General features: G+C 41.3%; 54 protein-coding genes (1 of these 54 only partly in view). 22 read left to right on the top strand and 32 right to left on the bottom strand.

What is annotated here, in order from left to right; translation table 11 throughout:
• The 13 genes from sucD to BDD43_RS29025 all read right to left on the bottom strand — a co-directional run.
• Positions 1-19, bottom strand: the 5' end (the start) of a protein-coding gene (gene sucD, locus BDD43_RS29080; RefSeq protein WP_121201725.1) for a succinate--CoA ligase subunit alpha. 863 nt of this gene lie to the left of the window's left edge; only the first 19 of its 882 coding nucleotides appear in the window; the start codon lies at positions 17-19; its stop codon lies beyond the left edge, outside the window.
• Positions 20-284: 265 nt separating this feature from the next.
• Positions 285-1535: a dicarboxylate/amino acid:cation symporter gene (locus tag BDD43_RS29075; protein ID WP_121201724.1), complete on the bottom strand. Its 1251-nt coding sequence runs from the start codon at positions 1533-1535 to the stop codon at positions 285-287.
• Positions 1536-1619: 84 nt separating this feature from the next.
• Positions 1620-2216 (bottom strand): hypothetical protein, encoded by a 597-nt coding sequence (locus tag BDD43_RS29070; protein WP_121201723.1) that lies wholly within the window; start codon positions 2214-2216, stop codon positions 1620-1622.
• Positions 2217-2287: 71 nt separating this feature from the next.
• A complete protein-coding gene (locus tag BDD43_RS29065) occupies positions 2288-3625 on the bottom strand; it encodes an amino acid permease (protein WP_121201722.1) in 1338 nt (445 codons plus the stop codon).
• Between the two features lie 189 nt (positions 3626-3814).
• Positions 3815-4960: an aldose epimerase family protein gene (locus BDD43_RS29060; RefSeq protein ID WP_121201721.1), complete on the bottom strand. Its 1146-nt coding sequence runs from the start codon at positions 4958-4960 to the stop codon at positions 3815-3817.
• 42 nt (positions 4961-5002) lie between these two features.
• Positions 5003-6547 (bottom strand): alpha-N-arabinofuranosidase, encoded by a 1545-nt coding sequence (locus BDD43_RS29055; protein ID WP_121201720.1) that lies wholly within the window; start codon positions 6545-6547, stop codon positions 5003-5005.
• 131 nt (positions 6548-6678) lie between these two features.
• Positions 6679-7923: a beta-ketoacyl-ACP synthase II gene (gene fabF / locus BDD43_RS29050; RefSeq protein ID WP_121201719.1), complete on the bottom strand. Its 1245-nt coding sequence runs from the start codon at positions 7921-7923 to the stop codon at positions 6679-6681.
• A gap of 207 nt (positions 7924-8130) precedes the next feature.
• A complete protein-coding gene (locus BDD43_RS29045; RefSeq protein WP_121201718.1) occupies positions 8131-8532 on the bottom strand; it encodes an HIT family protein in 402 nt (133 codons plus the stop codon).
• Positions 8533-8694: 162 nt separating this feature from the next.
• Positions 8695-9168 carry a transcription elongation factor GreA gene (gene greA, locus BDD43_RS29040; protein WP_121201717.1) on the bottom strand — a complete coding sequence of 158 codons (474 nt, stop codon included), beginning with the start codon at positions 9166-9168 and terminating at the stop codon, positions 8695-8697.
• A gap of 235 nt (positions 9169-9403) precedes the next feature.
• On the bottom strand, positions 9404-10336 hold the full coding sequence (locus BDD43_RS29035) for a 2-hydroxyacid dehydrogenase (protein WP_121201716.1): 933 nt from the start codon (positions 10334-10336) through the stop codon (positions 9404-9406).
• A gap of 15 nt (positions 10337-10351) precedes the next feature.
• Entirely contained in the window at positions 10352-10831 is a 480-nt protein-coding gene (locus BDD43_RS29030; RefSeq protein WP_121201715.1) for a DUF6169 family protein, read from the bottom strand.
• Positions 10815-10976 (bottom strand): hypothetical protein, encoded by a 162-nt coding sequence (locus BDD43_RS30320; protein WP_162847194.1) that lies wholly within the window; start codon positions 10974-10976, stop codon positions 10815-10817. The genes BDD43_RS29030 and BDD43_RS30320 overlap by 17 nt, the downstream gene beginning before the upstream one ends.
• 123 nt (positions 10977-11099) lie before the next feature.
• A complete protein-coding gene (locus BDD43_RS29025; protein WP_121202158.1) occupies positions 11100-11291 on the bottom strand; it encodes a UPF0175 family protein in 192 nt (63 codons plus the stop codon).
• Between the two features lie 95 nt (positions 11292-11386).
• Here BDD43_RS29025 and BDD43_RS29020 point away from each other — a divergent pair, with 95 nt between their 5' ends.
• The gene (locus BDD43_RS29020) at positions 11387-12268 is read left to right on the top strand and encodes an IS982 family transposase (protein WP_121196630.1); all 882 of its coding nucleotides are present in this window, start codon (positions 11387-11389) and stop codon (positions 12266-12268) included.
• Between the two features lie 137 nt (positions 12269-12405).
• Here the strand turns inward: BDD43_RS29020 and BDD43_RS29015 are convergent, their stop codons facing one another.
• Complete coding sequence (locus BDD43_RS29015; protein ID WP_121201714.1) at positions 12406-13680, bottom strand: ArnT family glycosyltransferase; 1275 nt, start codon at positions 13678-13680, stop codon at positions 12406-12408.
• A gap of 371 nt (positions 13681-14051) precedes the next feature.
• On the opposite strand from BDD43_RS29015, the gene rimP reads away from it, so the two are divergent.
• The 3 genes from rimP to infB all read left to right on the top strand — a co-directional run bounded on the left by rimP (position 14052) and on the right by infB (position 19036).
• Complete coding sequence (rimP, locus tag BDD43_RS29010) at positions 14052-14522, top strand: ribosome assembly cofactor RimP (RefSeq protein WP_121202157.1); 471 nt, start codon at positions 14052-14054, stop codon at positions 14520-14522.
• Positions 14523-14526: 4 nt separating this feature from the next.
• Positions 14527-15762 carry a transcription termination factor NusA gene (nusA, locus tag BDD43_RS29005; protein ID WP_121201713.1) on the top strand — a complete coding sequence of 412 codons (1236 nt, stop codon included), beginning with the start codon at positions 14527-14529 and terminating at the stop codon, positions 15760-15762.
• 196 nt (positions 15763-15958) lie between these two features.
• The gene (gene infB / locus BDD43_RS29000) at positions 15959-19036 is read left to right on the top strand and encodes a translation initiation factor IF-2 (RefSeq protein WP_121201712.1); all 3078 of its coding nucleotides are present in this window, start codon (positions 15959-15961) and stop codon (positions 19034-19036) included.
• Between the two features lie 93 nt (positions 19037-19129).
• On the opposite strand, the gene BDD43_RS30315 is transcribed toward infB, so the two are convergent.
• On the bottom strand, positions 19130-19282 hold the full coding sequence (locus BDD43_RS30315; protein WP_162847193.1) for a hypothetical protein: 153 nt from the start codon (positions 19280-19282) through the stop codon (positions 19130-19132).
• A gap of 154 nt (positions 19283-19436) precedes the next feature.
• Between BDD43_RS30315 and BDD43_RS28995 the strand changes: the two genes are divergently transcribed.
• Complete coding sequence (locus tag BDD43_RS28995) at positions 19437-21110, top strand: ArnT family glycosyltransferase (RefSeq protein WP_162847192.1); 1674 nt, start codon at positions 19437-19439, stop codon at positions 21108-21110.
• A 135-nt stretch (positions 21111-21245) separates the two neighbouring features.
• Here BDD43_RS28995 and BDD43_RS28990 read toward each other — a convergent pair whose 3' ends face one another.
• Entirely contained in the window at positions 21246-22172 is a 927-nt protein-coding gene (locus BDD43_RS28990; RefSeq protein ID WP_121201710.1) for a hypothetical protein, read from the bottom strand.
• A 164-nt stretch (positions 22173-22336) separates the two neighbouring features.
• Here BDD43_RS28990 and BDD43_RS28985 point away from each other — a divergent pair, with 164 nt between their 5' ends.
• Positions 22337-23422, top strand: coding sequence for an acyltransferase family protein (locus BDD43_RS28985; RefSeq protein ID WP_121201709.1), 1086 nt, complete (start codon positions 22337-22339; stop codon positions 23420-23422).
• A 46-nt stretch (positions 23423-23468) separates the two neighbouring features.
• Positions 23469-24434, top strand: a complete 966-nt coding sequence (locus BDD43_RS28980) for a nucleotide-diphospho-sugar transferase (RefSeq protein ID WP_121201708.1) — start codon at positions 23469-23471, stop codon at positions 24432-24434.
• A 2-nt stretch (positions 24435-24436) separates the two neighbouring features.
• Here the strand turns inward: BDD43_RS28980 and BDD43_RS28975 are convergent, their stop codons facing one another.
• The gene (locus BDD43_RS28975; protein ID WP_121201707.1) at positions 24437-26254 is read right to left on the bottom strand and encodes an ABC transporter ATP-binding protein; all 1818 of its coding nucleotides are present in this window, start codon (positions 26252-26254) and stop codon (positions 24437-24439) included.
• Positions 26255-26375: 121 nt separating this feature from the next.
• Complete coding sequence (locus BDD43_RS28970) at positions 26376-27476, bottom strand: glycosyltransferase family 4 protein (protein ID WP_121201706.1); 1101 nt, start codon at positions 27474-27476, stop codon at positions 26376-26378.
• Between the two features lie 142 nt (positions 27477-27618).
• On the opposite strand from BDD43_RS28970, the gene BDD43_RS28965 reads away from it, so the two are divergent.
• Positions 27619-28377: a glycosyltransferase family 2 protein gene (locus BDD43_RS28965; protein WP_121201705.1), complete on the top strand. Its 759-nt coding sequence runs from the start codon at positions 27619-27621 to the stop codon at positions 28375-28377.
• Positions 28378-28398: 21 nt separating this feature from the next.
• Complete coding sequence (locus BDD43_RS28960) at positions 28399-29400, top strand: glycosyltransferase family 9 protein (RefSeq protein WP_121201704.1); 1002 nt, start codon at positions 28399-28401, stop codon at positions 29398-29400.
• A gap of 1 nt (position 29401) precedes the next feature.
• Here the strand turns inward: BDD43_RS28960 and BDD43_RS28955 are convergent, their stop codons facing one another.
• Together BDD43_RS28955 and BDD43_RS28950 are read right to left on the bottom strand one after the other, a co-directional pair.
• The gene (locus BDD43_RS28955) at positions 29402-30385 is read right to left on the bottom strand and encodes a glycosyltransferase family 9 protein (RefSeq protein ID WP_121201703.1); all 984 of its coding nucleotides are present in this window, start codon (positions 30383-30385) and stop codon (positions 29402-29404) included.
• Positions 30382-31263: a glycosyltransferase family protein gene (locus BDD43_RS28950; RefSeq protein WP_121201702.1), complete on the bottom strand. Its 882-nt coding sequence runs from the start codon at positions 31261-31263 to the stop codon at positions 30382-30384. The genes BDD43_RS28955 and BDD43_RS28950 overlap by 4 nt, the downstream gene beginning before the upstream one ends.
• Before the next feature lie 149 nt (positions 31264-31412).
• Here BDD43_RS28950 and meaB point away from each other — a divergent pair, with 149 nt between their 5' ends.
• Complete coding sequence (meaB, locus tag BDD43_RS28945) at positions 31413-32297, top strand: methylmalonyl Co-A mutase-associated GTPase MeaB (protein WP_121201701.1); 885 nt, start codon at positions 31413-31415, stop codon at positions 32295-32297.
• Here meaB and BDD43_RS28940 read toward each other — a convergent pair.
• The gene (locus BDD43_RS28940; RefSeq protein ID WP_121201700.1) at positions 32287-33573 is read right to left on the bottom strand and encodes an aminopeptidase P family protein; all 1287 of its coding nucleotides are present in this window, start codon (positions 33571-33573) and stop codon (positions 32287-32289) included. The two genes, meaB and BDD43_RS28940, sit on opposite strands and share 11 nt — an antisense overlap.
• Positions 33574-33721: 148 nt before the next feature.
• Here BDD43_RS28940 and BDD43_RS28935 point away from each other — a divergent pair, with 148 nt between their 5' ends.
• The 6 genes from BDD43_RS28935 to BDD43_RS28915 all read left to right on the top strand — a co-directional run bounded on the left by BDD43_RS28935 (position 33722) and on the right by BDD43_RS28915 (position 40721).
• Complete coding sequence (locus BDD43_RS28935) at positions 33722-35077, top strand: OmpA family protein (RefSeq protein WP_121201699.1); 1356 nt, start codon at positions 33722-33724, stop codon at positions 35075-35077.
• An 80-nt stretch (positions 35078-35157) separates the two neighbouring features.
• Positions 35158-35301, top strand: a complete 144-nt coding sequence (locus tag BDD43_RS31000; protein WP_317128820.1) for a DUF6728 family protein — start codon at positions 35158-35160, stop codon at positions 35299-35301.
• Positions 35298-35678 carry a RidA family protein gene (locus tag BDD43_RS28930; protein ID WP_121201698.1) on the top strand — a complete coding sequence of 127 codons (381 nt, stop codon included), beginning with the start codon at positions 35298-35300 and terminating at the stop codon, positions 35676-35678. The genes BDD43_RS31000 and BDD43_RS28930 overlap by 4 nt, the downstream gene beginning before the upstream one ends.
• A 75-nt stretch (positions 35679-35753) precedes the next feature.
• Positions 35754-37862: an ATP-dependent DNA helicase RecG gene (gene recG / locus BDD43_RS28925; protein ID WP_121201697.1), complete on the top strand. Its 2109-nt coding sequence runs from the start codon at positions 35754-35756 to the stop codon at positions 37860-37862.
• 73 nt (positions 37863-37935) lie between these two features.
• Complete coding sequence (locus tag BDD43_RS28920) at positions 37936-39330, top strand: M20/M25/M40 family metallo-hydrolase (RefSeq protein ID WP_121201696.1); 1395 nt, start codon at positions 37936-37938, stop codon at positions 39328-39330.
• Between the two features lie 56 nt (positions 39331-39386).
• Positions 39387-40721 carry an MFS transporter gene (locus tag BDD43_RS28915; RefSeq protein ID WP_121201695.1) on the top strand — a complete coding sequence of 445 codons (1335 nt, stop codon included), beginning with the start codon at positions 39387-39389 and terminating at the stop codon, positions 40719-40721.
• Here the strand turns inward: BDD43_RS28915 and BDD43_RS28910 are convergent.
• The 9 genes from BDD43_RS28910 to rplM form a co-directional block, all read right to left on the bottom strand.
• The gene (locus tag BDD43_RS28910) at positions 40680-40889 is read right to left on the bottom strand and encodes a PLDc N-terminal domain-containing protein (protein ID WP_121201694.1); all 210 of its coding nucleotides are present in this window, start codon (positions 40887-40889) and stop codon (positions 40680-40682) included. The two genes, BDD43_RS28915 and BDD43_RS28910, sit on opposite strands and share 42 nt — an antisense overlap.
• Positions 40890-40964: 75 nt before the next feature.
• Entirely contained in the window at positions 40965-42719 is a 1755-nt protein-coding gene (locus BDD43_RS28905; protein ID WP_121201693.1) for an ABC transporter ATP-binding protein, read from the bottom strand.
• 72 nt (positions 42720-42791) lie between these two features.
• Positions 42792-43355, bottom strand: a complete 564-nt coding sequence (gene frr / locus BDD43_RS28900; RefSeq protein WP_121201692.1) for a ribosome recycling factor — start codon at positions 43353-43355, stop codon at positions 42792-42794.
• A gap of 127 nt (positions 43356-43482) precedes the next feature.
• Positions 43483-44187, bottom strand: a complete 705-nt coding sequence (gene pyrH / locus BDD43_RS28895; RefSeq protein ID WP_121201691.1) for a UMP kinase — start codon at positions 44185-44187, stop codon at positions 43483-43485.
• A 42-nt stretch (positions 44188-44229) separates the two neighbouring features.
• On the bottom strand, positions 44230-45363 hold the full coding sequence (gene nagA, locus BDD43_RS28890; protein ID WP_121201690.1) for an N-acetylglucosamine-6-phosphate deacetylase: 1134 nt from the start codon (positions 45361-45363) through the stop codon (positions 44230-44232).
• A 66-nt stretch (positions 45364-45429) separates the two neighbouring features.
• Entirely contained in the window at positions 45430-46281 is an 852-nt protein-coding gene (gene tsf, locus BDD43_RS28885; protein ID WP_121201689.1) for a translation elongation factor Ts, read from the bottom strand.
• A gap of 108 nt (positions 46282-46389) precedes the next feature.
• On the bottom strand, positions 46390-47220 hold the full coding sequence (gene rpsB / locus BDD43_RS28880; RefSeq protein ID WP_121201688.1) for a 30S ribosomal protein S2: 831 nt from the start codon (positions 47218-47220) through the stop codon (positions 46390-46392).
• Between the two features lie 21 nt (positions 47221-47241).
• Positions 47242-47628: a 30S ribosomal protein S9 gene (gene rpsI, locus BDD43_RS28875; protein ID WP_121201687.1), complete on the bottom strand. Its 387-nt coding sequence runs from the start codon at positions 47626-47628 to the stop codon at positions 47242-47244.
• 12 nt (positions 47629-47640) lie between these two features.
• On the bottom strand, positions 47641-48084 hold the full coding sequence (rplM, locus tag BDD43_RS28870; protein WP_121202156.1) for a 50S ribosomal protein L13: 444 nt from the start codon (positions 48082-48084) through the stop codon (positions 47641-47643).
• A 303-nt stretch (positions 48085-48387) separates the two neighbouring features.
• On the opposite strand from rplM, the gene BDD43_RS28865 reads away from it, so the two are divergent.
• From BDD43_RS28865 to BDD43_RS28855, 3 genes are all read left to right on the top strand, one after another.
• On the top strand, positions 48388-49404 hold the full coding sequence (locus BDD43_RS28865; RefSeq protein WP_121201686.1) for a Gfo/Idh/MocA family oxidoreductase: 1017 nt from the start codon (positions 48388-48390) through the stop codon (positions 49402-49404).
• Between the two features lie 31 nt (positions 49405-49435).
• The gene (locus tag BDD43_RS28860; protein WP_121201685.1) at positions 49436-49945 is read left to right on the top strand and encodes a TlpA family protein disulfide reductase; all 510 of its coding nucleotides are present in this window, start codon (positions 49436-49438) and stop codon (positions 49943-49945) included.
• Positions 49946-50157: 212 nt separating this feature from the next.
• On the top strand, positions 50158-52662 hold the full coding sequence (locus BDD43_RS28855; protein ID WP_121201684.1) for a TonB-dependent receptor domain-containing protein: 2505 nt from the start codon (positions 50158-50160) through the stop codon (positions 52660-52662).
• Positions 52663-52694: 32 nt separating this feature from the next.
• Here the strand turns inward: BDD43_RS28855 and BDD43_RS28850 are convergent, their stop codons facing one another.
• Positions 52695-53285: a DUF4142 domain-containing protein gene (locus tag BDD43_RS28850; protein ID WP_121201683.1), complete on the bottom strand. Its 591-nt coding sequence runs from the start codon at positions 53283-53285 to the stop codon at positions 52695-52697.
• A gap of 150 nt (positions 53286-53435) precedes the next feature.
• Here BDD43_RS28850 and gcvH point away from each other — a divergent pair, with 150 nt between their 5' ends.
• The 3 genes from gcvH to feoB all read left to right on the top strand — a co-directional run bounded on the left by gcvH (position 53436) and on the right by feoB (position 56468).
• Positions 53436-53816 carry a glycine cleavage system protein GcvH gene (gcvH, locus tag BDD43_RS28845; RefSeq protein WP_121201682.1) on the top strand — a complete coding sequence of 127 codons (381 nt, stop codon included), beginning with the start codon at positions 53436-53438 and terminating at the stop codon, positions 53814-53816.
• A gap of 309 nt (positions 53817-54125) precedes the next feature.
• Positions 54126-54347, top strand: a complete 222-nt coding sequence (locus BDD43_RS28840; RefSeq protein WP_121201681.1) for a FeoA family protein — start codon at positions 54126-54128, stop codon at positions 54345-54347.
• Positions 54348-54353: 6 nt separating this feature from the next.
• Entirely contained in the window at positions 54354-56468 is a 2115-nt protein-coding gene (gene feoB / locus BDD43_RS28835) for a ferrous iron transport protein B (RefSeq protein ID WP_121201680.1), read from the top strand.
• 7 nt (positions 56469-56475) lie between these two features.
• Here the strand turns inward: feoB and BDD43_RS28830 are convergent, their stop codons facing one another.
• Positions 56476-57498 carry a tetratricopeptide repeat protein gene (locus BDD43_RS28830; protein ID WP_121201679.1) on the bottom strand — a complete coding sequence of 341 codons (1023 nt, stop codon included), beginning with the start codon at positions 57496-57498 and terminating at the stop codon, positions 56476-56478.
• Between the last annotated feature and the right edge of the window lie 173 nt (positions 57499-57671).

The following is a 57671-nucleotide window of genomic DNA, read 5'->3' as shown; positions in this document are numbered from 1 at the left end:
TATTTACGAGAACACTCATGGTTTTTGTTTTAGTATCGCAAAGCTAAACTTATTGCCTATAAAGTCAAAAGATAATTGCATCAAAATGGATACAAAAGGGCCATTTGGTTAGGGCAATTAATGTTGTTAGTATAAAAAGGCGTCGGCTTGGTTGTTTCTGAGCAACGGCATTAGTTCAATGAGTAGCAACATCTTTAGATTGGCCTAATTTTGCGCCGCTGTAAACGTGTTGCAATGCAAAGAAATCTTGGTCGTGCCTTTCTTAGAAATGACATTTTGTAAGTTCATTGTGAATTGGTTGTTGCTTCCTGATACTTGCCCTCATCAAATTCCTTCTCGCTTTTGGCTATTACTATAGTTGCTATACCGTTGCCTATCACATTGGTAATCGCCCGCGCTTCGGACATAAACCTATCTACACCCAGCAGTATGGCAACGCCTTCTACGGGTATCATTTTTGTAGCAGCCAGTGTTGAGGCCAGTACAATAAAACCGCCGCCCGTTACAGCCGCTGCGCCTTTTGATGTTACCATGAGTATCCCCATGAGTGTTAATTGCTGCGTTAACGTTAAGGGTACCTGGAAAGCCTGCGCCAAAAATATAACAGCCATAGACAGGTAAATGGTTGTGCCATCCAAATTAAAAGAATATCCGGTGGGGATAACTAAACCCACTACCGATTTTGAACAGCCTATCCGCTCCATTTTTTGCATCATGCCGGGCAGGGCCGATTCGGACGAGGAGGTGCCCAGTACCACTAGTATTTCTTCTTTAATAAATACAAGGTATCGCCAAAGGCTAAACTTGTACAGGCGGCAAATAACATTGAGCACCACAAAAATAAACAGAAACATAGTTAGGTAAACCGAACCCATGAGCCGTGCCATTGGTGCCAGCGTTTTTATGCCAAAGGTGCCTATGGTAAATGCCATACCGCCAAATGCACCAATGGGGGCAAGCTTCATCACCACCTTCATGATGTTGAAAAATACTTTGGATAGCTTATCGAATACGTTGATGAGCGATTGGCCGGCCTCGCCCATGTGGCTTATACCATAGCCAAACAAAATGGCGAAAAAAAGGATCTGCAAAATATCGCCGCGACTAAAGGCATCAAAAATATTGTGAGGCACAATGTGCGTTAAAAAATCGGACGCATCCATTTGGGCGGCTTCTTTTTGATAGCCTGCAATTTTTGAGGCATCGGTAATAGCCTTGTGTACAAAGCCTTCGCCGGGAGTTGTAATATTTGCTACCGCCAAACCAATAAACAGGGCAAAAGTGGTTACAATTTCAAAATACAGCAGGGCCTTGCCGCCAACTTTGCCAACCTTTTTCATATCGCCCATGCTGGCAATACCCAACACTATAGTTAAAAATATAATGGGTGCAATAAGCATTTGTATTAAACTAATAAAAGTTTGGCTTATAGTTTTTGCCGTTGGAGCAAAGGCCGGGAAAAATGCACCCACTAATACACCCAATAATATGGCAATAAGTACCTGTATGGTTAGGTTTGATAAAATGCGTTTCATGCTAAAGGCTTAACTGGTTTAAACCGAAAAGATATGAATTTTACCGCGAATTAAAAAAGGCCTGGCTTGGGCCAAAAAATTGTATTAGTCGTTAAACCTGAAACTGTCTTTAAGTTTGTTGATGTTACGGAAAAAAGATGGCCCTTTCTCGTTGGTTAAGCAGGCTATTAAAATATTGCCATAATGGTTTTTGTGCAATACTATTAACAGTGCGTACTGATAGTTTTTTGTTGCAGGTAAGGCAACTAAATTTAAAAGGTATGAGCGCCCGGCATCGGCGTTATACCGATCTAAAATATAGGGTGGCATCGTCCTCGTAATGTAATCGTTAGAGCCCGACATGAGCAGGGCTTCGTCGTTAGCTGTTTTTGTGTATAACGAATCAGGATTTGGTAATTGTTTATTTGCATCGTACCGCTGCCAATCCGCGCGGCTGTAGTTTACCTGGAACCATATTTCGCAATCATCATCCTGGAGTTTTAAACCGTATTGAAACGGGAGGCGTTCGTTTGCGGGAGGCTTAATTTCGCTAAATTTATCGGGTATTGTAAAGGTTGCGTTAATAGTAGCTAACAGATCTCTAAAGGCAGCTAACTGCCCGCTAACAGCCGGTTTGGGTTGCCCCGCAACACGAAGTACAAACCCCAATAAGCACAAAAAAATAACTAAACCCTTTTTCAATTTTTATAAACCAATATTAACGGCTGGCAACTAAATTTAAATATAATTTGTATAAATCAAATTTTTAATATTCAACCATTGTTTAAATCATTGCTGTTGCCTTCCTTATCACCTTTGCGGCTGTTAACTATCCAAACGTATAACGGTATGCCTGCCATTAAAAGTATAAATCCCCAGTAAACTGCGCTTTGGCCAGCGCCTGCAATAGCCCATAACGAATACGTAAATGCACCCGCACCCAGCGCTATGGCCGATACCAGGCTACCTTGATGCAACTGCTTTTGCCGGCACCGGATAATAACATACGCCGCCGCCGAGAAAAGATAAGGTATTAAAACACTTAAAGTGGATAACAGCAATAAAAATTTAAACTGCTCAACCAGGCCCCTCGAGTAATTCATAGTCATGAAGAGGGATACCATGCTGCTGCTGATGAGCATCCCCGCGTAGGGCACTCCTTTTTTGTTGAGCTTACCAAATATGGGCGGGAACAGTTTATCTTTCGCGATAGCAAACGGCACCTGCCCCTGTATCAGTGTCCATCCGTTTAGTGCGCCAAAGGCTGCTATGGCTACACCCGCGCTGGTATAGTAACGTGCGTTGCTGCCAAACATAATAACCGCCGCATCGGCATAGGGCGTTACCGAGTGTTGCAGTACCGTTGCCGGGATGATACCCATAATACTTACGCTGCCTAATATATAAACCAAAGTTGCAATGAGTAAACCAAGCATAGTGGCACGGCCTATAGTTTTGCCCGGGTTGTTAACGCTGGCGGCGGGAATAGTAGCACACTCTATACCTACAAACGAAAACATAGTAATGCTGGCCGTGGCCGTAATTGCGCCGAAAACACTGCCGCCCGAAGTATTAAAGGGATGAAAATTTTGTATCCTGATAAAAAATAAACCACCTATGGCTATAACAAATAAGGGTAGCAGCTTTAAAACTGTGGTGATAACCTGCATATTGCCCGATGCCGTGATGCCGCGGGTGTTGAGCCAGGTTAAAAACCAAATGGAGCATAAACCGGTAATAACTGCAGCCAACGCGCTTGATGCCAACACCGGGAAGAAAGTGCTTAAAGCACCCACAAACGATATGGTGATGGCCGCATTGGCACATGCAACGGCTATCCAATAACCCCAGGCCACTAAAAAGCCTGCAAAATTACCCAGGCCGTGGCGTGTATAGGCATAGGGGCCGCCTGTGCTTTGGGGTAATAGCGCGCTTAAATTGCCAAATACTTTTGCCAAAAAAAACGAGCCTATTGCCGAAAATACCCAACCTAATAAACTTACACTGCCAAATGAAGCCAAAGCCGCCGGCATTAAAAATACTCCGGCCCCTATCATGTTGCCAACTACCAGCGATGTGCTGCTCCAAATACCTAATTTTTTTGCCGACATTTTAATTGATTAAATTCTGCTTTAGCGATATAAGATTAAAGCATTTTATTAACAAAGTAAAGCATTGAATACCATTAACAGGGTATTTGTAGGGGTATAAGCCATTACAATTAAGCAATCAGTTTTTTTAAACTAAAAAGGTGCATCCCCGGTTAAGAGATACACCTTTTTGTAAATGTTATGAGGGTATTATTTTACTGATACCTTGTATATTGTTGTGCTATGAAAAGTTTCGCCCGGTTTAAGTACCGTGTTAGGGAACGCCGGTTGGTTAGGCGAATCGGGGTAATGTTGGGTTTCTAAACACAGGGCAGTGTGTTGGTTAATGGGTTTACCGTCATCGGCAATTAGTTTGCCATCTAAAAAGTTACCTGTGTAAAATTGGATAGCAGGTTGCGTGGTTAAAACCTCTAACTGGCGGCCACTGGCAGCATCGTATAAAATGGCCGCCTGGTGCAATGTGGTATCGCTGTTGTTTAAAACAAAGTTATGGTCGTAACCAACCGGTGTACCGGGTACCTGGTTAATGCGCGAGCCAATTTTTTCGGGCTTGGTAAAATCAAACGGAGTGCCTTTAACGGGCTCTAACTTACCGGTTGGGATAAGCTCCGAGTTAACAGGCGTATAACGATCGGCATTGATCTGGATGGTTTCGTCTAAAATGGTATTGGTGTGGTCGCCACTAAGGTTAAAGTAAGTGTGGTTAGTAAGGTTAATAGGAGTTGCCTTATCTGTAGTAGCGGTATAATCTATCTTCAATTCGCCGGCATCGGTTAAGGTGTATTTTACAGTTACCTTAAGGTTGCCTGGGTAACCTTCTTCGCCATCTTTACTTAGATAGGTTAGGGTTAGTGCCGGTACGGTATCGCTAATCGGTTCGGCTGTCCAAATTACTTTATCAAAACCTTTGTTGCCGCCGTGCAATGCGTTTTTACCGTTGTTGGTAGCCAAAGTATATTCTTTACCATCAATAGTAAATTTACCTAAGGCAATACGGTTGCCGTAACGGCCAATTAAGGCACCAAAATAAGGTACATCTTTAGTATAGCTGTTGGCATGGTTAAAACCTAAAACTATGTTGCCCATTTTACCGCTTTTATCGGGTGTTACCCACGATGTTACTTTGCCACCGTAGTTGGATATTTTTACCTCAACTCCGTTTTTGTTGGTAAGCGTGTACAGATCAACAGCTTGGCTATCAACCTTGTCCCATGCTTCTTTAGTGATACCCGCCTTTGGGGCATCTTTAGTTTTGTTTTGCATACACGATGTTAAAATTGTGCCTATTACGAGCGAACCCAATAATAAGCGACTCAAAATTATTCTTTTTTTCATTCTGTTATAGGTTTTAATTTATGTTTGGATGCTTTTATACGTTTATTTTAAGGTTAGTACCACAACCGAATGCGCGGGCAAATCGGCCACTAACTGGTCGCCTTGTTTTGATGCGCCTGTAAAGGTTTCAATTTTAAGTTTGTTGGGTTTTTGAAAAGTATTTACATCGGTTAATTTTTCCGAAGTTAATATTTGCCCCGTAACGCCACTCCAGTTAAGCCCCTTTAAACCAGTGCGGATGCTGATCTTTTTTTCGGGATCGAGGTTAACGAGAGAAATATGGATAACCTTGTTTGAATCGATTGACGCTGATACGTTAATGGCCGGTATTTTATCGCTGCCATTCTCCAAATCGGGAGATTTGAGCTCGATGGGCAAATAGGTAGCATCCTGATGAACCTTGTACAAATCAAACACATGGTAGGTTGGCGTAAGCAGCATTTTTTCGTTGTCGGTTAATATTAACGCCTGCAAAACATTAACAGTTTGCGCAAGGTTAGCCATTTTTACCCGATCGCAGTGGTTGTTGAAAATATTGAGCGTTGTTGCCGCCACTAAAGCATCGCGCAAGCTGTTTTGCTGATATAAAAAGCCAGGGTTTGTGCCGGGTTCAACATCCGTCCATATACCCCATTCGTCAACAACGAGGGCTACCTTTTTTTCAGGATCATACTTGTCCATAATGGCCGAGTGCTTGGTTACATACTCATCCATACGCAAGCAGTTTTTCATGGTGTTGAAATACTCCGCATTAGTAAAACTGGTTGCCGAACCTTTTTTAGACCAACTACCCGTTGGAATGGTGTAATTATGCAACGATATGCCCCACATGCGTGTACCTATGTTTTTCATGCAGGTTTCCATCCAATGGTAATCGCCATCGCTTGGGCCGGTGGCAATTTTTTTAAGCGGCGTACCAGGATAATTTTTAGCGAAGGATGCATAGCGCTTAAATTGGTCGCTGTAATATTCGGCAGTCATGTTACCGCCGCAGCCCCAGCTTTCGTTGCCAACGCCCCAAAAGCTAACTTTAAATGGCGCAGGGTGTCCGTTTTGTTTACGTAGGGCAGTAGTTGGGCTTTCACCGTCAAAATTAAGGTATTCCACCCATTTAGACATTTCATCCACCGTGCCCGAGCCAACATTACCCGTTATATAAGGCTCGCATTTAAGCAAACTGCAAAGCTCTAAAAATTCGTGCGTGCCAAAGCTGTTATCTTCGGTTACGCCGCCCCAGTTGGTGTTAACCATTTTAGGCCTTTGTGCAGATGGGCCAATACCATCTCGCCAATGGTACTCGTCGGCAAAGCAACCGCCTGGCCAGCGCAGGTTTGGGATATGTATTTTTTTAAGTGCCTCAACAATATCAAGCCGTATGCGGTTTTGTTTGGCAACCGGCAATTTGGGGTCAACCCAAAAGCCGCCGTAAATACAACGGCCCAAATGTTCCGAAAATTGGCCGTAAATATTGCGGCTAATGGTTAATTTAGAATCGCCTCCGGTAACGGTAAGGTCGGCTTTGGCCTGCCCGTAGCTGTTACTTACAAGCAAAGTACCTAAAACAATGAGTGAAAAAGTTCTTTTCATAGATTAATGATAATTGGTTTATAATTGAAGTACTGGTGGCCTTCAATAATCTAAAGGTATAAAGATTTTAAATAAACGTCGATTTTACAATTAATTATTTTCAATAAAAAAACCAATTACATTATAAACACTTAAATTGCTTTAAAAACCACAATGCCGTTGTGCCCGCCAAAACCAAAAGTATTGCTCAATGCTGCCTTAACCGGGTGTTGAATGGCCTCGCCCAACACAATATTCATATTATCGGGTATGGCGGCATCCAGTTCGGTAGTGTTAATGGTTGCAGGTATCACACTATCGCGCATACTTAACAAACAAATTACAGCCTCAATTGCTCCGGCTGCACCCAGCAGATGCCCCGTCATAGATTTGGTTGCGCTGATGAATAAATCGTTTTTGCCCGTTCCTGTTAATGCAGTAATCGCTTTTATTTCAGATGGGTCGCCAACAGATGTTGATGTGGCGTGAGCATTTAAATAGTCAACATCGTTAATAGTTAAACCAGCTTCTTCCAGGGCAAACTTCATGGCTTGTAATGCGCCAAGGCCTTCGGGGTGGGTTGATGTCATGTGGTAGGCATCGGCCGTCATGGCGGCACCGCCAATTTCGCCATAAATTTTGGCACCGCGTTTTACGGCATGTTCATATTCTTCAAGTACCAAAGCCGCCGCGCCTTCGCCCATTACAAAACCATCGCGATGCACATCAAACGGGCGCGACGCTGTTTGCGGGTCGTTATTACGCCCCGTCATGGCTTTCATGGCCGAAAAGCCACCTACCGAAGCAGGTGTTACCGGTGCCTCGGAACCGCCACTTACTATTATTTTGGCCTTGCCTAAACGGATGTAGTTAAAGGCATCCATAATAGCCGTGTTGGATGTGGCGCAGGCCGATATAGCTGTGTAATTGATACCCATATAGCCATGACGAATAGAAATCATCCCCGAAGCCATGTTAGGTAACAGTTTCGGTATAAAAAACGGACTAAACCTTGGGCTACCGTTACCTTGTGCATATTCGGTAACCTGTTCTTCAAAAGTTTCCATGCCGCCCTGCCCGGTTCCCCATATTACACCCACATCAAAGGGGCTCATTTTATCAAATTCAAAGCCCGAATCTTTAATAGCCTCGTCGGATGCTACCAGGGCATATTGTGTAAAAAGGTCGATACGTTTAATATCCGCCCTGTCTAAATGGTTTGCCGAACTGTAATTTTTAAGCTCGCAGGCTACCTGTGTACGAAATAAGGAAGCATCAAACCGCGTAATTGTACCTGCGCCGCTTTTGCCTGCCAGTATACCGTCCCAAAAATCGGCAACGTTGTTGCCCAGCGGGGTTAACGCGCCAATACCTGTAATAACTACTCTTTTTAACATTATGGTGTATTTTGATAATGCAAATGTATTAATCTATACAGATTGCAATATTTTGATTTTATTTTTGTGATGAAATGTGCCGCAAATGAGTTTTGTAGAGCGCAGGGGATTACACTGGGCTCACCCACTATAGCAAAAGCAATAAAAAGGCGGGCTTATTAAAACCATATTGCTGACAGATACAATGCGCCACAGCGCGAATTAGCCTTAAACGGTACGCAGGGCTGCTTTTATATTAGCAGCAATATCGGCCAGTTCTTCGCTGCTAAGTTTTAGTTTTGGTTTCGAAAAATTCATATCATCAACATGGTTAATGGGTATGAGGTGTATGTGGGCATGTGGTACTTCCAGGCCAATAACGGTAACACCAATGCGCTGGCAGGGGATAGCTTTTCTAATTCCGGCGGCAACTATTTTGGCAAAAATGTGCAAGCCGGTATAAGTTTCGTCGTCAAGATCAAAAATATAATCAACCTCTTTTTTAGGTATTACCAGTACGTGGCCAACAGCCAAAGGGGCAATATCTAAAAAAGCTAAAAACTCAACGGTTTCGGCAACAACGTGGGCGGGTATCTCGCCGGCTACTATTCTGGAGAAAATGCTTGGCATGGGAGTTTATAATGATTGAAGGATTGAATGACTGAGTGATTGAATAAGGTGAGTGAATAAATGGTTCAAAATAACAGTGATTGAATAAATTAAAATAACTTGTAATAACCGCAATTAAAACACTCAATCATTCAGTCATTCAATCATTCAATCATTGTAATACTACCTGCTAATTTCAAGTATTTCAAATTCTATTTTACCGGCAGGTACGGTTATCTCAATGGTTTGGCCAACCTTTTTGCCCAATAAACCTTTGGCAATAGGCGACGCGGTAGATATTTTACCCGATTTGAGGTCGGCCTCACTTTCCGATACCAATTGGTAGGTCATGGTAGCACCGTTTTTAAGGTTCTTGATCTTTACCTTAGAAAGTGCTAATACTTTTGTGAGGTCTAATTTAGAGTCGTCCAAAAGGCGTGCGTTGCTCATCGCCTCTTCCAGTTTCGAAATTTTAGCTTCGTGGTGCCCTTGTGCATCCTTAGCCGCATCGTACTCGGCGTTTTCACTCAAGTCGCCCTTATCGCGGGCTTCGGCTATCGCGTTTGATATGATTTGCCTGCCTGTTGTTTTTAAATACTGTAATTCTTCTTTTAATTTTTCTAAACCTTCTTTGGTGTAGTATGCTACATCTGCCATAACTCACGTATTAAATTATAATTTTATTACTGAACGATACCTAAAAAAAATAGCCCTCCCTAATAATCAGAAGGACATCCCAAGGTTATTAAAAACAAACAAGACTATATGGGCGCGGCCTACATAGTCTTGTTTAAGTATAAAACGAAGATAATGGAATTAAGTTTACAATTCCAAATCTTTTAATTTGGATAGCTATTTTTTAAGATTTTTTAACAAGTACATAACCTACCAGTTACTGATTGGTTAATTCTTTTAACTTATCAGCCATCACCTCGCTTATCTTTCGGTACGATTCAAAGGTCCAGCCCGCAACATGCGGCGTTAAAATCACTTTCTCGTTTTGTTTCAATTCGGCATACCAGTCCTGCTCACCCAGCGCCGGAAATTTTTCGACTTCCAATACGTCCAAGCAAGCGCCTAAAATTTTTCCGCTCTGCAGGCCGTTTAAAACCGCTTTAGTTTGCACCACCTTGCCACGCGAGGTATTGATGAGATAAATAGGCTTGCGGAAGTGGAACAGAAATTCGTCATTAAACATATACTGCGTTTCCCTGGTCAGCGGTACATGGAAGCTTAGTACATCGCTTTGGCGCACAATTTCTTCCATGCTTACCTCGCGGGCGTACCTATCGCTAAAGCCAGTTTTGTATTTATCGTAAGCTATAACCTCAACACCAAAACCCTGTAGCCTTTTGGCGAAGCTTTGCCCCATAAAGCCATAGCCAATAATACCAACAATGCGGCCCTTTAACTCGTGGCCGCGGTTAGCTTCCCGTTTCCATAAACCATTGCGCACTTCGGCATCGGCGTGGTTAAGGTTATTCATCAATGCCAAAAGCATCCCAATAGCATGTTCGCCCACGGCATCCATATTGCCTTCGGGCGCGTTTATTAAGTGGATGCCTTTTTGTTTGGCGTAATCCTCATCAATATTATCCATCCCGGCGCCGGCCCTGCAAATGAATTTGAGCTTGGCGGCTGCATCAAACACCGCCTTATTCACCTGGAATTTGGAGCGAACCATCAAACCTTCGTACTCGGGCAGTACCTTTAAAGTATCTTCTAAAGTATATTGAGGCTGGTAATTACATTCGTAGCCCAAAGCCTCGGCACGCTCAATAAAAACAACGTGCAAGTCGTCAACAATTAGTATTTTTTGTTTCACAGATTTGTATATTATTTATTCATTGGGAAACCAGTAATTAATAGTAAAATAAAAAGCCTCTATTAATTTGATTTTTTCCGGATTATCTTCTTTTATGAGAATGGAACTATAAAAATTCATTTCACCGGTTATCGCGTCAGATTTGTGACGTTCGTATCCACGTCCAAATTCGTTAAACCATTTGCCAAAAATTAAGTTTCGGTGCCGGGCAAAATCATCGTTATTTAAACATATATAAAGTAAAGCATTGTCACCATTAAGTTTAAAGTAATTATTTATGATGTGAACGATGGTTCTTGCCGTGCATTCATCATATAATGGTTTAGTTTGAGCATTACGTCGTTTGCATTCAAAACCGAAACTTACGATGTCTGTAGTTGTGTGATATGGCGTTTGAAGGGTGAACGGTGTGAAATATGCATAATATTCATCACCATTTGTGGTTGTAAACCTATAACCTTCTTTCTCTGGGTATATTTTATATAGGCTTAACAAAGCGAATCCCTTTAAGGGTACTTAGCGGTTTACCCTCTTGAATAGCTTTCGAAATCTCCTCCTTATCAGTAATCAGCTTGATGAAAGGATTTTCAGCAACTTCAATCTGCTTGTTCTTGGTTTTATGTGATTTTGTAGTAGCCACATTCAAAAATACATAAAATTCAAAAAAGCAGCAATGATTTTTTTAGAATTGATAGTTATGTGGCAATTGCGAACTGAACGCTACCTGCCGATTCTTACAACATCAGCCATCACATCGTCATAACTATACTGAAATATAGTTCACATCAAATTGAGCCGGTACAGCGGGAAAGTCCCATTTACTCATGTCACACATTTCGGCAGCTTGCCCAAAAGACAGTTTGCCCGCCTCGTATAATTTGGCGGCAATAAAACGCACGGTTTCCTGATGCTCTTTTTCAAGGGAATCGGGAACCTGTAGTGTCATTGTAGTCATGATATAAATATAATTAACCCGTAGTGCATTATAAAGAAAGTTGTTCATTTCGCCAATAAATGGTATATTGTATTGACTGACAATCAATTACAAACATGAACAACTTGATTCAAAATTACACTTTTATTTTAGAAGAGTTTAGGAAACTGTCAATAAAAGAGGACTTTTATTACAAACCAGTAAGGCCAAGACTGTCTGATTTAGAGTTAATTACGTTAAATTTGACCGCTGAATATTGTGGAATAGATTCTGAATATCAGTTATTTAGAAACCTGAAAGGTACCCCGCTTGATATCTTGATCGAACGAAGTGTTTACAATAAGAGAAAAAGAAAATTGTTCCCGCACATAAATGAGGTGAGAAAAAAGCTTGTTCAGAAACTGAACGCTGTCCAGGACTGTTTCATTGTCGATTCAATGCCTTTAGAGGTATGTAAAAATGCCCGTGCAGCAAGAAGTAAAATCTGCAAAGAACAGGAATACGCTTTTCCAAACCATGGTTTTTGTGCTGCGCAAAGTTCGAGGTATTATGGATACAAACTGCATGCAGTTTGTTCAGTAGATGGTGTTTTTGAGAACTTTGACCTAAGCCCTGCTTCCGTACATGACATACATTACCTGAAAGATATACAACAACAAATGACTGATTGCGTGCTACTTGGAGACAAAGGCTATTTGTCCGCAGAGGTACAGGTCAATCTTTTTGAATCTGTAAACATTAGATTGGAAACCCCGATGAGAAACAATCAAAAGAAATTCAAACCGTATCCATACCTATTCAAAAAATCAAGGAAAAGGATTGAAACGCTATTTTCGCAACTGTGCGATCAGTTTATGATCAGAAGAAATTATGCCAAAACTTTTGAGGGGTTTAAGACAAGGACGTTAAGTAAAATAACTGCCCTGACCACCATTCAATACCTCAACAAATTTATCTTTAAAAGGAACATGAATCACATTAAAATAAATTTAGTCTGATAATGCACTACGGGTTAATTAACATTTTTAAATCTATAACAAGTAAACCCAACAAATTCCTTCACCTCGCCGTATGCACCCCCAAATCTTCTAAATCAGTTAAAGTAATATCATCCAAGCCTTCATCATCATTAAATTTAAAGCTTGGCTTTTTGGTATTTGCAATTAAAAAGCCGAACCAGAAAAGTAACACGGGCACTATAATGTCCAATTGCCGCGGGTAGGCACTTAATACATCGCTCAATAAAAGATAAACCCCTGTAAGTAATAATAAAAACTTTACAGCAAAGGTTATTTTGCGCCAATTGAGCCAGGTTAACCCAATGCCCAATACCGACGCCCATAGTATAGCCAATTATAATACCGCGCAAAATGCTATCATCCTGAAAGGAATAGGAGTAAGGGAAGTTAAACAGCATCCGCGAAAAATTATCAATACAGTTGCCCATAAATTTAAGAGGGTGATTTTTGATGTTCTGTATGGCAAGCTGTTTGTAAGCTTCGTCTTGCTCAATATTGTCTTTGTGTTTTAAAACATCGGCAATATCTTTTTGGTGGTTCTTCTTTAAAATAGTTACCACCTCGGCCGATTTAAATAGCGTGGGGTATTGTTTGTTGGTTAAATAAGGTACTTTCCAATCGCCGTATTCGTGGGGATAAGGTGTGCTCATCCAATACAAACTCATCCCGCCCGAATTTCCCCAATAGAAAAGCTTGCCCGTTAATTGCCAGGTGTAAGCCAAATAAGGCACAGTAACGGCAAAGGCTATCAGCAATATCCTGATTGGTTTAAAGTAATACGCTTTGTTTTTTTTAAACAGTAGGTTAATAAAAAATATACCCAGGCAAATAACTACTACATAGCCAAAAATAATTTTGGTAAGCACCAGGTAGCCCAAAATTAACCCCGCTATAATGCCATACTTTTTATTGCCTTTATTGTAATAAAGCGCAACGGTATAAACCAGGGCCGATACCAGCAAATTTGTAAAAGCCTCGGTATATAAAATTGGCAGCATTGATAAGGCATTGGGATAAACAGCCAGCAGCAAACTCAATATAAGGGCGGTTTTATAATCGGCAATAAGCCTCAACGCTTTAAATAAAAACACAACGGCTAAATAAAAGTATAGCGCGTTCATTAAGGTGATATACAACGGGTAAATGGTTAACGCTACAAAGGGCATTAGTATAATGGGGAAGCCGGGGCCGTTCCATAAACTTATATGGGGAGCGGGCGGCGAGTAGAAACCGTGTATCAGGTTTATTGCAAAATTATAATAACGCACCTCGTCGCCGTATAAGCTGGGCCATTTGCTTTTAACAATTAGATAACTGTAGTAAAAAAGAAATGGTAAGAATATAAAGAAAGGATTACGAATGAGCTTTTTTAAAATAAGGGGATTTTTCAACTTCTGCCGTATATTAAAAGTAATCTACGGCAGAAGTGGGCCAATACGGCTGGGTAAAATAATAATTTACCCGTTGTGTAAACGGTTTCGTTATGTTTTTGCCCAGGTGCATCTGCAACCTGTAGTGCTATTGTAGTCATGCTAATAAAGATAAGTATAAACATTTTAAATATGCAAAAGAGATCAGAGCATTTAAATTCGAAATCAAAATCTGCCATCCGTTCTCAAATCCTAAATCGAACATCCGAAATTCCAAATCACCTCACCTCTTGACATTCAAATAAAAAACACTATATTTGCATTATTAATAATGAATACAGGAGAGGGGACAATAGTCCCCTCTTTTATTTTTTGTCGATCAAATGGCTGATATGAATATTGAAAAGCGGGTTGCCCAACTGGTTGAAGAAAAACTAACCGAATTACCAGGTGTTTTTGTGGTAGATATTAAAATGCTGCCCAACCATAAGCTGATAATTTTGATAGATGGCGACGAGGGTTTGGGGGTTGGCGATTGCGCTAAAGTAAGCCGCTATGTTGGCTTTAAACTTGAAGAGGAGAACGTGATAGAAGAGGCTTATAACCTCGAAGTATCTTCGCCTGGTATTGATACACCGCTTACGCTGGTAAGGCAGTACGCAAAAAATATTGGCCGCGACTTATCGGTTAAAACAACCGAAGGTGCTCAAAAAGAAGGCAAATTGTTAAGTGTTACCGAAGATAGTATAGTAATTGACGAAATAATAAAAGCAGGGGTAAAAGGAAGAAAAGCAGAGGTAGCCGAAGCAACCATTCCCTTGAGCCAGATTGCAGAAGCAAAAGTTTTAATATCATTCAAATAGTACAATGAGCAATATTAATTTAATTGATTCCTTTCAGGAATTTAAGGATTTTAAAAACATCGATCGTCCAACGATGATGAGTGTGCTGGAAGACGTTTTCAGGAGCATGATCCGTAAAAAATACGGTAACGACGAAAATTGCGACGTTATTGTGAATACAGATAATGGTGACTTGGAAATTTGGCGCACACGCGTTGTTATGGAAGATGGCTTTAGTGAAGACGACGACCTTGAAATTGAACTGGCCGAGGCTAAAACCCTTGACCCTGATTTGGAAGTTGGCGACGAATACATTGAGCAGATTACGTTAGAGAGTTTTGGCCGCCGCGCTATTTTAGCTGCCCGCCAAACACTGGTATCGAAAATTTTAGAACTGGAGAAAGACGAGATCTACAAAAAATATAAAGACAGGGTTGGCGAAATTATAACGGGCGAAGTTTACCAGGTTTGGAAAAAAGAAACTTTGGTATTGGATGATGAAGGTAACGAATTGTTATTACCAAAATCTGAACAGATACCTGCCGATTACTTTAAAAAAGGTGATAGCGTGCGTGCCGTGGTAAATAAAGTTGATATGATGAATAGCAACCCTAAAATTATCATCTCGCGTACAGCACCCGAATTTTTACAGCGTTTGTTTGAATTAGAAGTTCCCGAAATTTTTGATGGCTTAATTACCATTAAAAAAATTGTTCGCGAGCCCGGCGAACGTGCTAAGGTAGCAGTGGAATCATACGACGATCGTATCGACCCGGTTGGTGCCTGCGTAGGTATGAAGGGATCACGTATACACGGTATCGTTCGCGAATTGAAGAACGAAAATATCGATGTAATTAATTTTACAAATAATATCCAGTTATATATACAACGTGCATTATCGCCTGCAAAAATTACATCTATTAAGTTGGATGATGATAAAAAAACAGCCGCAGTGTACTTAAAACCCGACCAGGTATCGTTAGCTATCGGTCGTGGAGGCCATAATATTAAATTGGCAGGTAAATTGACAGGGTATGAAATAGATGTTTACCGTGAAGCCGACGAGCATGAAGAGGATGTGGACATTGAAGAATTTAGCGACGAAATTGAGGGCTGGATATTAGACGAGTTTAAACGTATTGGTTTAGACACTGCAAAATCTATACTGGCCTTAAGCGTTGGCGAATTGGTTAAACGTACTGACCTTGAAGAAGAAACCGTGAAAGATGTACTTTCTATTCTTCAGGCAGAATTTGAATAAGCAGAAATAACGAAACTATCACGAGCTAAGGTTCACAACGAAGATTAGTGAACGGCTCACGATAGCTTTATTACCATTGTAAATGACGTAGCCTTATGGAGTGCCTTAAAAACACAAAAGGTTACGAAAAAAACAAATTAGACCAATGGAAATAAAAACGTATTTTTGCAAAATAAAGCGGAGAAATAAATATTAAATGTCAGACGACAAATCCATAAAGTTATTTAAAGCAGCAAAAGAGCTGAACATTGGTACTGGTACTATAGTCGACTTTTTAGCGTCAAAGGGTTACAAAATTGAAAAGCAACCTAACGCCAAAATCGAAGGCGATATGTATGATGCCCTGTTAAAGGAATTTCAATTTGATAAAAACATCAAAGAGGAAGCAAAACAGATCAGTATTGGTAAGATCAGACGCGAAGAGCAGGGAGCTGCGCCCGAAAAGCATGATCACCCTGCACGTTCAAAAGATTTTGAGCATGAGGAAATTTTAGTTAAAAATTTACACTCATACAATGCGCCTGCCCCTGCACCCGCACCTGTTGTACCAACACCGCCCCCTGTGGTTGAAAAACCTAAGCCGGTAGTTGAAGAACGCGACGAGAGCATACTGCAAGGTGTTAAAATTGTTGGGAAAATAAATTTGGACGAGTTAAACTCAAAAACCCGTCCCGAAAAGAAAGCTGAAGAGCCTGTTGTAGCCAAAGAGCAACCTAAACCGGTTGAAGTTAAGGCACCAGAGCCAGTTGCCGTGCAATTTGTAAAAGAGCCCGAAGTTAAACCAGAGCCTGTTGCCGAAAAACCAGTGGTTACCCTTCCGCCGGTACAGGCACCTGTTGTGCAAGTGCCACCCGTGGTAGTAACCCCTCCGGTAGTAACAACACCTCCGGTACAGGCACCCGTTGTGCAAGCACCCCCGGTAGTAGTGGTACCGCCGGTAGCACCACAGCCACAGCCAGCCGCACCTGTAGAACCCGAAGACGATGTTATACGTGCCAAAGCCGAGCGTTTAACCGGCCCCAATGTTATTGGTAAAATAGTTTTGCCCGTTAGTCAGCCTAAGCGCAATAATTCGCCCATTGCCTCGTCAAACGCTAACAGTGCTGCCGAACAGCGCCGCAAACGTAAACGTAAAGAAAACGGTCCGGGTCAGCCAAATCAAAACCAAGGTCAAGGTCAGCAACGTCCGCAAGGAGGTGGTTCGCCAGGTCAGCAGTCGCCATCTCAACAAGGTGGTGGTGCCCCGCAGCAAGGTGGTAACCGTCCGGAGTTCCGTAAACCGGCAGGTCCGGGTCCTTCACGTCCCGATTTTAGAAATAAAGGTCAGCAACCAGCTTCGGCAGGAGGCAATAAAGAAGAGCCTTCAGAAAAAGAAATACAAGATCAAATCAAAGCAACTCTTGCCAGGTTAAGCGGAGCAGGTAAATCGGGTAAATTTGCCCAGCGTGCCAAGTTCCGTCGCCAAAAACGTGATGATGTTGCTGCATCTGCCGAGCAGGACGCATTAGATCAGGAAATGCAATCGAAGGTTATTAAGGTAACCGAGTTTGTAACTGCTAATGAGCTTGCATCCATGATGGATGTTGGTGTAACACAAATTATCTCAACTTGTATGAGCTTGGGTATGTTTGTGTCAATAAACCAGCGTTTGGATGCCGAAACCCTAAGCATTGTTGCCGAAGAGTTTGGCTTTGAAGTAGAATTTGTTAAACCGCAGGACGAAGAGGGTAACCTTGACGAACCGGATGATCCGGCAGATTTGATACCTCGCGCACCTATAGTAACCATTATGGGTCACGTAGATCATGGTAAAACATCCCTATTAGATTTTATACGCAAAACCAACGTTATAGGTGGCGAAGCGGGTGGTATAACCCAGCACATTGGTGCTTATGAGGTTTCGTTAAAAGATAACCAAAAAATCACTTTCCTTGATACTCCGGGTCACGAGGCGTTTACCGCTATGCGTGCACGTGGTGCCCAGGTAACAGATATTGTAATCATCGTGATAGCTGCTGATGATAGCGTGATGCCGCAAACCCGCGAGGCCATAAACCACGCACAGGCTGCAGGCGCACCAATCATTTTTGCCTTCAATAAAATTGACAGGCCGGGAGCTAACGCCGATAAAATACGCGAGCAACTATCGGCCATGAATATTTTGGTTGAAGAGTGGGGCGGTAAATATCAAACACAAGAAATATCGGCCAAAACAGGTTTAAATATTGAGTTGCTGTTAGAAAAAGTATTGCTTGAAGCCGAATTGCTCGAACTAAAAGCTAACCCTAACAAACGTGCCGTAGGTACGGTTATTGAGGCCGCTTTAGATAAGGGCCGTGGTATTGTAACCACAGTATTGGTACAGGCTGGCCGTTTAAAAGTTGGTGATGCTATATTAGCCGGTTGCTACAGCGGGCGTGTTAAGGCATTAACTAACGAACGTGGCCAGCGCGTTGAATCGGCAGGGCCATCAACACCGGTACAGGTATTGGGTATGCAGGGAGCACCTACAGCGGGTGATAAGTTTAACGCCCTTGAAAGCGAACCTGAAGCACGCGAAATTGCCAACAAGCGTTTGCAATTGCAACGTGAGCAAGGTTTACGTACTCAAAAACATATCACGCTTGATGAAATTGGTCGTCGTTTGGCTATCGGTAACTTTAAAGAACTTAACATTATTGTTAAGGGTGATGTGGATGGTTCTATCGAAGCCCTGTCGGATTCGTTACTGAAACTATCAACAGATCAGATACAGGTAAACATCATATCAAAAGCAGTAGGGCAGATTTCCGAATCGGATGTATTGCTGGCTTCTGCTTCAGATGCAATTATCATAGGCTTCCAGGTGCGCCCTTCGGGCAGTGCGCGTAAGCTTGCCGAGCAAGAGCAAATTGATATCCGTTTATATTCCATCATTTACGATGCCATTAACGAAATCAAAACCGCGATGGAAGGTATGCTTGCACCAACCTTTGAAGAGAAAATTGTTGCCAACGTTGAAATACGCGAAACCTTTAAAATTAGCAAGGTTGGTACAATTGCAGGCTGTATGGTGTTAGATGGTACCATAACCCGTAACAGTAAAATACGCATCATCCGCGAAGGCGTTGTAATTTACACCGGCGAGTTGGCTTCGTTAAAACGTTATAAAGACGATGTTAAAGAAGTTGCCCGTGGCTACGAGTGTGGTTTAAACATCCACAACTTTAACAACATTGAGGTTGGCGATATAGTTGAAGCTTACGAAAACGTTGAGGTTAAACGCAAGTTGTAATAGCTTATAAGTTAAAGAAAAGAGGCCGTTTCACACCAAAGTGAGACGGCCTCTTTTTATTAAAAATTCTTTTAAAGCAAGAATGTTGCCATCTTAGTGTGCTTGGTTATCTTTGTCAAATCTATCATGTGAACGTATGGGTATAGCTGTGCTTGTTATCTGTTTTATTTCTATATTTTTAATTATTGGTACCTTCAAAATACCGGCAACAGGTAAAAAAGAAGTTTTATTAAATAGTGTTCTCATTTTTTCATCACTTTTAGTTTTCGTTACCGAAGTAGTTAGTGCTTTTCATCAGCTAAATTTTACTGCTATATTGGCAATTTGGAGCGGCATTGCGGTTATAAATCTCACCTGCTTATATTTCGCTAAGCATAAGCTGCTTGTTTTCTGGGAAGATATGAAATGCACTATTTATAAGGTTATTAAAAACCTAAATACGGTTGATAGAATTTTATTAAGCATAGTATCCATCCTTTTACTATTAATTTTTGCCCAAGGTGTTTTGTATCCACCAAACAATTGGGACTCCATGACCTATCACATGGCACGGATAACCAGTTGGATCAGCCACGGTTCTGTCGAGCATTATCCAACTCATATTTTCCGCCAGCTTTACCAACCTCCCTTTGCCGAATATGTAATTATGCATGTTGGCATTTTAAATGGAAGTGATTTTTTTTCAAATTCCGTACAGTTTTTCTTTTTGTTGTTTTCTATCTTGAGCGTTATACTTATATTGGATAATTTTGGATTAGGCCGTCAATATAAAATTATAGCTATAGTTGCAATCGTTACAATTCCAGAGGTTATTTTGCAGGCCTCAAGTACCCAAAATGATATTGTAGTTTCCTTTTTTATTATTACAGGCTTTTATTTTAGTGTGAAGGCCCTTAAAAACGGCAACTTTGCCGATTTTGTATTTTGGGGCCTGGCACTGGGCCTTGGTACATTAACCAAAGGCACGGCTTATTTGTATTTTTTTCCTGTTATTATTTGGTTTGGAATAGCTACAGTTGTGCGTTTTTTAAAGAGCAGGAACTACCGTTACCTGGTGTATCCTTTGGTTACCGTTTTAATTTTTATTGCAATAAATGGCGGGCATTACCAGCGGAACTATAAGCTAACAGGAAACCTTTTGGGTATTGATAAAAAGGAATCAAAATCTTATTCAAATCAGAAAATGAATACGGTTTTATTTTTTTCTAACGTTATCAAAAATGCTGGTTTACACCTGGGGTTTATGTATGTTAATGATGTTGCGTTCTTCTCAAATAAGATAATTTATAAACTGCACGCAATGGCTGGTTTAAATATTAACGATCCGCTTGTTAACTATCGTAACACCACGTTTTCAACTGAAAATCCCGCCACTAATGAAGACTGTGCACCAAACATGGTTCACTTTATTTTTATATTGGTATCTTTTGGCATTTTATTAATGCAGGTAATAAAAAGGCGAAACCTGTTAAGTTTACACTTATTAATAGTGATTGTTTTGCAGGTGATGTTATTTTGCTTGTATTTGAAGTGGCAGCCCTGGCATTCCAGGTTGCATTCTTGTTTTTTTTTAATGGCGATACCCTTGCTATGCTATGCCTGTAATTTAAGCAGCCGATTTAAAAAGGCATTATATATTGTATTCCCTATCCTGATAAGTTATGCCTTTTTAGTGGTGTTACACAACAGTAACCGTCCGTACGAAAGTTCGCTTTTTGTGTGCCGATATCAAAAATATTTTATTGGCAGGCCATCGGCTTTTAAAGAATATAGCGAAATTCATCAAATAATTGAAAAAGGTAACAATACTAATATCGGCCTCATTGTAGGTGAGGACGATTGGGAGTACCCCTTGTTTAATAATTGTTTTAATAGAACGATCAATCCTATTTACATCAATGTTAACAATATGTCACGGAACCTTCCTCAATCTTCCTATTTGCTCGACTGTATTGTATCTACAGATATTAACAGCCCTTTTATTGATTTTAAAGGGAAGCGATTTTATAACCAGAGCAGCAAAAACAAGATTATTTATCTCTATACACAGTCCCCACTGCCCATTAAGATATAGGAGGAAATAAGATACACTGTAACTGATGCTACAACGGTGATTAGATGTAATTTTGAGAATTTTTTTTCTTTGTATTTTTTGCGGCCAGTGTTGCCGTTCATACCAGAATTTAATTTTGAAGTTATTTGCCTCAAATTATTTTATTTTCTCTAACTCATTAGTCCGGGTGTTATAAATGTCCATACCGCTAATAGCTTTAAGGCGGTCCGTGCCGCTAATATAGGTTAGATCGCCATTTTCGTCTCTGCTTTCACGAAATTTGGATAATACATAGCCTTCTTGTGCATTCATGGTTCTAAGGTCTTTTATTTTATCTTTCCGTACAAAATAACCGTTGTTGCCATGGCTGTTTGATCCTATAAAATGATAGCCTTTCTCTTCTGCAAGATCGCACAGTGCCGCTAACGATGCACCGAAGTACAGGTTGCTGTGGTGTGCTGCTGTACGGTAAAAGTCGGCCTGGTAAGGCGTTGTCCATGTATTGTCTGGTCCGTAAATGCTGTTGTATTCTACAATAACAATTACCGGGTTTATGGTATCTATCTCTTTCCAAACCCAGTAATCATTACCATCAATATCAATGTGTAATATTCCTACTTCGCCACTAAAGCCGTTTTGAGTTATTAGGCTATTAATGTTTTCGGTGGTGATAAAAACCGGTATAGCGGTTAGCTCAAACTGCCAGTAAATATCATCCTTTTTTACATAGTTGATATTTTCTTCCGAGCCATCCATGATTAGGCCCGTCCAGTTATTGTTGATTAATAAAAAGCGAGTATTGGCTTCGGTATAGTTTTGTACACCAAATTCGATAAAAGTTTTTTGGCTGATATCCAGGTAGTCAACCAAAAACTGTATAATGCCATCATCACCCCATTGCGAATAAACCTTAAATTCGGCAAGCTGAATGTTTTGTATAATTTGTTGCTCGTTGGCTTTGTTAAGCCGGGCTAATATATTAGCCGGTAAAATTTTATGCGAATTATTCTCGATAGCCAAAGCGTTAAGCTTTTGGTTTATTAAACTTAATTCATTTTCTATTTTCTTCCTTTTTATAAACACAGCAACTTAAATTTACGATTAAACAAACAATTATAACAATAATGGGGTATAAGGTTAACCAATGTTTTTGCAAGGATAGCAATAATATTACAGCCAAAAGTTTAATTACCCAAAAATAATCCCTCATTTAAACCCGTTCAATATTTCCGGGTCTTACTCATAATATGCAAAATTTAACATCCAGTCCGCCAGTAAAAAGAAATTACGATTTTGTTGATACCATCCGCTGCATTGCCATGATATTCATTGTAATGGAGCACTCCACTTACTTTGAGCCCGATAAATATTTACCTACACTTGGCCTACGGGCATTTTTCTTTTTTCTGTCGATTCAGTTCAGCAAATTTGGTACCGTGTGCTTTTTTTTATTGGCCGGCTTTTTAATAGGCGATAAATTTACCGATTATACCCCAGGCCAGTACTTAAAACGACGCTTGGATAGCACTATAGTTCCCTGGTTGTTTTGGTCGGTGTTTTTTATTGTGTTAATAAATTTCAATCTCATACATGCTAAAATACTTGGGCACCCCGATCCTGCCGGCGTTAATGTATATCAAACCTTAATTAATAGTGTTACCACAACGTATTTATATACCAATTACTGGTTTATACCTAACTTTTTGTTTTGTATAACCCTGTTACTAATTTTTAAACGGCATTTGTATAGCTATAAATTTGGTGCTGTTTTGTTTGCATTTACGCTTTTTTACTCCATAAATATTTACTTCTCGTGGATACGCCCTTCGCATACGGTAGCAATTTTTGGCTTCGTTTTCTTTTTATGGCTGGGCGCACAGATACACAAAAACTGGCAAAAGGTAAACGATTGGATAGATAAAACATCCCTGGCAATGTGGGTGATACTCACTGTTTTTACCTTGGGTTTATCAATGGCGGAAATGTACTTGCTACGCTCCCTTGGTGTGCACGACCCATATAATACCCTTCGTTTTAGTAATGTGCTTTATTCACTATCCTTCTTTTTTATGCTGCTCAAAATTCGCGATTTTAAATTTATACACTATTTAAAACCCCGCGAAACCACCTATGGCATTTATTTAATTCACTATGTAATGGTAAGTGTAGTGATGACCCAAATAACAGACCCTCTCAATCTTAACATTTACCAGCTATCTGTACCTGTGATATTACTTTTCCAGTTGGCTAAATTTATTATGGTTTATGGGTTAACGCTTATTACCATATGGCTTATTAACGTGTTACATTTAAAACGACTAATTGGCCGGTAGACTGTTTTTTGTGCGATAAATAATTTTATTTAAGCAACTTTGCGGCATGAGTTTACAGGCGCAGCAGGTTTATAAAACAAAATCGGCAATATTATTTATCATATTTAACCGTCACGATACGTCGTTGCAGGTGCTGCAACAAATAAAGCTGGCCCAGCCTGCACGTGTATACATAACTGCGGATGGCCCCCGCACCAACCGCAGCGGCGAAGATATTCGTTGTGCCGAAGCAAGGGAAGCCGTGCTTGCAGCAATTGATTGGGATTGCCAGGTTAAAACCCTTTTCAGGAATGAAAATATAGGCCCTAAAGAAGCCATTGCCACGGCTATAGATTGGTTTTTTGAGCACGAAGAGGAAGGGATTATACTGGAGCACGATTGCCTGCCAGCCAATAGCTTTTTTATGTTTTGCGATACCCTTTTAGAAAAATATCGTTTGGATACCCGTATCTGGCTAATTTCGGGTTGTAACCTGCAGGAAGGGAAAAAATGGGGAAATGCTAGCTATTATTTTTCAAACCTCACTAACGGCTGGGGCTGGGCCACCTGGAAACGATCGTGGAAGGATTACGATAAAAACCTTACCCGCTATAACGCCGAAGAAGTAAGGCCGCAATTAGCAAAAATTTTTGACGATGAATTGGTTATCGATACCTGGCAACAAATATTTAACGATTGCAAGGCCGGTAAAATTGATACCTGGGATTACCAGGCAACATTTACCCATTTGTTTAGCCACGCCATTAATATTATAGCCAACACAAACCTGGTAAGCAACATAGGTTTTGGCGAAGGTGCCGAAAATACAACCAATGCCAGCCATTCTTTCGCAAGTGTAACCTTAACCGAGATAACCGAAGTTACGCACCCTAAATATATCCTTCCGGAGAAGGAAGCCGATATGCATACCCTTACTATCGAATTTAATTTAGCAGGGAAGCGTAGCCAGCTTAAAAAATATAACGCTCCAAAAAGGCGCTTTAAACGCTGGGCCAGGGGCTTGTTTAAATAGCCTTAATCGTTACTGAACGATTGCATATCAATCAACCTTTTGTAAACGCCGTTATTGCCGGTTAGCTGCGCGTGGTTACCTTGTTCTACAACGCGTCCATCTTCAAGCACAATAATTATATCGGCATTTTGTATGGTGCTTAACCTGTGTGCTATAATGAGCGATGTGCGGTTTTGCATTAAATTGTTCAACGCTTCCTGCACCAATTTTTCCGATTCGGTATCCAAAGCCGATGTGGCTTCATCAAGCAGCATAATAGGTGGGTTTTTCAATACGGCGCGGGCAATACAAATGCGTTGTTTTTGTCCGCCGGATAGTTTAGAGCCTCTGTCGCCAATATTGGTTTGATAACCGTTTTCGGTGGCCAATATAAACTCGTGTGCGTTGGCTATCTTGGCGGCAGCCTCAACCTCGGCCAAAGTAGTATCGGGTTTACCAAAGGCAATGTTGTTATAAATGGTATCGTTAAACAAAATAGATTCCTGGTTAACAATACCCATCAGGTCGCGTACCGATTCGGTAGTTAAACTTTGAATATCCTTACCGTCAATTAATATACTGCCGCTCTGTGGCTCAATAAAGCGTGGTATTAAATCCATCGTGGTTGATTTACCACCGCCCGACGGGCCAACTAAAGCCACCTTTTTACCTTTCGGCACTGTGATATTGATATTATTTAAAACCAGCTTTTCGTTGTATGCAAAAGATATGTTCTCAAATTTGATCTCGTTGTTAAACTCCTTGATTGGCACAGCGTTTGGTGCATCAACTATCATTGGTTTTTCGTCTATCAGGGCTAATACACGTTCGCCTGCGGCAACGCCGGAATGGATGTTACCAAAGGAATCGGAAATTGCTTTAGCTGGTCGCATTATCTGCGAAAAGATACCTATAAAGGTAATAAACAACGCAGGGTCTAATTTATTTGAAGCAATTAGAGTACCACCATACAACATGATGACTGCTATCATAGAAACGCCTAAAAATTCGGACACTGGCGAGGCTAATTGCTGACGCTTTGCCATAGACTTTATAATCCTGGAATATCTTACATTTTCACTGTCGAATTTATTTTTAATGAAATCGACGGCGTTAAAAGCTTTAATTATTTTGATACCTGTTAATGCCTCATCAAGGTAACTAATCATGTTTCCGTACGACTTTTGAGACTCGACCGCTTGCTGTTTTAAGCGCCTCACAATTTTAGAAATGATAAACGCCGATACCGGGATAACTAAAACTGAGAATAACGTTAGCTTGTACGAAATGATAAATAGCCAAACCAGGTAACCTATTAAAGTTAAAGGCTCCTTAAATACTACCTGCAATGTGCCTGTAACCGAAAACTGGACTACTTGAACATCCGATGCCACTTTGGATATGATATCGCCTTTGCGCTCATTACTGAAGAAGCCAAGGTGTAGGTTCATTACATTGTTAAATACCGCGCGCCTTAAGTTTAACAAGGTATGTATGCGTAGGTTTTCCATAATGCGCTGCGAAACGTACCTGAAAAGATTGGAAAGCAAAACCGATATAATGATAATTGCGCACACAAATTGCAAGGTGCCTACTACACCATAATCTTGCTTAGCGATGTGTAGATAGTAGTTGTACTGATCTGAAAAATTGTACCAGTGTTTTGCCGCCAATACTATTTTTTTATCAACATCTTTACTAAATAATGTGGTTAAAAGGGGGGCAATCAGTGCGAGCGTTAGTGTATTAAAAACCACGTAAAGTATGGTAGTTAAAATGTATGGTATTGCAAATTTTTCGATAGGTTTTGCAAACGAGAGTAGCCGGAAGTATGTTTTCATTTAAAATTATAAAGCGGGCAAAATTACGGATTAGTAATTGATATTTTATCATGCAAACCCAAACCCATCGGCTTAGGTATAAGCCGCATGTAAATTTACAAACCTATTGCATAACAACGGCTCAGCCTGCTTTTGCGGCAAGCTTACGGTAAACACCTATTGTTTTTTCCATGCACAGTTTTAAGGAGAATTTTTGCAGTTGCTGCGCACCCGCCGCGCGTAATTCGTCGGCTTTGCCGGGTGTTAAAAGCACCATGTTCATGGTTTCTTTTATTGATCGTACGTCGTACGGATCAAAGTAAGCTGCGGCATTGCCGCCAACTTCTTCAAAACAACTGGTGTTGCTAATTGCAACTGGGCAAGTGTTGTTAAAGGCTTCCAGTATGGGTAAGCCAAAACCCTCGTATAACGATGGGTACACAAAAAGCTTCGCTTTGCTGTATAGCTGGTTTAGTTCGCCATCTGTAGGTGCTACATGGGTAACCAAATGTGCTATATTAAGCCTGCGCATGGTTTCTTCTTCTGCCTTGCAAAAGCTTTTACTTCCTGCGCAAACCAGGTTTAAATTATTGCTTATCAACACATCGGCAACAGCCTCTAAAAACCTATAAAAATTTTTGTACCCGCCGCGCTCGCCAACATACAATATATAATTTTGATAAGGCGGAATGTAATTACTATCCGTTTCGGCAGGAAAAAAGCCGTGGTGAATTACAGTGATCTTCTCATCGGGGATATTAAACAAACGCTGAAGATCATCAGCTGTGTTTTGAGATACAGCAATAAAATGATCCGCTTTTTCTATCAATAATCTTTTAAGATAAATGGTGTCGTCAAAATGTGGAAAGTATTCGGGAAACAGCTCATGTATCATATCATGAACCGTTAGTACAATAGGTGGCCCGTTAAGTTTCCTTAAAAAATAAGGGTTGTAATAGGTTGGGTGAAAAACGTCAAAATCGTTTTTTTTAATTTTAAGCTTAGCGTATCTTTTATTCCACTTACTGCGCCTGCGTTCCTTTTGTAAAAACAAATCGCCTATCAATTTTGGCAGTGGGAAGGATTGATCTTTTAGATAATGGTTTGTTGTATATAATATACCCCTGTCGAAAGTAAAATCGGGCTCTTTGCTGAGTGATTCTTGTATGCTTGCAAAATATCTGGATATGCCACCAAATTTATGCATCGAAAACGTTTGATGGTCAAATTGTACTTTAATCATGATTTTGATGCCCTAGAGGTGTAAATTATGGTAAAAGGCACTGCTTTGGATTTTAAAACGATACTGTAAACAGTAAATTGCAAATGTCTACTTTAATTGTGATTTTTGCAATCTCAAAATAGTGGGTAAATAACCAAAGATAATGAGTGATAAACAAAGTGCGGAAGTAAACGATAACCCAACAACTCATTTAAACCTGCCCGATAAAGTGTCGGTAGTAATTGTAACCTTTAATGCGGCAAAAACACTGCAAGCCTGTTTAAACAGTATTTACAAACAAAACTACTCCAATATTGAAATTGTTATTATTGATGGTAAAAGCACCGATGATACCGTAAAAATAATTGAAGCCAATAGCAATAAAATTGGTTTTTGGATAAGCGAACCCGATAGTGGTATTTACGATGCCATGAACAAGGCGCTTAACCACATTACGGGCAAATGGGTTTATTTTTTAGGTGCAGACGATACCCTGCTAGACGATTTTTCGGCCCTGTGCTACGAGCTGAAGGTGCCCGGTGCTTTTTATTACGGCAGCGTACTATCGCGCGGAATGAAATGCTCGGGTTTGGTGAGCGAATATTACCAGGCAAAAATTGGCATTTATCACCAGGCAATTATTTATTCGGCAGAGATTTTCAAAAAATATAAGTTTGATACCAGGTATCGCGTATCGGCAGACTATGCACTTAACATGCAATGCTGGAAAGACAAAACCATTCCCTTTGTTTTTAAAGACTACATTATTGCCGATTTTAACCATACAGGTGTTTCTTCATCAGGCCCGGACGATGTTTTTTTTGCGGACAAATCGTCGCTGATCCGCAAAAACTTTGGTAACCGCATTTGGATGCGTTACATGTTCCGCAGGATGAAAGAGAAGTTACGGGGCGAAAAATAGAAACTTATTTAAAAGAAATTAATGGCCATCATCCATAACAGAAAGATAGATCACTTTTTAATTAACCGTATTGATAACATTGGCGATGTAATACTCACCCTACCCGTTTGTATTTACCTTAAACTGCTGTACCCCGATATTAAAGTTACTATTTTAGCACGCAGTTATACCAAACCCGTTATTGATGCCTGCCCAGCCATTGATAATTTTATTGATTTTGAAGAACTGGAACGCCTACCCCAAAACGAACAGATAGCCAACATTAAAGCGCGCAATATTGATGTGATACTGCATACCTTTAATAAAACCACCATTGCCAAACTGGCCAAGCAAGCGGGCATACCCATACGCATAGGTAATACCAGTAAAAACAGCCACTTTATTTATTGCAATAAATTAATCAGGTTGAGCAGGGGCAATTCGCACCTGCACGAGGCGCAACAAATGTTTTTATTTTTGCACCCACTTGGGTTAACGCACATACCAACCATTGGCACTATAGCCAACTATTATAAAGACTGGTACAAACCCAAGGATATACTCACACCCAACCTGGCTGCTAATTTAAAACCCGGTAAATTTAACCTGATTGTACATACCATGAGCAACGGCCACGGCCGGGAATGGGAAATGGATAAATATGCCCAACTGATTAACCAGCTTCCGCTTGATAAATTTAACGTTTTGATAAGCGGCTCCGAAAAAGAAGCGGTTGCGCTTAACCAATGGGTGAAAAAACTACCACCATCGGTTATAAACCTAAGCGGTAAACTAACGCTGCCACAATTTATGAGCTTGATTTGCAATGCCGACGGCCTGCTGGCATCCGGAACGGGGCCGTTGCATATGGCGGCGGCATCGGGCATTCATACATTGGGCTTGTTCCCGGTAAGCAAATCTATCAACGCCTTGAGATGGGCTCCTCTCGGCAAAAAAGCCGAGCATATTGAGAGTGACTCGGACGATTTGTCGAGCATTTCGGTAAAAATGGTTTTTGATGTAATTACGGGTTGGTTAAAGTAATTTACAACCAGGCCTTCACCCTATCATAAACAATACCTGCGCTAATACTGTGCAATTCATCAGTACCACTATTAACAAATTCGGCTTGTTTGCCAATTGGCCCCCAGCGTCCTGCGTGCATGGGGCGTGTGGTTGGGTATAAACCCAAGGCGTGTGTGCCGCTCATGGCTGCTATGTGGAGTGGGCCGGTACTTGCGGCAATTAAACCGTCGGCTTCGGCAATAAATGCAATAAATTGGTGGAGCGTTAATTTACCTGTTATATCGTTAATGTGTGCAGGTAGGGTAGGGAGCCAATCTTTCAATAATTCTTTCTCTTTATCCGAGCCCGAAATAAAAATGTTAAATTGATCTGCTGGTAATAGTGCTATCAGTTCGGCAAAGCGGTTTAATCCCCATTCCCTGCCGCTCCCGTTTGATTTTGGATGTAGTATAATATTAAACTTATCGCTTGCCAGTAACCTTGCAAATTGCTGCGGCAATACAACTTGCTGCCTGAAATGATAAAAGCCTACCAATTGCGAAACCTGCGGAACCGATTTTATCCCCAACGGTTTCAATAACCCAATATTCAACTGAGCTTCGTGCAGATCGGAATTTTTGCGGCTCAACCTAACCAATTTATTGCACGTAAGCCAATGAAACGTGCGGTTAGTAGTACCAATCCGGTTTTTAATGCCTGCCTTTTTAGCCAATATAGCTATCTTTTTCTGCGGATAAACATGAATTATGGTATCAATGCTTTCGGCCTTCAGGGCTAATATTTGCTCTTGCTCTGGGAATGCTTTTAAATCGTCGTAATTAATAAAATGGTCAACGGCGCCGCAACATTTAATAATTGGCCCAGTGTAAGTGCGGCCAAGAAACGAAATTTTTACGTCGGGGTAAATACTTTTTAAGTAGCCGCATAAAGGCAAGGTGAGTACAACATCGCCAATAGCATCAACCCTGCTTATTAATATATGCTGGTTATTAAGGTTAGTCACTTCTTTACTATTTTATAATTGCGGTATTCGCTAACGCGCCAGCCGGTTATTTCTTCTATTTTTTGCAATAATTTGCGGCGGAAAGGCATTTTCTTTTTGATGGCTTTCCAGTCAATATTTAATTTCCAGTTGGCGGCGGCTATTCGCTTTAACATAGGTGCCGGGTGTGTGCCGCTAAACGGGATAAGCTTATCGGCGTTGCTATAGTCAAAATCGTAAGTAGGTGCTTCGGTTTGGGGTGCAGCTTGTTCGCCGTGGTAAAACTGGTTAAAGTTGTGTATTTTTTTAACAATGCCATTAGGCGGTTTTACCCAGCCATAGTGGTAAATGTAAGCATCAATGAGTTTAACCTGTATTTTACGGTTATCTAACCTAAATCCCTGAGCATCGCGGTAGGAGTGAATAGCTTTATTATTACGGATTATCCTGATCTCGCGCCTGTACCACCTGCGCGAATGGCTGTAAAAATCGTACGAACCATAAAAGTGCAGGTATTTAAAAAGCAGGCCCTCTATTTTGGTGTCATTCAGGTTATCTTCCATTTCCTTGCGGATGAGGGCATGATATTTTTCATGCACACATTCATCGCCCTGAATATAAAAGGCCCAATCCATATCCGGCGATATGGCATTAAAAGCTTTATCGGTTTCTTCGGCAAAAACGGTACCGCCGCTGCGTTTGCTTTCGTCCCAAACGGTATGCAGTATTTTTATCTTAGGCGAGTTAATGCCTTCTATCAATTGCCGTGTGCCGTCGTCGCAATTACCCAGTGCTACAATAAACTCATCGCAAACCGGTAATATTGATGTAATGGCCTCCACAACGGGATAATCATTTTTTACCGCGTTTCTGATGAACGTAAAACCTGCAACCTTCATTTACCCTTAACTTTTTGTTGATAAAACTGATACCTATATATAAGGTGTAAAGGTAAGTATAAGCCACCTATCCCCCTAAAGCCTAACAAAATGTTTTGATTAACAATAAAAGGCCTAAATTAGCTTGTTGTTATTAATTACATTGCAAAATGCCATCTGCCAACGCTGTGCCCGAAATAGATTTTAAATTACTTGCGAGGCAACTCACCATGGTAGAAAACGAATTGCCCGGTGCCAACGATTTGCTGAAAAATTTAAGCTACAATGCCAACGTTCCGGTTATTGGTTTAACCGGGCCGCCCGGTGCGGGCAAAAGCACCTTAGTAAATGCCTTGTTAAGCGAGTTGTTAAAAGAAGGGAAAAAGATAGCAGTACTGGCTGTTGACCCAACTTCGCCATTTAACATGGGCTCCTTACTTGGCGACCGCATCCGTATGACAAGCCATTTTAACCATCCCGATGTTTTTATCCGGTCGGTTGCTACGCGCGGTTGGGTTGGCGGCCTAAGTGTTAAAACTATGGAGATGACGGATGTTTTAAAAGCAGCAGGCTTTAATTACATCATCATAGAAACGGTAGGAGTCGGCCAGTCGGAAATTGATATAGCCGGTTTGGCCGATATTACCATGGTGGTACTGGTTCCGGAGTCGGGAGACGAGATACAGCACATTAAATCGGGATTGATGGAAATTGCTGATGTGTTTATTGTTAACAAAGCCGATAGAGATAACGGCGACGCATTTGCCAACAATTTACAAAAACTGATACATTATAACCAGGTACAGGTTCCGGTTTTTAAAACAACGGCTATTACAAACACCGGCATTACGGAGTTGCTTGCTCACATAAAAATACAACAAAGCGTTCAAAATTCCAGAAAACTATACCTTTTGACCGAAAAAGTATACAGATTAATCCAGTATACCAGAATGCAGGGACTGGAAAAAAATAAACTCCGGGATATTATCGCCGGAGTTTACTTAAAATCAGATTTTAATATCTATCGCTTTGCCGATAGTTTTACTAATTCATAATCTCTTCAATATGATCTGCCTCAATAGGTATAGCGGCCATCAGGTCGCGGTTGCCGTTAGGCGTAATTAAAATGTTATTCTCAAGGCGTATGCCCAATCCTTCCGCCGGGATATAAATGCCAGGCTCGCATGTTAAGATATTGCCTACGCTAAAGCGGTCGTATCTTCCGGCAAAGTCGTGAACATCCAAACCCAGGTGGTGAGATGTGCCATGCATAAAATACTTTTTATAAGCAGGCATTGCCGGGTTTTGTTTTTCAACGTCGTGTCTATCAAGCAAACCAAGTTTAAGTAGTTCGCCGGTCATTACTTTGCCCACCTCATCATGGTATTCGTTCCATACCGCTCCGGCTACTATCATTTTGGTTGCCTCCCTCATTACATGCAGCACAGCATTATAAACATCGCGCTGGCGTTTGGTAAAGCGGCCGTTAACCGGTACAGACCGGCTCATATCAGCATTGTAGTTGGCGTATTCGGCTCCAAAGTCAAATAATATCATGTCGCCGTCTTTACAAACCTGGTTGTTATCGTTGTAATGCAGCACAATGGCATTTGGCCCGGATGCTATAATAGGATTGTAAGCATGCCCGGTAGCGCGCTGCCGTATAAATTCGTGGATGATTTCGGCTTCAATTTCGTATTCGGTAACACCCGGTTTAATAAATTTTAGCACACGCACAAAGGCATCATTGGTAATATCGCAGGCCTTTTGGGTAAGCTCAACTTCGATGTCGGCCTTTACTGGTCTAAGGCTGCGTAAAATTGGTGCCGAGCGTAAGTAGTTGTGCAAGGGATACTTTGCCCGAATTTGCTCAATAAGCCTGATGTCTTTATAAGGTACTTCGTGCTGGTATCGGTCGTTCTCGTTTGTATTTAAATAAATGTTCTCGGCGTAGTTTACTATACTATGCAGTATGTTAGTAAACTCGCTTATCCAGTAAATACGGGTTATGCCCGATGCCTTTTGCGCTTCCTCTATAGTGTACTTATGTCCTTCCCAAACGGCAATTTGTTCGCTCGTCTGTCTTAAAAAAAGTACTTCTTTGTATAGCGGATTAGGACAATCAGGATACAATAAAAGCATACATTGCTCCTGATCGATGCCTGTTAAGTAGAAAAAATCGGCATTTTGCTTAAAAGTGAAGGCTTGATCGCCACTTCTCGGAAATTCGTCACTCGAACTAAAAATGGCAATAGAGTTCGTTTTTAGTCGCGAAACGAAATTTTTTCTATTATTTGTAAATAAATCAAAACAAATAGGTAAATATTTCATTATTGATAAGATAATCGATTTTGTTTTAAACTTCGTCAATATTTATTTGTCAAAAAACAAAAAAATTGGAACAGAGTTTGGTATTGGTTTCAAACATAATAACTAAATTTGAAAAAAAATCACAATTAAATTGTTTAATCTTAAAACTATGAATTATTCTACATTAAAGAAAACAGTTGCCTTGTCATTTGTCTCTTTGTTAGCTGTAGGTGCTGCAAGCGCCCAAACAACAGACAGTGCAAAGGTAGCTGGTGCTACTCCAAAGATATTTGGCGGTAGCCATCAGTACAGAACCTGGAGTGTTGGTGTTAATGCTGGTGTTACTTCGCCTTTTGTTGCTATTGGCGGAGCAAACAGTTACAAAAATTTCGACCTTGGTTTTGGCTACGGCGTTTCATTGAGAGATCAATTAGCTCACTCTTTCGGTTTACAACTGGATGTTATGGGTTACGGCTCAAACGTGAAAGGTAACACTAACGAAAACCCAACTCCTGCTACAGGCATTGGTTCGTTTTCAACAAAAATTAATTTTACTGCTACCATCAGCGGTGTAGTTAATGTTGCTACTGTTGATTATTTAGCACGTAAAAATGCTATTAACTTCTACGTATCGGCTGGTGCTGGTATGGTTAACTACACACCAAAAGTTTACACCACTAACGACCAATCTGGTACAGTAGTAGTAAACAATGGTGGTCAAAGCTACAACCAAACAATTATACCAATTGGTGTTGGCTTGAAATTTAGAATGAGCGACAGGGTTGCATTAAACTTAGGTTACACAGGTACATTTACCGACGGTGATTATTTTGATGCTACTAAAGCACCAGTTGGAACTCACAAAGACAAATATTCTTACGCATACGGTGGTCTTGAGTTCTCTTTAGGTTCAGGTTCTAAACCAAACCTTGATTGGGTTAACCCGGTTGCTATTATGTATGACGAATTGAAAGATCCAACTTTACGTCAGGAAGTTGAAGCTTTAAAAGGTCGTGTAACTAATGTTGAAAATGCAGTTAACGATTTGAAGAAAGATTCTGATGGTGACGGTGTTGCCGATCAATTTGACAAGTGCCCTAATACTCCTGCTGGTACAGTAGTTGACGGTTCTGGTTGCCCTATCAAATTCCCGGTTATCGACACTTCGAAATTTGTTATGAAATCTGATAAACCAGTTGGAACTGCTTACTCAAACATCCAATTTGAATTTGATAGCTCAGTATTAAGAACTTCATCTTACCCAATTTTAGATGCTACTTCTGCTGATCTGCGTTCATCTGGTAAAACTGTTTTGATTAACGGTTATGCTTCATCTGAAGGTACCGCTGCTCATAACATGCAATTATCTAAAGATCGTGCTAACTCAGTTAAAACTTACTTAGTTAACTCTGGTGTTGATGCAAAACACATCAAAACTAAAGGCTTAGGCGAAACTCACCCTATTGCTGATAACTCAACTGAAGACGGACGCGTATTAAACCGCCGTGTTGAATTCAAAAAATAATTGAATCTGTTGAATTAATAGAATTTTCGAAAGAGGGTTCCGGGAAACCGGAACCCTCTTTTTTTTAATATATTTGGCCAATGTATTTTTTCAGAAAAAAAGATCCTAACCGCCCGCAAAACATTAATCTGCGCATTATGCATTTTATAAATGCGTTGGCTATCATTATGTTTTTGCTGGGCATCATCTGGAAGATAATAGACTTATACTTTATAAAAAAATGAAAACGATAATCAAAACAGATAAGGCACCTGCGCCAATAGGGCCGTACAACCAGGCGATATTAGCAGGCAATACACTTTATGTTTCGGGGCAGGTAGCCATAAACCCGGTAACTAACGAGGTTGAACTTAACGGTATAGAAGCCGAAACTCACCTGGTGATGAACAACATTAAAGCTATTTTAGAAGAGGCTGCGTTTGGTTTTGAGGATGTAGTTAAAACAAGTATCTTTTTGTCGGACATGGGCACCTTTGCACAGGTTAACCAAGTTTATGGCTCTTATTTTACAGGCAATTATCCCGCGCGCGAAACTGTGCAGGTATCGGTATTACCTAAAAATGTAAATGTCGAGATTTCGGTTATTGCATACAAAGCGTAGTTAGCATTATCCAAACCTATTTTTCACGCATAAATTAAAAGCTTCCCGTACCCGGGGAGTTTTAGAGGCGGCTCTATGAATCAGCAAATATTCCAAACCCCTATAGAATATCTGCGCGGCGTGGGTGCTTCGCGTGCGGATGTTTTACGGAAAGAGCTTGGCATATCAAACTTTGCCGATTTACTGCGTCATTTTCCTTATAAATATATCGACCGCACCCGGTTTTATAAAATTAAAGAGCTTAACCCCGATTTGCCGCATGTGCAGCTTATAGTGCGGCTAAAAAGCAAAGAGGTTTTGGGCGAAAAACATACCAAACGCCTTGTAGCACAGATTTATGATGATACGGGCACAATGGAGCTTGCCTGGTTCCAGGGAATGCGCTGGGTAGAAAAATTGCTCATCCCCGGCAAGGCATACATTATTTTTGGTAAGCCCGGCTCGTTTAACGGCAAAACGCAAATGGCGCATCCCGAAATTGAGCCATACTCTGCCGACGCTTTAAAGCAAAAGGGTAATTTAAAACTACAACCGGTATATAACTCAACCGAAAAGCTAAAGGCTTATTCGCTGGATAGCAAGGGACTGCAAAAGCTAATTGCCATATTATTAGAGCAGAGCCTTAACGATATTACCGAAACTATACCCAACCAAATTTTACAAAAGTTTAAGCTGGTTGATAGGAGGGAAGCCTATGCCAACATTCATTTCCCGGCCGATGCCGATGTATTAACCGCTGCTGTTAACAGGTTAAAATTTGAGGAACTGTTTTTTATACAGTTTAAAATGCTCAAAAGCAAGTTGCAGCGTACGCAAAAATTTAAAGGCAATATTTTTGGAACCGTAGGCAATTACTTTAACCAATTTTATAAAACCAAATTACCCTTTGCGCTAACCAATGCGCAAAAGCGGGTGCTGAAAGAAATAAGGCTAGATACCCAGCGCGGCGTACAAATGAACCGCTTGCTACAGGGCGATGTGGGCAGCGGTAAAACTGTAGTGGCTTTAATGAGTATGCTACTGGCTATTGATAATGGTTTTCAAACCTGCATTATGGCCCCTACCGAAATATTAGCCAACCAGCACTATCAATCTATTGAGCAGTTAATTGATAATGAGTTTTTAGAGGTTGCATTGCTAACAGGCTCCACCACAGCAAAAAAACGCCGCATATTGCACGAGAAGCTGGAGAACGGCGATTTGAAGATACTTATTGGCACCCATGCTTTAATTGAAGATAAGGTAAAGTTTAAAAACCTGGGCTTTGTGGTAATTGATGAGCAGCACCGTTTTGGTGTTGAACAACGCGCCAAACTTTGGCGGAAAAACATCATTCCGCCGCATGTGCTGGTAATGACGGCCACACCTATACCGCGCACCCTTGCCATGACTTTGTATGGCGATTTAGATGTTTCTGTGATTGACGAACTCCCCGCCGGGCGGAAACCTATCGAAACCATGCACTTTCACGAGGGCAGCCGGTTGCGCATGTTTGGTTTTATGAAGCAGGAAATAGCCAAGGGCAGGCAAATTTATGTGGTATATCCGTTGATAAAAGAGAGCGAAAAACTCGACCTCAAAAACCTTACAGACGGTATAGAAACCATGAGCCGCGAGTTTCCGTTACCTCAGTTCCGCATCAGCATAGTACATGGTAAGCTGAGTGCCGCAGATAAAGATGCCGAAATGCAACGTTTTGTAAAAGGCGAAACTCAAATTATGGTTGCCACCACCGTAATTGAGGTTGGTGTTAATGTGCCCAATGCTTCGGTGATGATTATTGAGAATGCCGAGCGTTTCGGCCTATCGCAACTGCACCAGTTACGTGGCCGTGTTGGCCGGGGTGCCGAGCAATCGTATTGTATATTAATGAGCGGCCACAAGCTAAGTAACGATGGCAAAATACGCCTGGAAACAATGGTTAAAACCAACAATGGTTTCGAAATATCGGAGATAGACCTGCAACTGCGCGGCCCCGGCAATATTGAAGGCACGCAACAAAGTGGCGTTCTCGATCTTAAACTGGCTAACCTTGCCACCGACCAGCAATTACTGCTATTGGCCCGAAAATGCGTTGAAGAAATTTTTGAGCACGACCCGCAACTGCAACTACCCGAAAATCAAATACTCAATCAGGCATCTCACACTCATAATGGCGGTTTAAGTTGGGATAAAATATCTTAAATAGCTATCTGTACGCATTTTATTGTCTTCATTATTACCCTTAAACTTTATATTTGCTTAAACCCAATGCAATATGAAGTTTAAACTTACTCTTTTTTCACTCTTATCTATTTCTATAGCCACGGCATCGGCACAATCAACAGATTCGTTAATGCTCCGTAAAATATACGACGAAGAATTGGTAAACGGCCAATGCTATCAAAACCTGCATTATTTGTGTAAAAACATTGGCCAGCGTTTAAGCGGATCGGCAAATGCGCAAAAGGCGGTGGACTGGAGTAAAAAGCTAATGGAAAGCTACGGCTTTGACCGTGTTTTTTTACAAGAGGCAATGGTAACCCATTGGGTTAGGGGAGAAAAAGAAGTTGGCAAAATTATAGATGGCGAAAAGCAAATCCCGGTAGCTATTGCTGCTTTGGGTGGTTCGGTAGCTACACCAGCGGGTGGCCTGTCGGCCTCGGTTATTGAGGTACACAGTTTAGGCGAACTGAAGGATTTGGGCGAAGCTGCAATTAAAGGTAAAATTGTTTTTTTTAACCGCCCGTTCGATCCCCGCTTTATAGAAACCGGTAGCGCCTACGGTACCGCTGGCGATCAGCGTTTTGCGGGTGCCGCCGCCGCTGCAAAATTTGGCGCGGTTGGTGTAATTGTGCGTTCGCTTACCGAAAGTATTGATAATTACCCGCATACAGGCACAACGCGTTACGACGCAGATGGCGTTAAAATACCCGCTGCCGCAATATCAACCATGGCGGCCAATCAGTTGAGCAATATGCTGAGGTTAAAAAAACTGCCTGTTATAAAGTTTTATTTTAAACAAAGTTGCCAATTGTTGCCCGATGTGCTATCATACAATGTTGTTGGCGAAATTAAGGGCAGCGAAAATCCAAATAAATACATCATCGTTGGCGGGCATCTGGATTCGTGGGATTTGGCCGAAGGGGCTCATGACGATGGCACCGGCGTAATGCAATCTGTTGAAGTATTGCGTATATTGAACGCTACGGGCTATAAGCCTAAGAATACCATACGTGCCGTTTTTTTTATGGACGAAGAAAGTGGCGGCAAAGGCGGTGCTAAATATGCCGAGTTAGCTAAAGCAAATAACGAAGAACATATTGCCGCAATAGAAACCGATGAAGGTGGTTTTACACCCCGCGGCTTTAGTTTTGTTGATGCCTCGCCGGCATTTTTAAAGGGCATTAATAAAAATTGGAGTACGCTATTGGCACCTTACGAAAGCGACAGACTGGTTGCTGGCGGCGGCGGCAGCGATATTGAACATTTAAAGGCTACCCGCCCTGGCATAGTGCTCATCGGTTTCCGGCCCGATTCGCAACGGTATTTTGATATTCACCATACACCAAACGATGTTTTTGAAAACGTGAACAAGCGCGAACTGGAGCTTGGTGCTGCCTCAATGGCCTCGCTTATTTACCTGATAGATCAGCACGGGTTAAATTTTTAAATCATTTTTAAATCTGTAAGCAGGTTTAAGTATTTTTGAACTTCATTACATCAATTTTGGAAGACGGAGAACAGGCAGTAAAAAAAGATCCATACGCGGCATTACGCTTTACCGAATTTAGGTGGTATCTCACCATGCGTTTTTTTTTAACGTTGGGTTATACCATGCAGGCCGTTATTATCGGCTATCATATTTATGAGTTAACCAACAATCCGTTAGCATTAGCCATGATAGGTTTGGTTGAGGCCATACCATCAGTGGGTATCGCTTTATACGGCGGCTATGTTGCCGATAAATCCGAAAAAAAAGGGCTCCTGCTCAAAATATTTGGCGTAATGTGGATATGCTCGGTTGTAATGCTTATTGTAACCTTACCTGGTATGCATAACTACATTAGCTACCACCTTTCGCTGGTTATTATGTACGTGATGATATTTTGTATCGGCCTGGCACGTGGTTTTTATGCTCCAACCGGCTTTTCTGTAATGACGCATATCATCCCTCGCGAGCTTTATCCAAATTCATCAACCTGGAATAGTTCAACTTATCAAACTGCCGCAGTTATTGGCCCAATGATAGGTGGCTTGCTCTATTGGAAGTTTCATATCACAACAACATTTTTTGTAGTGATATTATTTATCAGCATAGCACTTATTGCCATTACAAGGTTAAGCCGCCAGGCAGCAGAGTACATCCCGAAAGAGAGTATAATGGATAGTTTAAAAGAAGGCATTAGCTTTGTTTGGAACAGCCGGATGATGCTAGGAGCCTTGAGCCTTGATCTGTTTTCGGTATTGTTTGGCGGCGTAGTAGCTGTATTGCCTATTTTTGCCAAGGATATTTTACATGTTGGTGCGCGTGGCTTTGGCTTTATGCGATCGATAGATTCGATAGGGGCCGTGTTAACCATGTTGGTGATGACACGCTATTCGCCAATGGGCAAGCCCTGGCGCAATTTGCTTATAGCCGTTGTGGGCTTTGGCGCTTCTATTATATGCTTCGGTTTGTCTACAAACTTCTACCTGTCGTTGTTCTTCCTGTTTACGTTAGGAGCCTTTGATAGCATTAGCGTTTTAATACGGTCAACCATTATGCAGGTGTTAACGCCCGATAAAATGCGCGGAAGAGTATCTGCGGTAAATTCTATGTTTATCGGCTCATCTAACGAGCTTGGAGCCGCCGAGTCTGGCGCGGCGGCTAAGTTACTTGGCGCAGTGCCATCGGTGCTTGTGGGCGGTTCTATTACTTTGCTGGTTGTTTTTGCCACCTGGCTTAAAACCAAAAAACTGGTACCCATGACGCTCAACCAAATTCATACCCCCGAACCGGTTGAGGTTAAAACCGAACCTTTACAGGAAGCTTTGGTTTCGGCCCCAAAAAATGTAGAGTAACGAGCCCAAAACCGGTACAATGAGGATGATAATGATCCACAATAGTTTGGTATTTTGGTTCATGGAACTACGCAAAATAGACATCAGCGCGTAAAGCACCAGTAAAACCCAGGCGATAAAGAATACCAGCCCGAAGGCGCCGCTTATTACTTCACTGATGAAATGCATATGGATTGGTTTACGAGTTGAAAATTGTTGTGTTTGTTAAACAACGTAAACAGCAATTAGTTTAGTGTTGCAATATTAAATTACACTGTGTTTTTTTTCGCCAATTTGCTGGCGCCACATGGCATAGTATAAACCTTTCTGCTCTATCAAATCAAAATGCTTGCCAGATTCTATTATGTTACCACGTTCCAAAACGTAAATCCTGTCGGCGTGCATAATAGTTGATAAGCGGTGAGCTATCAATATTGTTATCTGTCCGCCTAAATCCGATACGGAACGTATAGTTTCGGTAATTTCTTCCTCGGTGATCGAGTCAAGCGACGACGTAGCTTCATCAAACACCATAATATCCGGCTTGCGCAACAACGCGCGGGCAATAGACAAACGTTGTTTTTCGCCACCCGAAACTTTTACACCGCCTTCGCCAATCACGGTATCCAGGCCGTTGTTGGCACGTGCCATTAAAGTATTACAAGCTGCTTTACGCAACACATCCAAACACTCTTCATCAGTAGCTCCGGGGCGAACAAACAAAAGGTTTTCGCGTATGGTGCCCGAAAATAACTGCGTATCCTGCGTAACAAAACCTATCTTTTCGCGAAGCTGATCTAAATCTATACTGTTACTGGTAATATCGTTATATAAAATTTCGCCTTCATAGGGTTGATACAGGCCCACAAGTAATTTAACCAAAGTAGTTTTACCCGAGCCCGATGGGCCAACAAAGGCAATAGTTTCGCCGTTTGCTACCTTGAAGTTGATATCTGTTAGCGCGTTTTGCGTGCCCGATAAGTGTTTAAAACTTACGGTATCAAAAGTTAAGGCTCTTATCCTATCAACCAGTACAGGGTTTTCGGGTTTAACATCAATAGGCGTTGATAGGATGTGTTTAAAATTACCTAATGATACCTCGGCTTCGCGCCATGACAGTATTACGTTACCTAACTCCTGCAAAGGGTTAAATAAAAAGAACGAATAAAACAAAAAGCTTAAATATTGCCCGGTGGTAATATCGTTATGGAATATCAGTATCAGCAATACAACAATCATGGAGCTGCGCACAAAATTTACGGTTGTGCCCTGTACGAAGCTCATGCTGCGTACAAATTTTACCTTCTCTAACTCAAGGCCCAAAATTTTGTAAGTGGTTTTATTTAGGCGGTCAATCTCCTGCGTGGCAAGGCCAAGGCTTTTTATCAGCTCAATGTTACGTAACGATTCGGTAGTTGAGCCTGCCAGTGCCGTTGTTTCGCCAACAATTTTACGTTGGATAACTTTAATTTTACGGCTCAAAACTATGCTCACAAAAGTGATGATTGGTATGGCAGCAAAGTAAACCAGTGTTACCTTGTAACTTACACTTGCCGAGTAAACAATTACGAAAACCATACCAATGATGCTTACAAAAAGCACGCTGATAAAGGAGGTAATAAACTTTTCGCAATCTAACCTTACCTTTTGTAAGATGCCCAGGGTTTCGCCGCTGCGCTGATCTTCAAAAACCTGGTACGGTAATTTAAGCGAGTGCTGTAAACCATCGGCATACATTTTTGCACCTACCTTTAAAACAATAATATTGGTATAATAATCCTGAAGGTTTTTTGCTATACGCGATACCATTGCCGCACCAACTGCAAGGCCAACAAGCGTTAAGGCACTAATAACATAATCATGATATGATAGATTGGCGTGTTTGCCAATAACGGTATCAAAAATGCGGCCCGATATATACGGGTCCATTAACGAAAACCCCTGGTTTACAGCGGCAAGAATTAGGGCCAAAAACACTATGCCCCTGTAATTTTTTAAATAGCTAAGTAATACTTTCATGCGATGGTGCAAAAATAAAAAAGGGAATGGCTAAAAAGCTCATTCCCTTATAATTTGACATTCAGTTTGCTTTTAAACTGTCATGATATCTTTTTCTTTCACCACCGTTAGCTGGTCAATTTTGATGATATAGGCATCAACCAGTTTCTGTACTTCGCCCTCACCAACCTTAATCTCATCTTCCGAAACACTTTCTTCTTTCAGCTTTTTAATTTTTTCGTTGGCATCTTTACGTATGTTGCGTAACGTTATCTTCCCGGTTTCGGCTTCAGCCTTTACACGTTTAACCAAATCGCGGCGACGCTCTTCGGTTAACGGCGGTACATTTATACGTATAACAATACCGTCGTTTTGCGGGTTAAAGCCAAGGTTGGCTTCCATTATGGCTCTTTCAATGGGGCCAAGCATGTTTTTTTCCCAGGGCTGCACAACAAGTGAACGTGCATCCGGACTATTAATACTGGCAACAGAAGTTATTATTGTTGGTGAACCGTAGTATTCAACCATAACACCATCCAACATGGCGGGTGAAGCCTTACCGGCACGGATTTTTAAAAATTCACTATCGGTATGCTCAATGGCTTTTTCCATCAAAGCTTTAGCATCAGTGAGTTGTTTTTTAATGAGTTCGCTCATCTAATTTTATTTTTGCCCAAAAATAGCAAAATCTATCATTTACTAACAGGGTCAAGCTCAATTAAGCAAATTTTGTGCCTGTTATTAAAACCCGGTTTTGCTTTTGGTTTTAAGTTTTACGTGTTTGTTATTTAACCAAAGTACCTATCGATTCGCCTTGTGCAATTTTCATAAAGTTGCCCGGGCGGTTCATATCAAATACAATAATGGGGAGTTTGTTTTCGCGGCAAAGGGTAATGGCCGTCATGTCCATTACGTTAAGGCCCTTATCATAAACCTCGTCAAAAGTTATCTCTTCAAATCTTTTTGCAGTAGGGTCTTTCTCAGGGTCGGCGGTATAAATGCCATCAACGCGTGTACCTTTTAAAACCACATCGGCTTTCATTTCAATGGCACGTAGTGATGCAGCCGTGTCGGTAGTAAAGTAAGGGTTACCGGTACCGGCACCAAATATTACAATGCGGCCAACTTCAAGGTGGTGCATAGCGCGGCGGCGGATGTAAGGCTCGCATATCTGCTCCATTTTTATAGCCGATTGCAGGCGGGTTGGGGCACCAATGGTTTCTAAAGCGTTTTGCAGGGCCATGCAGTTAATAACTGTGGCCAACATGCCCATATAATCGGCCTGAGCTCGCTCCATGCCCGATTTTTCGGCGCTTAAACCCCTAAAGATGTTTCCACCACCCACAACAATTGCAATTTCAATGCCGGCGTCAAAAACAGGTTTAATCTCGTGTGCATATTGCAGTACGCGGGCATTATCAATACCGTACTGTTTTTCGCCCATCAGCGATTCGCCGCTAAGTTTTAAGAGGATTCTTTTGTATTTCATTGATGTGAGGAGTTTGACAAAATTATTGAAATATACTTAGTGTTAAAATTTTATGTTGTAATTGTGAACCACGCCCTTAAATATTACGCTTTCCACCTCAAAATCAGTATTAAATACAATCATGTCCGCCTGATAGTTTTGTTCAATTTTGCCCAGTTGATGGGCTTGCCCTATCAGTTGGGCAGGGTATAGGCTGGCCATATTTACGGCCTCGGCCAATGGTATACCCACATGGTTAACACAGCTTTGTACGGCTTTAAGCATGGTAAGGTTTGAACCGGAGAGCGTTCCGTTGGGCATGGTGTAATGGTTGCCTTTTAAAACATGCTGATAGGTGCCGGTTTTACTTTCGGTAACGGCATCGGTTATTAAAAAAAGCTTATCCCCTAATTCGCGTTTGGCTAAAGCTATCATGGTAAAATCAACATGAATGCCATCGGCAACAATGCTGGTATAAGGCTTTTCCTCAAAAACCGCCGGGATAATACCCGGAAGCCGGTGGTGCATGGGCGGCATGGCATTGTACAAATGTGTAATAGCCTTTACGGGATGATTGATAAATGCTTTAGCCTGCTGGTATGTAGCATCGCTGTGGCCAGACGATAGTATGATGCCCTGCTCATCCAGATAGTTTAATACCTCGGCATCCTGCAACTCGGGGGCCAGGGTTATCATTTTTATTTCGCCTTCGGCCATTTCAACCCAGCGTTTAACTTCGGCAAGGGTAGCTTTTTTAATGAGGCTTTCGGGATGCGCACCGCAGCGCTTGGAGTTTAAATACGGCCCCTCCAAATGCAAGCCCAGTAAGTTACCCAGTTTATTGGGGTTATGTGCCAGTACGGCTTGTATGCCCTGTTCAACTATTTGGTTGGTATTGGTAGCAATGGTGGCAAAAAAGCCTGTGCAACCCTGGTTAAGCAACGAGGTTTCCATTTGCGCTAACGCTGCTGCCGATGGCTGGCCGCCAAAAAAAAGCGGTGTGCCGCTGCCGTAAATTTGCAGATCAATCAAACCGGGAGCAAGGTAAGCTCCATTCAAATCAATCGGTTTGGCGTATGGCGGAATATTACCTTCGTCAATAACGGCAGTAATTTTTCCGGCTTCAATTAAAATAGCTTTCCCATGGGCTATTACCCCATCAGTAATCAATTTTAAGTGATGCAACGCGGTTATCATATGTCAGTTACAAAAAAATAAAGGCAAAAAAAATCCCCGCCGGTTAGGCGAGGATTTTAAAATATATTAAGCTCCTAAAGCTACTCGCTTAAATGCGGTTACCGTGAGGTCTTTTTGAACCCCGTTTAAAAACTGGGCCACTGTTTTCGACGAATCTTTTACAAACTCCTGGTTTAATAAAGTAGAGTCTTTGTAAAATTTGTTTAGTTTACCGGCAGCAATTTTTTCAACCATTGCTTCTGGTTTGCCTTCTGCACGAATCACGTCGGCAGCAATTGCCATTTCGCGTTCAACAGTAGTAGCATCAACACCATCCTTATCAATAGCGATAGGATTCATGGCTGCAATTTGCATTGATACATCTTTACCGGCTTCATCAGCACCATCAGCATCAGCACTTAATGCTACCAATACACCTAAACGGAAGTTACCGTGTATGTAAGCAATAACTTTTTCGCCGCTAACGGTTTCAAATTTAGATACACCAATTTTTTCGCCAATTTTGCCTGTTTTATCAATGATAAGTTCGCCAATTTTAACGCGTCCTGTTTCGGTATCTAATTCAAGGTTGTATAATTCGTCGATAGAAGATGGAGTACCTTGTATAGCTTCGTTAGCAATAGCGTTACCAAAAGCAATAAATTCGGCATTTTTAGCTACGAAATCTGTTTCGCAGTTCAATTCGATAATAACACCGCGTTTGCCATCTTCTGATGAACGCGCAATTACTACACCCTCGTTTGATTCTCTGTCCTGACGGCTGGCTGCTACCTTAGCACCTTTTTTTCTCAGGTAATCAATAGCAGCTTCAAAATCACCGTTAGTTTCGGTTAAAGCTTTTTTACAATCCATCATACCTGCACCTGTTTGTTGGCGCAGTTTGTTTACGTCGGCTGCAGAAATTTGTAATGTAGACATTTTATTTTCCTTTTTAATAGGTTATGTACTTAATCAAAAACCGGATTCCGGCATACAATCCCAGATATGAATCCGCGATTAATGTATCCGAACTCCGGTTTTATTTAATTATTCTTCAGTTTTCTCAGCTTCTGCCGATACTTTTCTGGTTCTTTTACCAGCATCATCTTTAGCTCCGCTTTCGGCAGCAGGGCTGTCGGCTTTTGCTTTAGCAGTTGCTGCTTCTTTTTCAGCTTCGTCTTCTTTTTCGCGTTTGCGTTCGTCTAAACCTTCTTCAATTGCTTTGATGATGATGCTTGCTATCAATGAAATTGATTTGGTAGCATCGTCATTTGCAGGGATAGGGAAATCAATGTTCGACGGATCGGAGTTGGTATCAACCATTGCAAAGGTAGGAATGTTTAATTTCATAGCCTCGGCAACTGCAATATGCTCTTTCTTAACGTCGATCAGGAATAATGCTGCCGGTAAACGGTTTAAATCAGCAATACCACCTAATAAAGTTTCAAGCTTAATACGCTCGCGTTGTATCATCAATCTTTCTTTTTTAGAAAGGTTGCTGTATGTACCGTCTTTAGTCAATTTATCGATGTTTGACATCTTTTTGATTGACTTGCGAACGGTAGCAAAGTTAGTTAACATACCACCTAACCAACGTTCGGTTACGTAAGGCATGTTTACACCTCTTGCATAATCGGCAACAATATCTTTTGCTTGCTTTTTAGTAGCTACAAATAATACCTTACGGCCTGATTTTACAATTTGTTTTATAGCCGCGGCGGCTTCTTCAACCTTAGTTAAGGTTTTATTTAAATCGATAATATGGATGCCATTACGCTCCATGAAAATGTACTGAGACATTTTCGGATCCCATTTGCGGGTAAGGTGACCAAAGTGTACACCTGCATCCAGTAAATCCTGATATGTTGTTCTTGCCATTGTGTTGTCCTCCTTAAAATATTAACGTTTACTGAATTGGAATTTCTTACGGGCTTTCTTACGACCTGGTTTCTTACGCTCAACCATACGGTCATCGCGGGTCATAATACCTTTAGCCCTTAAAGCTGGTTTCTTTTCAGCATCAAGTTCAACAATAGCTTTAGCAATGGCTAAACGAACGGCTTCTGCCTGTCCTTTAACACCACCACCTGCTACGTTAGCTTTAACATCAAATTTTCCGGTTGAACCAGATACTTCTACCGATTGGGTAGCGATGTATTGCAATGGCAATGTTGGGAAATACTCTTTGTAATCCTTACCGTTAACGATAAGCTGGCCGGTACCCTCAGTTAAATAAATGCGGGCAACTGCTGTTTTTCTTCTTCCTGAAGTGTTTGTAGTTGACATTTCTCTTTCGGATTAAAGTTTAATGGTTTTTGGTGATTGGGCCTCATGTGGATGAGTGGCGCTTGCATAAACATGCAGGTTTCCGTAGATTGCTCTACCCAAACGATTTTTAGGTAACATACCGCGAACAGCTTTTTCAATAATGCGTTCTGGATGCTTTGCCATTAACTCCTTAGGAGAAATGAAACGCTGACCACCTGGATAACCAGTATAGCGAACATATTCTTTTTCTTCGAATTTGTTGCCTGTCAGTTTTACCTTGTCTGCGTTAATAACGATAACGTTATCACCGCAGTCTACGTTCGGGGTGAACCCTGGCTTGTGTTTTCCTCTAATAATCATAGCGATTTTAGAAGACAAGCGCCCCAAAATCTCGCCTTGAGCGTCAACAACAACCCATTCTTTGTTAACGGTCTTTTTGTTGGCAGAGACAGTTTTGTAACTTAACGTATTCACTTGCTTAATTTTAAATTGTATATACTTATTAATTACCCCGTATTTTCGGGACTGCAAAGATACACGAAAATCTATTACTGTCAAATGCTTTATCAAATTTTGTTGAGCCTTGTTTTATAACAGGTTACCCACAATTATCATAATGATTAAAAATAACGCAGTTTAGCACATCATTGTGGTGATTAAGGGCATTACTATTTACATTTCAATTACCTAACCATAGTTTATGTGGGCAGTAAACACACGTTGTAGCGATGATAATTTAGCATTTTCATTTTTAAAGGTATTGCGCTATACTTGTGCATGTCATCTACAATTGTAACAGGTATTATGAGCTACGGCATGTCGGGCCGTATATTTCACGCTCCGTTTTTGGATGCTCATCCTGGTTTTAAACTTAAAGCAGTAACCGAACGCAGTAGTAAAACCGCTGCACAACGTTATCCGGATATTATTAGTTATAACACCATTGAGGAGTTGTTGGCCGATGAAGAGATAGAACTAATTGTGGTGAACACACCCAATAACACCCATTATAGTTTAGCTACCCAGGCCCTTAAAGCAGGCAAGCATGTGCTAATAGAAAAACCTGCAGCCGATAGCTATGCCGAGGTTAAAGAATTGTTTGACTTGGGCCGCGCCCAAAACAAACAAGTATTAATTTACCAAAACCGCCGCTGGGATAGCGATTTCCTGTCTGTAAAACAAGTTATCCAAAGCGGTGAATTAGGTAGACTTATAGAAGTTACCGTTAGGTTTGACAGGTATAAACAAGCGTTAAGCCCCAAAGCTTTTAAAGAAACAAAAGGTACAGGTGCCAACGGCCTGGTTTACGATCTTGGTCCGCATGTATTAGACCAACTGATTAGTTTGTTTGGCAAGCCTGTTAGTTTTAATAAATTTAAGGCTGCTAACCGCGAAGGCTCTGAGGTAGACGATTATTTCTTCTTCCAGCTCACCTATCCCGATGGCCTTAACGTAATGGCGGCATCAAGCCTGCTCACCGCGCAGCCGTTACCGGCATTTGTGTTGCACGGCACCCAGGGCACTTATATTAAAGATAGGGTAGATGTGCAGGAATTACAGCTAGACCAGAATATAAAACCTACAGACGATAACTATGGGCTGGAAGAGCCCGGTGCAGAAGGTGTATTAACCACCATTGATGCCAACGGTATAAAAAGCGTAAAAGCAATGCCATCTGTAAAAGGTGATTATACCGGACTGTTTGAAGCCGTGTATCAAAGTATTGTAAATGGTGTGCCATATCCGGTAACGGAAGCAAATATTTTGGCCCAAATGGAATTATTGGAAGCTTAAACCGTTATTATTGCATAATTATTAAACACCCATGAAAAAACTCCTTTGCTTGTTTTTATTATTTTACGGAATAGCAAATGTATACGCACAAAAACCTGCCGCAATAAATACACTGCCAAAGTATAAGTTGTTACGTAGCGATAGTACCTGGGTAACACAGGCCAACTTAAAAAAGGGCAAGCCGGTAATGATTATTTACTTTGCGCCCGATTGCAGCCACTGCCAGCGTTTAACCTACGAAATGCAGGAAGAGTTTAAAAAGGAAACCAAATTGAATTTGAAACCATTGGCCCACGTGCAAATAGTGATGGCTACCTGGGCCGAGCTAAGGGCGATAAAGGTGTTTTATAATGATTTTGGCTTAGTAAAATATCCCAACATTACCGTAGGCACCGAGGGCAATACCTACACCTTGTTACGTTTTTATAACGTAAGCACAACTCCATATATAGCCATTTACTCAAAAACGGGGCAGTTAGTAAAGGCGTTTGCTAAAGTGCCCAAGTTTGAAGAGATTATGGCTGTTTTAAACAAAGTGTAAAAGGGCAAGCTAAAACCTCAAGTACGGCTACAGAATAACAAAATAAGCTTTGAACAGTAGTGCATTTACATCTTCTATCTTACCTGGTGTATTTTCCAAATTGTTTTAGTTCTTGGGTATTGCCTCTTAATCTTTCCTCTTTTTCAATCGTTCATCAATAAAGTTACAATAAGCATGATGTGGTTATTTTTTTAAAATCACATTTTTGCGCCATGAATTTTATTAAATACTTTACAACTTTATTTCTATTTTACATCATATTTATTATTAAGGCCGGTGCGCAAACTCCCGGTACCGATGGGCGCGTTAGTGGCCGTGTAATTGATGCCGGTAACGGCCAACCGGTTGAATTTGCCACCGTAGTATTATTTAAAAAAGCTGATAACCAGCCGGCCCGCTCCATACAAACCGATATGCAGGGCAATTTTAAGCTCGATAATATAGCTTACGGCAAATATTTAATGCGCATTACGTTTGTAGGTTATAACAACTTTACTAAAGACAGTTTGATTATTGGTGCCAACCATAAAATTTATGCTTTCGGCGTACTCAAAATGCATGCAGGCAAAAATTCGTTGTTAAAAGAGGTTGCCGTACAAGGCAAAAAAAATAGCATACAGTTAGGTATCGACCGTAAAATATTTAGTGTTGAGCAAAGTTTAGTGAGCGATGGCGGTTCGGCAACAGATTTGCTGGCCAATGTACCATCTGTACAGATTGATGTGGATGGTAACGTTAACCTGCGCGGATCGAGCAATGTACGTATCCTTATCGACGGTAAACCATCGTTAATAGCGGGCGGTACCGTTACCGATATTTTGCAATCTATCCCCGCAAGTTCAATCGAAACTATCGAGCTCATTACCAACCCATCATCCAAATACGATCCCGAAGGGCAATCGGGTATCATTAACATCGTATTAAAAAAGAATAAATCACTCGGTTTTACGGGTAATGCATCGTTAAGCGGCGGTACTAACAATACTTTTAACAGCAACCTGAGTTTGGCTTATCAGCATAAAAAGGTAAACGTTTACGGTAACTATAGCCACAGGCAAAATAACCGTAGCGGAGGCGGTTACAGCTATAGGCAAAATATTTTAACGGGTTTTGATTACAATCAAAATTCGGTGCAGAGCGGCACGCAGGACGGTAACCAAATTAAGGCCGGGCTGGAGTACAGCTTAACCGATAAAAGCTCTTTAGCGTTTTCGACCAACATTAACTTTAGGGATAACAACCGGGCGCAAAACAGTACCACCAATGTGTTGGATGCCACAAGTAAACTTACGCAACAGTTACTGGCCAATACCAACAGCCCCGGAAACGGCAATAACCACGATTTTAATTTAGATTACAGCACCAGGTTTAAAAAGCCTAAAGAGGAATTAACCGCCAATATAAGCCTAGGTAAAGGTGATGAGCATAATACCGATGATATTTTTAATTCTACTTATAACTATGCAACGTTCGGTACTTTGCGTAAAGAACAATTTAATATAAACGACGGGCAATCGCGAAACTGGAACATCCAAACCGATTTTACCGACCCGATTGGTAAAACCGGTAAGCTTGAACTGGGTTACCGTACCACCATGAGCCGCGCCGAAAATGTTTTTATAGCCGACACGATGGACTTTGTTAGCAACGCCCGTTTACACGATATGGCACTATCAACCGATTTTGTTTACGATGAAAAAACACATGCCATTTACTCAAACTACCAGCAACAGTTTGGTAAGTTTGGCATACAAGGCGGTGCAAGGGTTGAGAAAACTGTTATTAATACTTCCCTCGCCAATATCAACACGTCTAACGTGCAAAACTATTTTAGGGTTTACCCAAGTTTGTTTTTAACAGATAAGCTGAGCGAAACTCAAACATTGCAATTGAGTTACTCGCGCCGTATTAACCGCCCGCGCGACAGGCAGATTATCCCCTTTGTTGATACTAGCGACCCCCTGAATTTACGTACCGGTAACCCAAACCTAAGGCCCGAAGACGTACATTCGTTTGAGTTAAGTTTTGCCAAATACTGGAAATCAACCACGCTTACCTCCTCGGTTTACTACCGTCGTACTAATGATGTTTTCCAGTTTTTACGTACACCGTGGGATAAAATCGGCACGTCGCTCACCAGCTTTTACAACTTTCAATATGGTACCAATGCGGGTTTCGAGTTTATTGCCCGTACAGATATCACACCAAAATGGAACGTTACCTCAAATGTTAACTTATACCAGGGTTTTGTAAAGGGCGGCATTGTTACGGCTAAAAATGTTTTAGGCCATGATACCACAACGGCAGTTGCAGATCAAAGCTCTTTTGCCTACAATGGTAACATCACCACTAATTTTCAGTTGCCTTACAGCTTTAGCGGGCAGGTAAGAGTTGATTACCAAGGGCCGCAAGCCGTTGCCCAGGGCCGTACCAAAGTTAATTCGGGCGTTGATGCGGCTTTAAAATACGATTTTTATCACCGTAAGGCGAGTTTAAGCCTAAACGGTCGCGACATATTTAATACCCGTAAATTTGGTTACCAAACCAACGACGGCACGTATATTAACGATGTACAGCGCCGGTTTCAAAGCCGCACGTTTTTGCTTACCCTGGCCTACCGTTTTGGCAGAGCAGGAGACAGCGCACGCGGAAAAGATAAAAAGCCCGAAGGCGGCGGCGCACCCGATGATATAGGCGGCGGTGGCGGCCCGCAATAGGTTAATAAAATTATTATATTGCAGTATTTGCTTTATTTCTTAATGGTGCTATCAACTTTTGTAATAGCATCAAGGTGCATTTTAAGTGTTGGCAAGGTTTTGCTCGCGAAGGATTTTAAATCAGGGTCTTTTAAATTTTTTGCTGCGTCTTCAAACTCCTTTATGTCTGTTTTATGGTCGTCAATCATCAGTTTGGTATAGGCTTTATCAAAATCGGCACCGTTTTTTTTGTTTAAGCCGTCAAATAGTTTTTGTTCGTCGGTACCTACAACAGCGGGTAAAGTAATGTTTTTGCTTTTGGCCAGCGTCATTAACTCGTCGTTGGCTTGGCTGTGGTGTTTAACCATCATAGCCCCAAAATCTTTAACGCTGGTGCTGCCTTTATCCTGCGCAAGCTTACCCAGCATCACTTCGGCCATGCCGCCGTTTGCGGCAACAACTGCAAACTTGGCGTCGCTTTGGTCAACGGTAATTGGCATACCTGTTTTTGCGGTATCGGTTTTGGTTATATCGTTTGCTTTGTTGAGGCTATCGGCAGTAGCCTTACTATCTTTATTGCTTTGGCAGGCCTGTAAGCCAAATGCGGTGGCGGCAACTATAAGCACAATGTTTAATTTTTTCATGGCGAATATATTTTTATCTAAATTATTTTACTTTTAAAAAATAATATTTATTTAAAGTTTCCCGAAAAATTATTGCCACTTGGTTTATTACTTGGGCTGTATTGCCGATAGGTAAAGTTTTATTATTTTTGGCAGCATAAAACAAACATTATGAATTTTCCGGCAGAACTAAAATACACTAAAGACCACGAATGGGTGAGCGTTGACGGTGGAACAGCTACAATAGGCATTACTGAGTTTGCTCAAAGCGAACTTGGCGATATTGTTTATGTTGATATTAACACCCTGGGCCAAAGTGTTAATATTGAAGATGTATTTGGTACGGTTGAAGCTGTTAAAACGGTTTCGGATTTGTTTATGCCGGTAACGGGCAACGTGATAGAAATTAACCCTAAGCTGGATAGCCAGCCCGAGTTGGTAAACTCCGACCCTTATGGCGAAGGCTGGATGGTTAAAGTAAGCATTGCCGATGCTGCCCAGCTTGACAGTTTATTAACCGCCGAAGCTTATAAAACCTTAATAGGCGTATAACAATATTGGGCCGGTTTAACAATTTTTTTAAACCGGCCCGTTTATAATTTATACATTAGGGTACGATGATGAAAAGTAATTTAAAGTATATTGTTTTTGCGCTATTGAGCATAAGCATTACCTCATGCGGCTTATTCCATAAAAGCTGCAATTGCCCGCACTTTAGTAAGTCGGTTCCCGCTCAAATTAAAGTTACAAAGTAAAAATAACTTGTTGTTCAGCGTTTTAAAAACGGGGTGGTATAAATAGTATTCTTATTTGGATTTAATTTAAATAAGCTATACATTTGTTTCAGTATACAAACATAACATGAGACTTTCACAACTTAAGGTAGGCGAAAAAGGCACGGTAAAAGAGTTTACCGACCTGGAAATGTCGGTTAAATTAATGGAAATGGGCTGCTTGCCCGGTGAAGAGATCAAAGTACAGCGCATTGCCCCCCTTGGCGACCCAATAGCTATAAACGTGGCCGGTTACCAATTGAGCCTGCGCAAGCGTGAAGCTGCAACCATCATTATGCATAGGTTTTAAAATAAATTGAAAGCTGATATACGAATTGCGCTTGTAGGGAACCCTAATACCGGTAAATCAACACTTTTTAACGTTTTAACGGGTCTCAATCAAAAAATAGGAAATTTTCCTGGTGTTACTGTTGATAAAAAAATAGGCTACAGCGAGTTGCCCGATGGCCGCACCGCCCAGGTTATTGATTTGCCCGGCACTTACAGCCTTTACCCCAAAAGCCAAGACGAATCTATCGTGTTTTCGGTTTTAGCCGATAGAAACAGCGATCTTAATCCGGACCTTGTTGTTGTAGTTATAGATGCTACCAACCTTAAACGTAACCTGTTGCTTTATACCCAGGTTGCCGATTTAAAAATACCCGTAGTTATTGCCCTCAATATGATAGATATGGCCCAAAAAGCCAATATTGTTATTGATATTGACGCTTTTGCACAAAAGCTTGGCGTACCGGTAATCCCTATCTCGGCCCGTAAACTCGAAGGGATAGAACAGTTAAAGCAAGCCCTTGGCTTTGCCAACAAAGTTGCTTTACAGCAAAACAGTATTGATATTGAACCTATAGCCCCCGCTTTAATAAACCAGATAAAGCAGGAACTTAAAATAGATAACCCTTACTTTGCGCTGCAATTGGCCCATCAGCACGAAACGCTCAAGTTTTTATCGCCTGCCGAAAGCGACCGAATTGAAGTTTTAGAAAAGGAACATAGTTTCCACTCGCAAAAAGCACAGGCCACCGAAACCATTGCCCGCTACAATTTTATTAACGATTTACTTTACGATACCGTTAAGGCAACCACCACCGCCGAAGACGAAACGTTAAGTAACCGTATTGATAAGGTACTTACCCATAAAATATTTGGCTTTGTTATATTTTTAGCCATACTGGTATTTATTTTCCAGTCTATATTTGCGTGGTCGGCATACCCAATGAGTTTAATATCCGATGGCTTTGTTTGGGTACAGGCGCAACTGCACCAACATTTGCCCGATGGCCCTTTAACCAATTTATTGGTTGATGGCGTAATAGCCGGTTTAAGCGGCGTAATGGTTTTTATCCCTCAAATAGCTATCCTGTTTGCCTTTATCTCTATATTGGAAGATACAGGTTACATGGCGCGCGTAACCTTTATGATGGATAAAATTATGCGCAAGGTTGGCCTTAACGGTAAATCGGTAGTGCCGCTTATTGGTGGCTTTGCCTGCGCCGTGCCGTCAATTATGAGTACCCGCACCATCGAAAACTGGAAAGACCGCATGATTACCATTATGGTAACCCCGCTAATAACCTGCTCGGCGCGTTTGCCGGTTTATACCTTGCTTATCTCGCTGGTGGTGCCCAATAAAAACGTATGGTGGATATTTAACATGCAGGGGCTGGCCCTTACTGCTATGTATTTTTTAAGCCTCATATCGGCGGTTGTAGTAGCGTGGGTTTTTAAATACATCCTCAAATCGCGCGAGCGTGGCTATTTTATTATGGAGCTGCCCGTTTACCGCGCCCCAAGGTGGAACAATGTGCTACTCACTATGTACGATAGGGCTAAAACTTTTGTGCTGCAAGCTGGTAAGGTTATTATAGCCGTATCCATCATTTTATGGGTACTGGCCTCATACGGACCCGGCAATCGGTTTGATAAAATCGACCAAAAATATAAACAAATACAGGCTACCCAAAAAATAGCACCCGATAGTTTGAACCGGATGATGGCATCCGAAAAACTCGAAAACTCATACGCAGGTACGCTTGGCCACTTTATTGAACCCGCAATAAGGCCGTTAGGGTTCGATTGGAAAATTGGCATCGCCCTGGTAACATCATTTGCAGCCCGCGAGGTTTTTGTAGGCACAATGGCCACCATTTACAGTGTAAACGGCGATGGCGAAAACATGCAATCGGTGCAGCAAAAAATGCATTCCGCAAAAAACACCCAAACGGGCCAGCCTGTATTTACATTAGCGGTTGCCATGTCGCTCATGATGTTCTATGCTTTCGCGATGCAGTGCGCCAGTACCGTAGCCGTAGTATACCGCGAAACAAAAAACTGGCGCTGGCCGGCTATACAGTTTGCTTATATGACGGTTTTGGCGTATGTAGCCAGCTTTGTTACTTATCATTTGCTGAAATAGCCTAAACTTAAAAACTTCGTTCCGTTGTTTGTACCCATTTATCCAAATTGGTTAACTCTATTTGATGTTCTTTAAACCATGCTTTGCTATCGTCGGCATTAGCTGCTAAACTAATCAGCCTTGCAAAGGCGGGCATGTTGTTGCTATGGGCCAGGTTGCCAAAGTACTTAGCTAAATAGGAGGTGTAAAACGGAACGGGTTTGTTTGCGGCTGTTTCGGCCAATACCTCAAAAACCGATTTTAGCTGTAGCGATAATGAATCGGTTGGTGATAAACCCTTTTTATCTGTTGTTGCTGCTAAAACGGCTATCTGCATCATCATGTCTCCCGAGCCCAGTTCTTTTTCTGATACCGATATGGTCACCGATTTCTCTCCGGTTTTTGTAATACCATGCCCTAAAATATTCTTAATATATCTATATGCTTCTGCCGATCGTGCTGTTTGCGGTTCCAGTATTACAAAACTGCACCAGCCTAATAATGAACAATCCCTTTTTTGTTCCTTATAAGTTGTCATTGCATAAATGCGCATGCTGCTTGCATGTTTTGGGTCAAGCTTAACGGCCCTAATGGCGCAATCTTCGGCTTCTGTAAACTTTCCCTGCCGGTAATAGGCAATCGCCAAATTATAATGTAACCTTTGGTATTCAGCATCTGCTTCTATTCCCTTTTTATAATATTCTATTGCCTTGTCGGGCTGCTTATCATCGTCGTAAATACTGCCCAGTAAATCATAACCTCCACCAGCCTTGGGTTCCAATTGCAGGTATTTTTCTATGTAAGAAATAGCCTCTTTGCCTTTACCGCTGCTAAATAAACTGTATCCTGTTTCGTAATAGGAGTTGGGGTAAGCTGGATCAAGCTTTATGGCTAGTTTGTATTTGTCAATAGCTTCAACATATTTTCCGGCGTCGTTTAATGCAATGCCTTCTTTTACCAGGCTCTTGGCATTATCATTTGTTTGAGCGGTAGCTAAGGTTACAATAAATAAAAGTGCAGTAATGAGATAGGTTTTGCGAAGGTTTTTCATAAACTAAATTTACAAACAGGATTCAATAAACAGTAATATTCCATATCGTATATTGTTAAATATTTTTTCTCCTCCTTCCGTCGCCTTTGTCCTCACACACTACGGCAACCAGCTCCAACAAATTTACATCCCCGTTATTTGCCACCTCCTCAAAAACTCCGATATTTGAGGTA

Origin of the sequence: Mucilaginibacter gracilis (assembly GCF_003633615.1) — a bacterium.
Taxonomy (GTDB): domain Bacteria; phylum Bacteroidota; class Bacteroidia; order Sphingobacteriales; family Sphingobacteriaceae; genus Mucilaginibacter; species Mucilaginibacter gracilis.
This window is presented reverse-complemented; position numbering and strand designations above follow the sequence as displayed.

What these genes read in the sequence shown, in the direction of transcription:
- BDD43_RS28975 (WP_121201707.1), bottom strand. Translation starts at nt 26,254, where the DNA reads ATGAAAACATACTTCCGGCTACTCTCGTTTGCAAAACCTATCGAAAAA.
- BDD43_RS29055 (WP_121201720.1), bottom strand. Translation starts at nt 6,547, where the DNA reads ATGAAAAGAACTTTTTCACTCATTGTTTTAGGTACTTTGCTTGTAAGT.
- BDD43_RS28855 (WP_121201684.1), top strand. Translation starts at nt 50,158, where the DNA reads ATGAATTTTATTAAATACTTTACAACTTTATTTCTATTTTACATCATA.
- BDD43_RS28935 (WP_121201699.1), top strand. Translation starts at nt 33,722, where the DNA reads ATGAATTATTCTACATTAAAGAAAACAGTTGCCTTGTCATTTGTCTCT.
- BDD43_RS28865 (WP_121201686.1), top strand. Translation starts at nt 48,388, where the DNA reads ATGTCATCTACAATTGTAACAGGTATTATGAGCTACGGCATGTCGGGC.
- recG (WP_121201697.1), top strand. Translation starts at nt 35,754, where the DNA reads ATGAATCAGCAAATATTCCAAACCCCTATAGAATATCTGCGCGGCGTG.
- BDD43_RS28910 (WP_121201694.1), bottom strand. Translation starts at nt 40,889, where the DNA reads ATGCATTTCATCAGTGAAGTAATAAGCGGCGCCTTCGGGCTGGTATTC.
- BDD43_RS28995 (WP_162847192.1), top strand. Translation starts at nt 19,437, where the DNA reads ATGAAATGCACTATTTATAAGGTTATTAAAAACCTAAATACGGTTGAT.
- fabF (WP_121201719.1), bottom strand. Translation starts at nt 7,923, where the DNA reads ATGTTAAAAAGAGTAGTTATTACAGGTATTGGCGCGTTAACCCCGCTG.
- BDD43_RS29060 (WP_121201721.1), bottom strand. Translation starts at nt 4,960, where the DNA reads ATGAAAAAAAGAATAATTTTGAGTCGCTTATTATTGGGTTCGCTCGTA.
- BDD43_RS28905 (WP_121201693.1), bottom strand. Translation starts at nt 42,719, where the DNA reads ATGAAAGTATTACTTAGCTATTTAAAAAATTACAGGGGCATAGTGTTT.
- BDD43_RS28965 (WP_121201705.1), top strand. Translation starts at nt 27,619, where the DNA reads ATGAGTGATAAACAAAGTGCGGAAGTAAACGATAACCCAACAACTCAT.
- rimP (WP_121202157.1), top strand. Translation starts at nt 14,052, where the DNA reads ATGAATATTGAAAAGCGGGTTGCCCAACTGGTTGAAGAAAAACTAACC.
- greA (WP_121201717.1), bottom strand. Translation starts at nt 9,168, where the DNA reads ATGGCAGATGTAGCATACTACACCAAAGAAGGTTTAGAAAAATTAAAA.
- infB (WP_121201712.1), top strand. Translation starts at nt 15,959, where the DNA reads ATGTCAGACGACAAATCCATAAAGTTATTTAAAGCAGCAAAAGAGCTG.
- BDD43_RS29065 (WP_121201722.1), bottom strand. Translation starts at nt 3,625, where the DNA reads ATGTCGGCAAAAAAATTAGGTATTTGGAGCAGCACATCGCTGGTAGTT.
- meaB (WP_121201701.1), top strand. Translation starts at nt 31,413, where the DNA reads ATGCCATCTGCCAACGCTGTGCCCGAAATAGATTTTAAATTACTTGCG.
- BDD43_RS28980 (WP_121201708.1), top strand. Translation starts at nt 23,469, where the DNA reads ATGAGTTTACAGGCGCAGCAGGTTTATAAAACAAAATCGGCAATATTA.
- BDD43_RS30315 (WP_162847193.1), bottom strand. Translation starts at nt 19,282, where the DNA reads ATGAGAACACTATTTAATAAAACTTCTTTTTTACCTGTTGCCGGTATT.
- nusA (WP_121201713.1), top strand. Translation starts at nt 14,527, where the DNA reads ATGAGCAATATTAATTTAATTGATTCCTTTCAGGAATTTAAGGATTTT.
- BDD43_RS28970 (WP_121201706.1), bottom strand. Translation starts at nt 27,476, where the DNA reads ATGATTAAAGTACAATTTGACCATCAAACGTTTTCGATGCATAAATTT.
- BDD43_RS29025 (WP_121202158.1), bottom strand. Translation starts at nt 11,291, where the DNA reads ATGACTACAATGACACTACAGGTTCCCGATTCCCTTGAAAAAGAGCAT.
- rpsI (WP_121201687.1), bottom strand. Translation starts at nt 47,628, where the DNA reads ATGTCAACTACAAACACTTCAGGAAGAAGAAAAACAGCAGTTGCCCGC.
- BDD43_RS28920 (WP_121201696.1), top strand. Translation starts at nt 37,936, where the DNA reads ATGAAGTTTAAACTTACTCTTTTTTCACTCTTATCTATTTCTATAGCC.
- tsf (WP_121201689.1), bottom strand. Translation starts at nt 46,281, where the DNA reads ATGTCTACATTACAAATTTCTGCAGCCGACGTAAACAAACTGCGCCAA.
- BDD43_RS29075 (WP_121201724.1), bottom strand. Translation starts at nt 1,535, where the DNA reads ATGAAACGCATTTTATCAAACCTAACCATACAGGTACTTATTGCCATA.
- BDD43_RS28850 (WP_121201683.1), bottom strand. Translation starts at nt 53,285, where the DNA reads ATGAAAAAATTAAACATTGTGCTTATAGTTGCCGCCACCGCATTTGGC.
- BDD43_RS31000 (WP_317128820.1), top strand. Translation starts at nt 35,158, where the DNA reads ATGTATTTTTTCAGAAAAAAAGATCCTAACCGCCCGCAAAACATTAAT.
- BDD43_RS28950 (WP_121201702.1), bottom strand. Translation starts at nt 31,263, where the DNA reads ATGAAGGTTGCAGGTTTTACGTTCATCAGAAACGCGGTAAAAAATGAT.
- nagA (WP_121201690.1), bottom strand. Translation starts at nt 45,363, where the DNA reads ATGATAACCGCGTTGCATCACTTAAAATTGATTACTGATGGGGTAATA.
- BDD43_RS29020 (WP_121196630.1), top strand. Translation starts at nt 11,387, where the DNA reads ATGAACAACTTGATTCAAAATTACACTTTTATTTTAGAAGAGTTTAGG.
- pyrH (WP_121201691.1), bottom strand. Translation starts at nt 44,187, where the DNA reads ATGAAATACAAAAGAATCCTCTTAAAACTTAGCGGCGAATCGCTGATG.
- frr (WP_121201692.1), bottom strand. Translation starts at nt 43,355, where the DNA reads ATGAGCGAACTCATTAAAAAACAACTCACTGATGCTAAAGCTTTGATG.
- BDD43_RS28840 (WP_121201681.1), top strand. Translation starts at nt 54,126, where the DNA reads ATGAGACTTTCACAACTTAAGGTAGGCGAAAAAGGCACGGTAAAAGAG.
- BDD43_RS28960 (WP_121201704.1), top strand. Translation starts at nt 28,399, where the DNA reads ATGGCCATCATCCATAACAGAAAGATAGATCACTTTTTAATTAACCGT.
- BDD43_RS28930 (WP_121201698.1), top strand. Translation starts at nt 35,298, where the DNA reads ATGAAAACGATAATCAAAACAGATAAGGCACCTGCGCCAATAGGGCCG.
- BDD43_RS28830 (WP_121201679.1), bottom strand. Translation starts at nt 57,498, where the DNA reads ATGAAAAACCTTCGCAAAACCTATCTCATTACTGCACTTTTATTTATT.
- BDD43_RS28860 (WP_121201685.1), top strand. Translation starts at nt 49,436, where the DNA reads ATGAAAAAACTCCTTTGCTTGTTTTTATTATTTTACGGAATAGCAAAT.
- gcvH (WP_121201682.1), top strand. Translation starts at nt 53,436, where the DNA reads ATGAATTTTCCGGCAGAACTAAAATACACTAAAGACCACGAATGGGTG.
- BDD43_RS29045 (WP_121201718.1), bottom strand. Translation starts at nt 8,532, where the DNA reads ATGCCAAGCATTTTCTCCAGAATAGTAGCCGGCGAGATACCCGCCCAC.
- rpsB (WP_121201688.1), bottom strand. Translation starts at nt 47,220, where the DNA reads ATGGCAAGAACAACATATCAGGATTTACTGGATGCAGGTGTACACTTT.
- BDD43_RS28940 (WP_121201700.1), bottom strand. Translation starts at nt 33,573, where the DNA reads ATGAAATATTTACCTATTTGTTTTGATTTATTTACAAATAATAGAAAA.
- BDD43_RS28985 (WP_121201709.1), top strand. Translation starts at nt 22,337, where the DNA reads ATGCAAAATTTAACATCCAGTCCGCCAGTAAAAAGAAATTACGATTTT.